A 43,116-nucleotide genomic window follows, 5' to 3' on the forward strand; every position below is an offset into this window, starting at 1 on the left:
AGTAATTGGGGTAAAATGAATTTATTACATCAATCTGATAAGAATTAAATCGATCATTCCATGCAGGACGTCTGGATTTTTAACTTTCCAACTACTTCAAACGAAAGGGAGCAAGTATTAAAACTTTTGAAAGAAAAAGTGAATGAACTTGAAATCTTTCTTTCCTTTCATTTCAAAAGCGAAGGTGCGGTAGTTGAAGAAGTAAAAGCGCTCCCTGACTCTATGACAATTAAAGGAGATTCTGGCACTCTTATCCTGGAATATGAGTTAATACATTTTAATGCCTGTCTGGATATTCATGAAACCAATGTTGAAAAATTGGTAATACAATTTGAAATCGACCGATCAAAAGAATTACTTAAAGTAAAAGGTCCAGAGAGGCTAGAGCGAGGAATGGATGAGATTTAAAAATCTTTAGAGAGAAAAGTATTCCTGAAAATAGGTATTAGACTAATTCAAAGAATTTCTGGATTAATTTTCTGTTTTTTTAGAAATTCCTCTACGTGGATTTTAATTGTATTTCCTACCAATTGAAGTATTTTTACAGCTTAAATTTCCTTATGAAAGAATCTACCGAATCACTCAATTTTATAGAACATATTATCGAGGAAGACTTGAAAAATGGTTTTCCTAAAGATCAACTTCGTTTTCGATTTCCTCCCGAACCCAATGGCTATTTGCATATCGGTCACGCAGCTTCGATCTGCCTAAACTTCGGATTGGGAGAAAAATACAACGCTCCGGTAAACCTCCGGTTTGACGACACCAACCCAGCAAAAGAAGAGCAGGAGTATGTCGATGCCATCAAACGGGATATAGCTTGGTTGGGATTTCAGTGGGCCAATGAGTGCTATTCATCCGATTACTTTCAGCAATTGTATGATTGGGCGATCCAACTGATCAAGGAAGGAAAGGCCTACGTAGACCAACAATCCTCTGAGGAAATTGCTGCACAAAAAGGAACTCCGACTACCGCTGGAACGGATTCTCCATTTCGAAACAGGCCAATTGAAGAAAGTTTGGATTTGTTTGAACGAATGAAAAATGGAGAGTTTGCTGCGGGATCCTATTTGCTACGTGCAAAAATTGACATGGCTTCGCCAAACATGCATATGCGTGATCCGATTTTATATCGAATTATCAACAAAGCCCATCATCGCACAGGCTCGGATTGGTGTATCTATCCCATGTATGATTGGGCTCATGGCCAGTCCGACTATGTAGAGCAGGTTTCTCATTCACTTTGTACCTTGGAATTTAAGGCACATAGAGAGCTCTATGATTGGTATTTGGATCAGATTTATGACTCAAACTTATTGAGACCCAAGCAGCGCGAATTTGCACGTCGCAACTTAAGCTATACTGTGATGAGCAAGCGCAAGCTTCTGGAGCTGGTGCAAAAAAATATTGTATCCGGCTGGGATGACCCTAGAATGCCTACCATTTCCGGTCTAAGAAGACGAGGATACACCCCTGATTCTATTCGGAAATTCAGTGATCTAGCAGGCATTTCAAAGCGGGATAATGTTACAGATGTGTCATTGCTTGAGTTTTGCATTCGAGAAGATTTGAATAAAACTGCTACCCGGGTAATGGGTGTTTTGAATCCAGTAAAACTGGTGATTACCAATTATCCTGAAGGAAAGTCAGAGATTCTTCAGATGGAGAATAATCCAGAGCAGGCTGATTCTGGTACGCATGATGTGCCTTTCTCAAGAGAATTATACATTGAACGGGAAGATTTTAAAGAAGATGGAGGAAAGAAGTTCTTCAGGCTTTCCTTGGGAAATGAAGTTCGCTTGAAAAGTGCTTATATCATTAAGGCTGAATCAGTTGTAAAAGATGAATCAGGAGTTATTCAGGAAATTCATTGTACATACGATCCAGAATCAAGATCAGGAAGCGGCACAGAAGCCAGCCAACGAAAAGTGAAAGGAACCTTGCATTGGGTTTCTATCGAGCATGCTATTCAGGCTGAAGTTCGGGAGTATGATCGTTTGTTTCTAGACGAAGCGCCAGATAGCCATGAGGATAAGGGATTCTTGGATTTCATAAATCCTGATTCATTAAAGGTTATATCCAATGCGTTTCTGGAACCTCACTTGGCCAATGCTACGATGGATGATAAGTATCAATTCCAACGATTAGGCTACTTCACCTTAGACTCAGACTCCAAGGATGGTAAACTGGTTTTCAATAAAACGGTGGGGTTGAAGGATACCTGGGCTAAGCAAAATACACCTCCCGCTCCAGCTAATCAGCCTAAGCAAAATCAAAATTCCTCTCCGCAAGGTCAGAAAAAGCCATTGAACGAGATTCAACAAATCAGTAAGAAGTTGACCAACTTCTCCGGAGATAAGTTGGAAACCGCCTTATCCTCCATCGCTACCCTAGCAGAGGAAATTTCATATGATGAATTAGAACCATTATTCAATACTGCAGCTAAGAAAGTTGGAACCCGAATCGGTGTGATGGTTGCCTTACGGGTTTTACTTGAAAAAGGTCAAGAGAAAACTTCAGCAGCTGCTGAATTCATTGCAAATGGAAAGGCTGATGATAATGAGATTTTGAGAGCAGAAGCGGAGAAGATTAATTGAGAAATTGAAATATATGATTGTCCGTAAAGATGCCATTAGCCTAATTTTCTTTTCTAAAAAAGACGGATCCGCCTCTGCAGACAGGACCCAGATGTCCGATGACCGATGCCTGCATAAACCTATCATTTTAGCAGAATTTTAGCCATTCAGTTTTTCTACTGGTAAAAGCGGATATACATATTGAAATATCTGAATATTGAGTAATTAATCTGTTCCAAAAAAGTATTTACCAATCAAAAAACAAAAAGCCTCTAGAGTCAAATCTAGAGGCTTAATCATTTAATCTTTTTGCTTCGATTGGATTAATTTTAAAATTTTTCAATCTTTTAATTTTCCAATTTTAGGACCTTCGGATTTCAAGTTTCACATCGGAAAATTCCTTTTGCTCAATGAACGGTTGACTTCGAAGTCTTCTACCTGTCGCTGCAAATATGGCGTTGGCAATGGCACCACCTGTAGGTGGAAGAGCAGGCTCTCCCAGACCAGTTGGATCATATCCAGAATCTACGAAGTGAGTTTCAATTTCCGGAACTTCCTTCATTCGGATCAATCTGTATAAATCGTAGTTTCGCTGCTTAGGCACACCGTTTTCAAAGGTAAGATTCGTATACATTGCATGCCCCATTCCGTCTACGATTCCTCCTCGAACCTGATGGTTTGCGCCAGTAGGATTTACGACCATTCCACAATCGGTCACAGCCGTTATCTTCTTCAAAACAGGTGAACCACCCTCCATCTCGATATCTGCCACTTGCGCTACATAGGATCGATGTGAGAAATAAACACTAAAGCCCTGTTTTACATTTGAGTTTTTACCCCAATTGGATTTCTCAGCGGCAGTCTTAACTACCCCGATCATCCTGTCAACATCATAGCCAAGCCTTCCCACTGGATTATTTTTGGCTCGATCTAGTAGTTCTAATCTAAATGCCACCGGATCCTTTCCTGCTTCCAAAGCCACTTCATCTAAGAAGCTTTGCTCTGCATAGGCCAGGAAGTTGGTAATTGGAGCTCTCCAAGCATTGGTAGTGATGCTAGAGTCGTAATTGATATTTTCAATTAATAAATTATCCACTGCACCAGAAGGGAAATTATTCTCCCTAGTGGAATTACCGGCATTCATCCCTACTCCACGGAGCTTGTACCCAATCATGGTTCCGCCTTCATCCAATGCCGCCTCAAATCGATATCTAACTGCTGGTCTGTAAGCTCCTCCAGTGAGTTCATCTTCTCTACTCCAGGTAAGTTTCACCGGAGCATTGATGGCTTTAGAAATATGTACCGCCTCTTCGACAAAGTCTGCACGAAGTCTTCGGCCAAATCCACCTCCCAAACGGGTAATTTCTACCGTCACATTTTCGGCAGGAATTCCAAGAATTTGGGCAGCAGTTTGTCTAGCTCGATCAGGAGTTTGCGTAGGACCAATCAGCTCGCAACGATCTCCTTGCACATGTGCAAAGAAGTTTTCCGGCTCCATAGGTGAATGCGCTAAAAATGGACATTGATATTCTGCGCTCACCACTTTTGCCGCATTGGCAAATGCCGATTTAACATTTCCATCTTCTCTCCTTACTTCCGCTTTGCCATTGGCAATTAGATCCTGGAATATTCGATCATGGTCAGCAGTGCTTTCTACAGTTCCGTCAGGCTCATATTCTACTCGAAGCAATTTTTTAGCTTTCAGCAAAGGCCAAGTAGAGTCCCCTACCACTGCTACAGAATTACCGAACGTGACTACATCGGTCACTCCTGCCACTGCTCTGGCAGCGCCATCTTCCACAGATTTGATTTTCATTCCAAAAGGAGCGCGCTGTACCATAGCATGCTTCATTCCCTCTCGGTAGAAATCCAATCCAAAGAGTGGTTTTCCGGTATAAATTCCACGGGCATCCACATTTTTCACTGGAGTGCCTATGATTTTAAAATCTTTTTTATCCTTTAAAGTAACCTCTTCAGGTGTCTCCATCTGAGCTGCCTCTCCTACAAATTCTCCGAAATGACCAGATTTTCCGGAGCCTTTGTGGGAAATGATTCCATTCTCGACACTAATCTCCTCAGCGGGTACATTCCAGGCTTTTTCAGCAGCCGCTACCAAGACATACTTTGCTGTAGCCCCTGCTTTTCTAAGCCTTTCCCAGCTATGAGGCATGGCTCCTGATCCACCCGTAAGTTGGCGATCGTATTTTTCCGTATCCAGGTTGGCCTGCAAAACTCGGACTTTTGACCAGTCTGCATCGAGCTCTTCAGCCACGACCATAGGAAAAGAGGTTTTTATATTTTGTCCCAATTCAGGATTAGGGGAATAAATCACCACATCTCCGGATGGAGCTATCGAAAGATATGCATTGAAGTTTTTTGCATTGGCAAGTACCTGCTCGGTACTCAAAACCTCGACCTTCGGGCTATCACAGCTAGACCAGTTGAATCCTATAAATAATCCACCAGCAGTCAAGCCAGCAGCTTTTAAGAAGTCTCTTCTACTTTCTCTTTTTACAGTTTTCATAATTACGTGTTTTTGGCTGCCTCTGCTACTGCTTCGCGAATCTTGTGATAGGTACCACAGCGACAAATGTTTCTGTTCATCGCATTGTCAATTTCCTCCATACTAGGATTAGGATTTTGCTTCAAAAAAGCCACCGCTTGCATAATCTGTCCTCCTTGACAGTAGCCACATTGTGCCACATCTACTTCCTCCCATGCTTTTTGTACGGGATGATCACCGTTTTCTGAAAGCCCCTCAATGGTCGTTACTTCAGAGTTACCAACACTTGAGATGGGCGTCACACATGAAAAAGTAGGATTGCCATTCAGATGAACAGTGCAGGCACCACATTGGGCGATACCACATGAAAATTTTGTACCTACTAGTCCCAGGTGATCACGAAGCACCCACAACAAGGGAGTGTCATCTTCTACATCCACCTGATGACTTTTTCCATTTACTTTAAGATTGAAACTGGCCATGGTTCTTTTTTTTAGGTAAGTTACAAAAAATCAAGTAGCTGAAAATGCCATTGATGGAATTATACGCTGAAAAAGATCGGAAAACTTCTTTACTCACTTTCAGTTTATGAGACTAATCTATCTGGGATTTATTTGGAGGTAAAATCGGTTTAATATTTGCCCGTCAATAAAATCTCTTCAATCCAAAAGAAAAGTGATTCGAAATATTATTCTAATTCCCGCAGGCTTTGTTTTTAGCCTAATTCTTTTTGTGGCGCTTTTTCTTAATCTTAATCCACAGTTTGGAGCTAATCCAAGCAAAGAACAAGTTCAAGAATTCGAAAAGCTTCCGCATTATAGTGATGGGAAATTTCAAAATCTGATTCCTACTGAAATGAGTATGGGCTTTGCCAAAGCCATCAAACTCTTACCTGAATTCTTCAAGTCAGATCCTTCTCGTCAACCGGATTTTGAATTACCTGTTCAAAAGGTAGATTCACTGGATTTAATCACCTCCCAAAATTCTCGACTTATTTGGTTTGGACATTCGGCCTTTTTGCTTCAGCTAGCCGGAAAAAATATTTTGCTGGATCCGATGTTCGGGGATGTCCCTGCTCCGCATCCATGTCTTGGGAATAATCGGTTTTACGATGAATTACCCATTGAGGTGGAGCAATTGCCGATTATTGATATGGTGTTCTTTTCTCATGATCATTACGATCATTTGGATTATGAATCGGTACAACGTCTGATCCCTAAAACCAGAATGTTTTATGTCCCCTTGGGAGTTGGCGCGCATTTGGAGCGATGGGGTGTGTCTCGTGAAAACATACAAGAACTAGATTGGTGGGAGGAAGATTCCTATGAAGGAGTTGCAGTAGCATTTACTCCAAGTAGACACTTTTCAGGCCGTGGCTTGTCCAATCGATTTAGTACGCTCTGGGGATCTTGGGTGATTTCTACAGCCTCAGAAAGTATTTATTTCAGTGGAGACGGTGGCTATGGACCTCATTTTCAAGAAATCGGCGATAAATACGGGCCTTTTGATTTGGCGCTTTTAGAATGTGGTCAATACAATGAAAATTGGAAAGAGATCCACATGATGCCTGAGGAGACCGCACAGGCTGGTCTGGATTTGCGTGCCAAACAAATCATGCCAATTCACTGGGGAGCATTTCGACTAGCTATGCACAGTTGGACAGATCCCATTGACCGGCTATTGCCAAAAGCTGAAGAGCTTAATGTAAAAGTCCGAACACCAATGATCGGCTCATTCCTTTATTTCAATGAGGAACAATCTCAAAACAGCAAATGGTGGCTAAAGCCTTCTGAGTAAAAGACATTCGATCTATTTCATTACCAGCTAAAAAAAATCAAGGTCAAGCTAGAAGATAAATGAATACACTTCTTTGTTCGATTATTAAGCATTTTTCCTAATTTGAAACTTTGTTTAACATCAAATAAAACCTAAAAACCTATGTCTCAAAAAATCAATGCAGCCATCGTCGGAACAGGATTTATCGGTCCGGCCCACTTGGAGGCGCTTAGAAGAATTCCAAATATTGAAGTAATTGGCCTGGTTGAGGTCACTCAAGAGTTAGCCGATGAAAAAGCAGCTTTATTGGGAATTCCTAAAGCTTACACTTTTGAAGAGATGCTGAAAGACTCGGATATTCATGTAGTCCATATCTGTACTCCTAATTTTCTTCATTATCCACAAACCAAGGCTGTATTAGAAGCGGGCAAGCATGTGATTTGCGAAAAGCCTTTGGCTGTAAAAATTGATGAAGCAGAAGAGTTGGTAGCACTTGCTGCTGAGAAAGGACTGGTTAATGCCGTGCATTTCAACCTCCGCTACTACCCCATGGTCAGACAAATGAAGACTATGCGAGAAAAAGGAGAACTGGGTGAAGTCTACAGTATTATGGGTTCCTATTTGCAGGATTGGCTATTTTTAAAGACAGACTATAACTGGAGATTGGAACCTGACAAATCCGGTGATTCTCGCGCTATTGCCGATATTGGTTCCCACTTATTGGATATCACTGAATATGTGACAGGGCTGAAAATCACAGAAGTATTAGCTGACTTCTCTACGGTTCATAAAACCCGATTGAAGCCTCTGAAAGCCATTGAGACCTATTCTGGCAAAATGCTTACCATGGATGATTATGAAGAAGTTCCAATCAATACTGAGGACCATGCTACCGTGCTATTGCGTTTTGATAATGGATCGAAAGGCTCTATCACTGTATCCCAGGTCAATGCAGGACGAAAGAACCGATTAAACATCGAAATTGCAGGTTCTAAATCTAATTTTGAATTTAATTCAGAGCGACCTAATGAGCTTTGGATAGGCAAAAGAGAGACAGCAAATGGTCATCTGATGAAAGATCCGGCATTGTTTCACCCAGAAGCTTCAGCCCTGATTTCTTTCCCTGGAGGCCATAATGAAGGCTTTCCTGATACATCTAAGCAAATGTTTAAGGAAGTGTATGCGGCAGTCCGAGAAGGAAAACAACCTGATTCGCCATCATTTCCGACCTTCGCTGATGGGTTAAGGGAGCTAATTATCGGTGAGCGAATTATCGATAGTAATAAATCCCAATCATGGGTTAAAGTTTAATTTCCTTAGGTTTAGGGAATTCGCGTATTCCCTAAACCTTTTTAATAATTGACAGTACAAACCTTTATATAATTATCTTAACCCTTTAATTTCACTATCACTAAATCACATAACCATGAACTTTAAAAAAATCCTTTTCTCTGCGCTGATGCTTGGAGCATTTGTTTTTGCTGCCCAAGCACAAGAAAAACCTAGTCCTGCCCGTACCGCTGAAGGAACTGTGGGAGATGCTAAAATCACCATCAACTATTCATCTCCTGCTGTAAAAGGTCGTATGATCTGGGGAGATTTGGTTCCTCTAGGCCAAGTTTGGAGAGCTGGTGCCAATGAGGCGACCACTTTCACCACGGATAAAGACATTATGGTAGAAGGTCAGAAGCTTCCTGCTGGAACCTATGCTTTCTTTATCATCCCAGGTGAGTACGAGTCTACCTTCATTTTCAATACCGAAGCTAAGCAATGGGGAGCCTTCAATTATGATTCCTCAAAAGACGCCCTTCGAGTAAATGTACCTTCTCAGCAAACTTCCTCAATGGAAGAGCGATTGGTCTATGAAGTAAAGGATGGCGGATTTGAAGTTCGCTGGGAATACGGAAAAGCAGGAGCAAAACTTTCCGCTCAATAAATTGAAAAACTAACCCAAAAAAGCCACTTCAGATTAATTTGAAGTGGTTTTTTCTTTTTCATAAAAGACTTTCCCTACCCTATTGATATGATCTATCAAGTCTGCATTAGAGATTTGCTTAAATAAGGAGACATCAAATTTGTAGGGAAGGAAGAGATCATCAATAGCCAGTTCAATTTTTTGGAGTTTTCTCAGGTCTAAACTTTCGCCAAAAAAAGTCAAATCAATGTCAGACCCTTCTCTATAATTTCCCTTGGCACGGGAACCATAAATAACCACTTTTTCTATTTCAGGAAATGATTCAAATTCTGCTTGGAGCTTTTTTATAACTGATGAAGACAATCCAAAATCCATTTTAAAACAGTTTTCCTTGTGATCCACTCCTGATTTCTTCCATGTTGTCTCGGAAGTGTTCGAAAAGCGGGTGATAATCATGTATGATACTCAAAAAAATACTGTCAGCAGTTTCTTCATTGTAGGTATGGGAGGTTTTATTCCTACTCTTGATCATGTCCATCCATGTTTCTCCTTTCGAAATTAAACCAGCCGAAAATGCTTCCTTTGTTGCATCTTTAGAACCCATAGTTGTAATGCCACCAACTTCTTTCATGTAATCCTTCATCACATTCCAGGCAAGCTCATGGGTATATTCGAAACGTTGAATAATCCCTTCTTTGATGATATCATCTAAAAACTCATCTGAGCTAATTTTCCCATCTTCCTCCAGCCTATATTCGGATTTTATTTTTTCGATCGCTTGGTCTAGTTTCTCAAAAGCTTTCACATAATTTGAAAAACGCTGGATCCAACGAATATCTTTATTAGCATTCATAGTCTGAGATTCTATTGGTTAAAGTTCTGATTTTAATCTAAAGAATTTTAAAAACCTGAAATTATTTTCCTCTTTTTTGATGCTTATCTACATAAAAAGTAGTCATTCAATATCTTTGATGCATGATTATTCTTAATCCCGATTCCTTCGACCTTCCTGTATCTGAAATCATCCCTAAGGTCAAAAATCACCTTTCCAGCCAAAATTCCCTAATCATTCAAGCGCCTCCCGGTGCGGGAAAGAGTACGCTTTTACCTTTAGCTCTCCTTGAAGAAGAGTGGCTCAAAGGAAAGAAAACCTTGATGCTCGAACCTAGACGTCTAGCTACCAAGTCCATTGCAACTAGAATGGCTGATATGATTGGTGAAAAAGTGGGTGAAACAGTGGGCTATCGAATTAGATTTGAATCAGCGATTTCAGAAAAAACACGTTTGGAAGTCATCACAGAGGGAATCCTGACCAGAATGATGCATCAAGACAATGCATTGGAGGAAGTCGGCTTGTTGATATTTGATGAATTCCATGAGCGGAATCTCTTTTCTGAAGTAGGACTTGCGCTAGCGAGAGAGATTCAAGAGATACTTAGACCTGATTTGAGGATTCTGCTTATGTCTGCGACCATCGATACGAAGGAACTTTCCTCTTTACTCCACGCGAATGTGCTTGAAAGCAAGGGAAGACAATATCCCGTGGAAGTTAATTACTTGAACACGATCGATGAATATGCCATCGGAGAGGATACAGCTAGGCAAATCATTCCTTTGACTGAAAAGCATGAAGGAGATTTTTTGGTTTTCTTACCTGGTCAGGGAGAAATAAGAAAAGCTCAATCCATTCTTAGATCGGCTTTGCCAGATGACCTTATTTTACCACTTTATGGACAGCTAGCTCCTGCCGATCAGCAAAGAGCTATTTTACCCAATCCACAGGGAAAAAGGAAGATAGTCTTGTCCACGGATATAGCCGAAACCTCACTAACCATAGAAGGCATTCGGGTGGTAGTAGATTCAGGATTTGCCAAATCAAATAAATTTGACCCGCGTTCAGGTCTTTCTCGTTTGGTTTTGCATAGAATCAGTAAGGATTCAGCAGATCAAAGAAGTGGAAGAGCCGGAAGGCTTTCTTCAGGCCACTCCTACCGGCTTTGGAATAAAGGTATTCAGAGTCAATTGGCAGATTTTAGAACTCCTGAGCTGTTGGAGGCTGACCTGACCGGAATGGTATTGGACATGATAGCCTGGGGCAAAGATAGTATTCAAGAAATGGCTTGGCTTACTCCCCCACCAAAAGCTAGCATTGCACAATCCGAAAAGGTGTTGGAGGCGATCGAAGCGATTGAAAATGGTCAGATTACAGCCCATGGAAAAGGCATTCAGGCCTTACCCCTACAGCCAAGAATAGCCCATATGCTGCTTTATGCGAAAGAAAATGGACTGTTGGAGTTGGCTACGGATGTGGCTGCTATCCTGGAGGAGCGAGATCCTTTAGGGGCTGATGCGGGAGTAGATATCAATTTGCGCGTGGAAGCTCTGAGGAGGTATAGAGATCGTGGAGTAAGCATATCCCGAATCAAAAAAATAGAAAAGGTAGCTGCACAATACAGGAAAATCTTTCAGGTTACGCCAGAAAATTCGCCGGTAGATCCTTGGGCAACAGGACTTTTGCTAGCGTATGCCTACCCAGAACGAATCGCCGCAGCACGTCCTGGAAACAATGCTCAGTTTCAATTGGCGAATGGTAAAATTGCTCAAATTGGTCACCGAGATGACTTGGCTCATGAATCTTGGCTGGCCGTGGCCCAGGTAGATGCGAGAGAAGGAATGGGTAAAATATGGTTAGCAGCTCCTTTGAACCCAAAAGATCTTGCACCCATGCTTAAGACTCGGGAGGTTTTAGAATGGGACCGAAAAAAGGGTGGACTTATTGCGGAGACCGAAGTCCGAATTGGGGCGATTATTTTGGGAAAAAGACCACTCAAAGCATTCAATCCCGGATTAGCCAAGGAAGCCATTGTTAGGGCTATTCAGGAAGATGGCCAGTATTTATTAGATTGGAATGAGGAAACCCTACAGCTAATTTACCGGGTACAATCGATTAGAAATTGGAATAATGATTCATCCTGGCCGGATTGGTCGGTTCAAAACCTCTGTAAAAATGCACCTGATTGGCTATCTCCCTATTTGATAGATATTTCAAAAAATGATGATCTCAAAAAGCTTAATTTAAAAGATATACTACTCCATTCTCTTTCCTTTGAGCAGCAGCAAATGCTAGGACAACTTGCTCCAGAAAAAATAGAAGTGCCCTCAGGAAGCAAGATTAAAATTGAATACCAAGAAGAAGGTATGCAACCTCGACTATCCGTAAGATTGCAGGAGCTTTTTGGTTTGATAGAGACTCCAAGGATAAATCAGGGGAAAAATGCTTTACTTCTTGAAATGCTTTCACCGGGCTTTAAGCCAGTGCAATTGACTCAAGATTTAAAAAGCTTTTGGTCAAATGGCTATTTTGAAGTGAGAAAAGACCTGAAAAGAAGGTATCCCAAACACGAGTGGCCTGAAAATCCCCTAGAAGCGGAGGCAGTTAGGGGTGTGAAAAAGAAAAGAGATTAATCTTCCAAACGGTCGAGGAAATCTAAAAGCTGCAGGAATGAGGCGATAGTAAATGGAGTCATGCCCGTCTTCTTAATTTCCTCTAAGTAAATATCCCGTAAAACCGGATAATCATTTGGATTGTAGATTCTAGCCAAGGTTACCCCACGAAAAACGTAATACACAAAGTTTTGTGTCCTAAACACTTTTTCTTTTCTATCTGCGAAAGCTTTTTCAAGATTTTCCGGAATGATCATTTCGTCCATCCAATGAAATCCATGACCCACAAAAAACTTCTCTGCAGCCATAATTGATTGAGCCAGCTGTGAATTTGAGTTTAAGACAAAACGCTTAGGTAGCTCCTTCCCTATTTTGTCAGGACTTTGGATAAGAGTAATAGATCGACGGGAATAATCACTTAAGCTTGGGAGAAATTTATGGATGATTTCCTCAACCTGATGAATTCTTACCCCCAAATTATATTCTAAATAGCTCACATCTGGATATTCAGAATAATGAATAAAAACCACTTGCTGCCCATGATCAAAATCTTTGAAAAACAGCAAGTGGTTAGGATGAAATTTAAAGCCAAAATCGCTCAGAAATTGATTATGAAATCCAATGACGTCTCGCTTTCTCATGTGTGTATAATTTGATTTTCAAAGGTCACATGGAATCTTTGACGATTAAAATAATAATTTCCCTGTTAGTTTAATGATGATTTTTAATCGTGTCGATTTCATATGAATATTAACTTCAAAAAGTCTCAAAAGTTGTACTCAATCAGAAAATAATTCTCTCATTTCCAATAACATAGGCTCAATCTCAGATTTTTTAATGGAAAGACTATCAGGATCTTCTGGGTTGTGGAGGTAGTGATTCCAGTGCTTCTCTGCTTTTCGAATGGTTCTTGGCGAAATATCGAATTCCACGCTATCCAAATATTCCTTTGCCAAGGTGGAAGCTTTGAAATTTCCAAATAAGTACACTCGGAAAACATCAACAAAACGCTGGCTCAGGTCGAATTCTTCTAAAATCTGTACAAAAGCTCCCTGCTGCTGCTTATTTTTTCGATCACGGATAGCCTTAAAAATCGCATCCAGTGATTCCTCGTTCCAATGCGTTTTAGACAAAGCTCTACAAGCCAGATAGGCAGCTTCCCAGTCATCAGAAAGCACTAATTCGATCAACTTATCTTTGACTTCTTCGGTAGCTTTAAGCCCAAGTTTATCAGCAAAATTATAAGCCTCTGCTTCCTCGGGGTCAAGCATTCGCTGAAAGAGGTTTTCTATTTCTTCGTCCATAGTTATTTGTTTATTTGCAGAAATCCTTTTTTGGATCTAATTGTATGCATATTCCCAATACCCAAAATATTGATTTTACGACTTTTGAGGAGTTATTGAAAAAGTCCAAAAAGGAAAATCTGGATTTTCAATACAATCAAAAAAAGCACCAACTCGAGTTGGGAATGCAAAATAAATGGTTTGCCAAGATATTTCTGCCTTGGGACCACAATTGGCAAAATGACCAACTCGTTCTTCAATCCAAATCAGCCATAGCATTGGTTGGAATTAGAGCCGGGCAAGCATTTACAGGGCTAATTGAAAATCGTCAATTGATTGATCACAAAATATTTCGAGCCTATATGGTTCGGAAAAAACAAGGTAAATCACAGGTTAAACATTTGAAAACCAAAGGAAAGTCTAGAGCAGGATCAAGAATCAGATTAGCTGAAACCGAGCGATTTTTTAATGAAATTAATGAAAGGCTAGAAGTCTATGCAGGTCAGGTAGCCGTAGATCGATGGGGAATAGCCTGTGGAAAAACCCTTTGGCCCTATCTCTTTGATGCGGAGGTTTCTCCCCCATTTTCAAAAAAAGATTCAAACCTTGTCCAGCTTCCCTTCCATGTGCAGCAAGCCTCGTTTGAGGAATTACAAGCAATTTCAGAACTATTGATGGGATTTCACCTTTTACTTTCTGATGAAGGGGAAGACTTTTTTGAAGAAACACTTCAAAAACCGAAGAAGGATTTGGGAACAGAAGATGATTGGTAACAAAAAAATGGCTGTCTCATAAACCGTTTGTTTGTCAGCCTGAGCGGAGTCGAAGGCCATTTCCGGTATGTTGGAAGACATTTCGACTTCGCTAAATGTGACAAGCTTTACTTTTGGGACAGCCTCTCTTGCTAGTGGTTATTGGTATACAATTTATGAGTTTCCGTTATTTCCATCCATAGGAGAAGGATATTGATTGGAAAGCATTGCCAAGGTTTCATGCGCCATCTTGACGTTGTATTCATAAGCTAGGCTCTTGTAGTTGACCAAATCCACGATCGTACCGATAAAGCACAATCCGACAGTCAAAATATATAAAATACCTAAGCCGATTTGTCCCAAGATGAATCTATGCAAACCTGCAAATCCAAAGAAACCGATTAAGGTCAAGATTAGGATCATTTGAGCGTCTTTTCTTCTCGCACGGTAAACCTGTGCAAAAAGAGATGCTTGATCGTCATCCATATTTTTCATCAATCCTTGAATGTAGCCCAATTCCATTCCTTCGAGTTCGGGCAGGTGTCTTAATACATTAGCCATAGTTGTGTGTTGTTTTTAAGTTGCTTATCAAATTCCAAATTCTAGAAATAATCACCAGATACGCCAAAGTCGCCAAGGGATGCATTTCCCAAGATGCCTGGAATTCTCCTCGTGCCAATAAGTTCATGGCCCGGCCTAAACCGCAACCAGGACACCAACTGAACCCGAGATTTTCCAGCGGACAGAGCGAAAAGTGATTCGCTGCCCAAGGGTCAATCGTGAGAATTGCAAGCAAACTTCCGATCCAAAAGATCAGCTCCAATGGAAGCTTCTGAAGTTTCATGATGATTGCTTTCATGCCAGTAAGAATACGAAAAGGGTGCCAATGCCCAAAATGCATGTTTTTCGGCAAAAAGAGGGGGTTGAACGATTAAAATGATTGATAAACGTACAAAAATGTGTCCGATTATGAACGGACAACTTGAGGTAAGTTCAGTTTTATGACTTCACCAAATTGTTCTTTTTGTTGAATTTCCATCATTCTGCGAAAGCTTTCATAGCTTTTCTTCGAGCCGTAATTTTTCAATCCTGAAAAGCGAAAAACAAGATCAACCAAATTTCCAGGAAGTGCATTTGTGCTTTTAATTCCAAGTGCATTGGAGGCTTCTTTTCCAAGGAAAAAATAAAATAATCCATCAACTTGCTGCCGGATGAGGGCATCAGGAATGTTTCCTTTATAGTAGCCACCGAGAGCACCTATCAAGGTTTTTCCTGCTTCTGTGCTTTTTAGATGTCTTTTCCGGATCAGTCGATCCAACTCAAACGCTTCCTTGGAATTTTCTGGCCAAAAACTAGTATCCACTCCGATCAACTCCCCTATCCATTTCCAATACTGCAAAACAGCCTCAAAATCCGATTCTGAGATATTCCTGCCCATTTTGATCATTCCGCGAAGCACTATCATGCTGAAGGCCAGATTAGTTCCAAGCATATCCTCCTGATTGATAGCTTTTCCAAACTTTGGGTCCCAGTCCCATGCATATTTTTGGATAAAATACCTGCTAAAAGCATGAATCAACCGGACTTTCGCGCAAGTTAAGTAGGCCCGAGAATCATAAATAAAGGAATTGGGCCGGAAAATGTCCATCACAAAAACGCCAGTCTCTGCCAGCCGCTTTCCGATATCCTGTACGATCCGCTTTGATCTGACCAAGACCTCTGCCCCATCTCCAAAAGCATAGCAGTAGGGCAACGAATAAAAACCTAAAAGACCTAGATAGATATCTCCATTTTTAGCGAAAAAATCCTGCCCATTTTGAAGAACTGAAGTTTCTCCAAGTGATTGTTTATCAAAATAAAACTGAAGGAAATTTCTCACCCTCGGACTGAAATCAAGGCTCAATTGATCAGGAATCATATCCCAGGAATTGATTACATCAATCAACTTTGGATTTGCTACCAAGTCCTCAACTGCCTGATCTGCAAGGGGATCTTGTCTTTGTCGGAGTTGATCAAAATTCTGATTGTTGTAAAGCTTCAATTTGTCCACAGCAATCTAACCTTGATTTTGTATTTTGGTTGCACAAACCAGTCAATTATGCTGAAGAAGATTACTGCCAATCTCTGTTTTCTGTTCCTATTTTCCTTGCAGCTATTTGCGCAGGGAAGCTTTGATTTGATTCGAGTGGATACCAAAGGAAAGGGTAAAAACCTTGAAATTCTCGCAGAAACAGCTAAACCATTGACAGATAGAGTTGGCTATGACAATCAACCAAATTTCATCAATGATCAGGAATTAGTTTTTTCGGCAGCTGATGATCAAGGAAATCACGATATTATTCTCTATAATTTTTCAACAAGGAACTTCACCAATCTTACCAAAACTGCTGATCGAAGCGAATATTCCCCATCCATTACGGATTGCAAGCAATACATAGCAGCGGTCGTAGTTGAGCCCGAAGGTGCTCAGCGGCTTTGGCTTTACCCTATCAACCTTAGTGAGCCGGAGTTACTCTATGATGATATCGAGCCTGTGGGCTATTATGACTGGTATGACAATAAGGCCGCGATGTTTGTTTTAGGAGAGCCTAATTCATTGATTTATGCTAGAGGTCGAGGAGATCTCGTATCAATGGATCAGAATATCGGCAGATCAGTAAAGCAAAGGCCAAAAACCTCAGAAATCACCTATCTTTCCAAAGAAGATGTGCAGACAAAACCAGATGGTGTTGCCTTGGAATTACGGGCTTTTGATTTAAAAACCAATCGAAAATCCGAACTAGGGCTTGGCTTGGCTGGCTCAGAAGATTTTATCTGGGTTGATAAAAAAAACATTTTGATGGCACGAGGAAATGAGATTTTTATGAGGAGAATAAATGAAAATACATGGTCCAAACTTGCTGAAATCAAGCTTTCATCTCATCAAAATATTTCACGGATGGCTTACAGTGAAGACCTAGAAGTGCTAATTTTAGTAATGGAGAGAAACCAATAAACCTATGATCAATAAAAAATTACTACTCGCTCTGGTAGCGAGTATTTTATCCCAAACAGCTATGTCGCAAATTGAAGATAAAAAAGGAATCATCGTCAAGGGCGCCGAACTGGTGAAAGTCCAAGATGGATTTTCCTTTACCGAAGGACCTGCTGTCAGTCGCGTGGGCGATGTGTATTTTACAGACCAACCCAATGACCGAATCCACGTCTGGAACGCGATTTCCGGAGAAGTTTCGGTGTTCAAGGAAAATGCCGGACGATCCAATGGCATGTATTTCAAACTTGATGGGACACTCATCTCCTGTGCAGATGAGCAAAATCAGCTTTGGGCTTTGGATTCAAAGGGAAATGAAACGGTTTTGGTCGAAAACTTTAGAGGCAAAAAATTAAATGGTCCAAATGATGTCTGGGTGCGACCAAAGGGAGGAATGTATTTTACGGATCCTCTTTATGTAAGGCCTTACTGGGAAGGAATCCGAGGCAATGAATTGGAACAAGATGGAGAGCATGTCTATTTCTTGTCTGAGGATGGAGCGGAGTTTTTCCGGGTAGCAGAAGATCTAGTCAAGCCTAATGGAATAATAGGTACACCAGATGGTAAATACCTCTATGTTGCAGATATCGGAGATAGTAAAACCTACCGCTACGAAATCCGGGAAGATGGTTATTTGATCAATAAGGAGCTTTTCTGCGAAATGGGATCAGACGGAATGACGATCGATAATCGAGGAAATATTTACCTCACAGGAGACGGAGTGACTGTTTTTAGCTCGAAAGGCGAAAAAATAGCTCACATCCCGGTTCCCGCAAAATGGACTGCCAACGTCACTTTTGCCGCCTTAGATAGAAAAACCTTGTTTATCACCGCAATGGATGCAGTCTACACGCTTCAGATGAAAACTCGTGGAGTTTGGTAATTTAAAGCCGGAAGCTAGAAGTGGGAAGCATGAAGTGAGAAGGTCTTCCTACTTCAAGCTTCCTACTTCCATCTCTATTTAGCAATTCCCGTCTACATCACAGCTTTCTCCATTCTCAGCGGACTTTACCTCGAAAATAGAGTTGTTTTTTGCGAATTCGGACCATGCTTTTTCTATGGTTTCCTCAAATACTTCGTCAGGCTGTGCTCCGGAAATTCCGAATTTTCGATCTAAAACGAAAAAAGGAACTCCTCTAACACCTATTAATCGGGATTCATAAATATCCTGATCCACAGCATCATCAAATTGATTGGACGCTAGCATTGATTTGATTTCGGATTCCTTCAAACCGATTTCTGCTCCAAGCTTTATCAGCGTATTCGGATCATCCACATTTTCTCCATCACTGAAATAGGCTTTTAGTAAGCGTTCCTTCATTTCTCCGCCTTTCCCTTGCTGTTTTGCAAAATGAATGAGTCGGTGAGCGTTTTTGGTATTTGCCACCTTTGCCTTCTCAAAGTCAAATTCCAAGCCATGCTCTTTGGCCATTTCCACCACATTTGAGGTGATTTCTCTGGTTTGATCCATGGACCATCCCTTTGACTGTGCCAAATGCTCTAAAGTATTTATCGATGGGTTGGTTTTCTCTTCTGGATTTAGCTGAAAGCTCTTCCATTCGATTTCGACCTGATCTTTCAAGGGAAATTTATCCAGTGCTTTTTCGAGTTTTCGCTTGCCGATGTAGCAAAAAGGACAAACTACATCCGACCAAATTTCAATTTTCATAGACTTTTGATTTACTTATGGGAGAAATGATCAAATCCTTAAAAGAGTTCACTGAATTTTGAAAACAAAAGAATGTCCATCCTGTGCCATGGAAATTGATGCCAAGGCAGCTATTTGCCCTATTTGCAAATTTGAGTTCCCGAAACGTTCCCCTTGGATCACTTGGGTGGCCATTTTGCTTTTGATCGTGTGGATTTTAACCTATATCCTTTGATGCTATGAAGAAAAGAACATTTATCAAAGCTCTTGCAAGCCTAGGTTTGGGAACTTTCGCAGGACCTCTGAAAAGTCAGGCAGAAGCTCATAATTTATCAGGTATTGACTTTGACTCGGATGATATTTGGGATCAAATCCGAAAAGGCTACAAACTCAAGCCAGATTATATCAATTTGGAAAATGGATACTATTGTTTTTTACCCCAGGAAACACTCGAGAAATACATCGAACATATCCGTGAAGTGAATTATCAAGGTTCTTATTACATGCGGACGGTACAATGGGATAATAAGGCCAATTCAGCAGCCAAACTAGCCGAATTGGTTGGAGCAGATCCAGAGGAAATAGCCATCACTCGGAATACCACCGAATCATTAGATCTTATTATTGCAGGGTATCCGTGGAACAGAGGAGATGAGGCTATCATGTCAAATCAGGATTATGGGAGTATGCTGACTATGTTTGAACTAGCCCATCGAAGACATGGAGTCCATCTCAAAAAGATAGATATTCCGATGCATCCAGAATCAGATGAGGAGATCGTAGCGGTCTATGAGAATGCCATTACCAGCAAGACTAGACTGATCATGGTTCCCCACATTGTCAATATCACGGGTCATATCTTGCCTGTACGGAAAATCTGTGATATGGCCCATCGTCATGGAGTGGAAGTGATGGTGGATGGTGCACATGCGGTGGGGCATTTCACTTTCAAAATGAAAGATTTGGATTGTGACTATTATGGATCAAGTCTTCACAAGTGGCTGAGTGTACCGCTTGGTGCTGGATTATTGTTTGTCAAAAAGGGGAAAGCAGATCAAATTCGTCCCTTACTCGCGCCTTATCAATTAGACCGGCCTGGAATTTACAATCTCAACCATACAGGTACACATCCCGTAGCTACCGACCTTGCAGTGATAAATGCCATTGAATTTCATGAAAAAATCGGTGCAAAGCGGAAAGAAGACCGGCTACGGTTTATTCAGCGCTATTGGTCAGATCAGGTCAGAGAAATCGAAGGAATCAACGTCAATACACCCATCGAGCCTTTTCGATCCTGTGCCATCGCCAATGTGGGTTTGGAAAAAGTAAAACCCGGAGATATGGCCAAACGCTTGATGGATGAATTTAAAATCTTCACCGTTGCAATCGATGGAAATGGTGTTCATGGCTGCAGAATCACTCCAAACATCTACACCACTACAGATGAATTGGATCAATTTGTCAATGCTTTGAAAAAAATGAGTAAAAAGACTTGATATAGCTCAAAATAAAATTCGGTTTATTTTACGAATTCTAATTTTTTGAACTGTTTGGTTAAATTCCTTTCAGCTAAAAGCCTGAAATGATTAATTTTTGTGAATTTATTTTGGAATATCTTTTTCATCGTTACAATTTTACATGCTCAAATGAATTCCTTCAATAACATATTGATATCCGAGAACAACGCGACAGCTTTTGTTGTGGTAGGATGTCCTGCTGTTAATTTTTCTCCAGTTAGGAGGCGAAGGTACTTTTTTAGGGTTTGACCCTGCCATATTTTCAATTTCCCTACGCGGGAGATTTCCTTTTGTCCTTTCCTTTCCTGATTTATTCATTTCTGCAACGCAGTAATTCATTTCTCCACCTAATATGGAAGAAATCACCTTTAAAATATTAGTGGCTGATGTCAGTCACAAATCATTTGCTCAGCAAATCACCGATGAGATGGCCAACTCGGCTAAAGCTCGGGGCACGGGTATTGCCAAACGTAGTATCGAATACGTCCAAACCAAAATAGAAGAGGGAAAGGCCATCATCGCATTGACAGGAGATGGTCGCTGGGCAGGCTTTTGCTATATTGAGGCTTGGGGACATGGGAAATATGTGGCCAATTCCGGTTTGATCGTTTCCCCAGAATTCCGAAAGTACGGCTTGGCAAGAAAAATCAAGCAGGAAATATTCAAGCTTAGCCGGCTTAAATATCCGGATTCGAAAATATTTGGCTTAACCACCGGGCCTGCTGTGATGAAAATCAACTCTGAACTGGGATACATTCCTGTTTCTTACGCAGATCTTACGGACGATAATGAATTCTGGAAAGGCTGTCAGAGCTGTGTCAATTATGAAATTTTGATGTCCAAATCAAGGCAAAACTGCCTCTGTACGGCGATGCTTTACGATCCCAATGCTCCCAAAAACAAATTGGCAGAAATGGCCCTTCGTAAAGATTTTAATAAACGTATCAAGTTGTTTGATCGCTGGGTTCGATTGAAAAAGTTCGTGTTTCTTAAACTTGGCAAGTCAGCCAAATCCTTTCTCAGTTTATTTATTTAAAATTCAAGAATAGATGCAAAAAATTGTTTTAGCCTATAGTGGCGGCCTCGATACCACCTTTTGTGCACTCCATTTATCCAAAGATTTGGGTTATGAGGTACATGCTGTTTTGGTCAATACAGGCGGATTTTCCGAAGAAGAATTAAAGTCCATCGAGTCCCGAGCAAAAAGTCTCGGAATCGCATCTTTTACCATCTTGGATGTGGTAGATACTTACTATCAGCAGGTTTTGAAATACCTGACTTTTGGTAACGTCTTGAAAAATGGGACTTATCCCCTATCCGTATCTGCCGAACGAATCCTGCAGGCAAAATCACTGGCTGACTATGCCAAATCCATCGGAGCAAAAGCGGTAGCTCATGGCTCAACCGGTGCGGGAAATGATCAGGTCCGATTTGATATGATCTTTCAGACCATTATCCCGGATATTGAAATCATCACCCCAATTCGTGACTTAAAGCTCTCCCGACAGGAGGAGATCGAATATCTGAAAAAGCATGGGGTGGAAATGAATTTCGAAAAGGCCGCATATTCCATAAATAAAGGTATCTGGGGTACTTCCGTGGGTGGAAAAGAAACTCTTTCTTCCTTGGGATATTTACCCGAAGAAGCCTGGCCTACTCAAATAACTGAGAAAGAGGCTAAAGAAGTGAAATTGACCTTTGTTCAAGGAGAATTGAAAGGTATTGATAATGAGGTTTTTGATAATCCGGTAGAAGCCATTCAGAAGCTTCAGGAGATCGCCGGCCCGTTTGGAATCGGTCGGGATATTCACGTCGGAGATACGATCATCGGAATCAAAGGACGAGTGGGTTTTGAGGCCGCAGCACCGATCATCATCATCAAAGCACATCAGTTGCTAGAAAAGCATACCCTTACCAAGTGGCAACTTTTCTGGAAAAATCAACAGGCTGAATTTTACGGAAATCACCTACATGAGGGGCATTATCTCGATCCTGTAATGCGAAACCTAGAGGCTTTCCTTCAATCTACTCAGGAGTTTGTTTCTGGAGATGTCTTCGTGAGACTGGATGTTAAGCACTTTACCCTTTTGGGAATTGCTTCAGCCCATGATTTGATGGCATCGAAATTTGGAAGCTATGGGGAGATGAACAAGGGATACACAGCAGAAGATGTCAAGGGCTTTACTCGAATTTTAGGAAATCAAACAGCCATCTTCCATCAGGTCAACCAACAAGAAAATGATTAAAACAGCTATCATTGGTGCGGCAGGCTACACAGGAGGTGAATTAATCCGTCTTTTGGTACATCACCCAAACTGTGAACTGGTCTATATCCATTCGAACAGTCAAGTAGGAAAGCATGTAAGCGAGGTGCATCCGGACTTGATCGGAGATTGTGACTTGTATTTTACTGATCAGGTAGAAACTTCCGGTCTAGATGCAGTTTTTTTAGGCTTGCCTCACGGACAAACATGCTCTTTTTTAGATCAGCATTCTTTTGATCTCAAAACAGTCATCATTGACCTTTCCACGGATTTCAGGGATGAATCAGATGGATTCATTTATGGGCTTCCTGAAGTCAATCGGGAGAAGATCAAAAGCGCTAAAAGAATTGCCAATCCCGGTTGCTTTGCGACAGGGATTCAATTGGCGCTTTTGCCGGCTGTATTAAATGGCTTAGTGAAGGGTTCCATTCATATCAATGGAATTACCGGGAGTACTGGTGCAGGAAAGAAACTGGCCGAAACCTCCCATTTCAGCTACAGATTAAGCAATATTTCGGTTTACAAACTCTTCACACATCAACACCTGAAAGAGATCAAGCAAACCTTCATTCAAACAAATGCTGATTTCGATTCAGATCTGCTGTTTGTTCCTTATCGCGGCAATTTTGCTAGGGGAATCTGGATTACTTCTTATTTTCCTTTTGAGGGTAGTTTGGAAGAAGCAAAAGCCTTGTATCAGGAATTTTACAAAAATGCTGCTTTCACCCATGTCGCAGACCATGACATTGACCTAAAGCAAGTGGTCAATACCAATAAATGTCTGGTTTATTTACAAAAAGAAGCCGGACAATTAGTGATTTATTCAGCTATCGACAACCTCCTAAAAGGTGCCTCAGGACAAGCCGTTCAAAACTATAATCTAGCTTTTGGTCTGGATGAAAAGACAGGGTTGAATCTTAAGTCAATTGCATTTTAACTTCTTGAATCGAATTTCAAAAACCGATCTCATCACCCTTTAAAATTTTGAAATAAAAATGAAGCTATTTGATGTATATCCCTTGATTCCCATCACTATTCAGAAGGCGGAAGGGTGTAAACTTTGGGATGATCAAGGTCGGGAATACTTGGATCTGTACGGTGGTCATGCGGTGATTTCAATTGGGCATACGCATCCGCATTTTGTCAAGCGAATCAAAGATCAGCTTGATTCTATTGCATTTTACTCCAACTCGGTTCAGATCCCCATACAGAAAGAATACGCAAATAAACTGGGAGAGCTTTCCTGTTTGCATAATTATCAGCTTTTCCTTTGTAACTCCGGAGCTGAGGCAAATGAAAACGCCATCAAAATGGCATCATTTGCAACTGGAAAACCTGGTTTCATTGCCTTTAAAGGAGCATTTCATGGAAGGACATCAGGTGCAGTTGCCTTGACAGATAATCCAAAAATCATTGCCCCATCTAATGCCCGTTCAGATTTCCATATTCTTCCTTTTGGGGATTTGGAAGAAACAGAGAAAACACTAGCGCATGAACAAATAGCCGGAGTCATTATCGAAGGAATTCAAGGTGTGGGAGGTATTCAGGTGCCGGAGACAGACTTTCTTTTGGGTCTTGAAAGACTCTGTAAAAAATATGGAGCTAAGCTTATTTTGGATGAAGTGCAATCAGGCTTTAGTCGGACGGGAAGGTTTTTTGCACATCAATGGGTAGATGGCTTGATGCCCGATTTGATTACCATGGCCAAAGGGATGGGCAATGGTTTCCCAATTGGAGGACTTTTGATTTCGCCAGAATTTGAAGCGAGTTATGGCCTACTAGGAACGACTTTTGGAGGAAATCATCTGGCTTGCGCAGCTGGATTAGCCGTTTTGGAAGTGCTTGAAAAAGAGAAGCTTCAAGAGCGTGCAAATGAACTTGGGGAACGCCTTATTTCAGAGCTTCGAACTATTCCACAAATCCAGGAAGTACGGGGAAAAGGGCTTATGATCGGGATAGATCTTGACCGAGAAGCGGGACCAGTTCGTTCGGAATTAGTAAACAAATACCAAATATTCACAGGTTCTGCAGCAAAAAAGCAGACGATTCGTTTGCTTCCTCCCTTGTCAGTTGAATGGAATCAATTAAATTCGTTTATCACAGCAATTCGAGAAATTTTGGCCAAATAGGCCTTTCAGACTATGAAGAATTTTACTCAATTTGAGTCTTTAGCGCTTGGACAAGAACTCATAGACCTTGCAAAATCCTATAAAAATGATCCCCGAAAGGATATTGGTAAAGGGATAGGCAAGCGTGTAGGCTGCATTTTTCTAAACCCATCTCTCCGTACTCGGGTCAGTACCCAAATAGCTACTCAAAATCTCGGTATGGAGGCAATTGTCTTGAATATGGACAAGGAAGGTTGGGCATTGGAAATGAAAGATGGCGAAGTGATGAATAAAGGCACCGTCGAGCACATTAAGGATGCTGCCGGTGTGTTGGATACCTATTTTGATGTTTTGGCCATCAGGGCATTCCCTACTCTAACACAAAAAAATGAGGACACTGAGGACTTTGTATTGAATCAATTTATCCGTCATTCCGGTATTCCAATCGTTAGCTTGGAATCCGCAATCCGCCATCCTCTTCAGAGTCTGGCAGATATGATTACCATGAAGGAAAATACCCCATCCAGTAAAAGACCAAAAGTCGTTTTGACCTGGGCTCCCCATATCAAAGCTATACCTCATGCAGTAGCTAATAGCTTCGCCGAATGGGCTTCGGGAATGGAGTACGACTTGACGATTACCCATCCAGAGGGCTATGAGTTGGATGAGAAATTTACAAAAGGAGCCACTTTAGAATATGATCAAAGCAAGGCACTTCAAGACGCTGATTTTGTGTATGTTAAAAACTGGTCATCTTTTAATGATTACGGAAAAATCCACTCTACAGATCCCAGTTGGATGCTGACTGAAGCACACCTCAGCAAAGCACCTGATGCGAAAGTAATGCATTGCTTGCCAGTGCGAAGGAACTTAGAATTATCAGACGAAATATTGGATAGTGATCGATCGCTAGTTCAGCGGCAGGCCGAAAACAGAATCTATGCAGCACAGGCTGTTTTAAGCAAAATCATTGGATGATTTTTAAATTATAGAAACCATGAAAATCTCAGTGATCAAAATCGGCGGAAATGTCATTGACCACCCTGAAAAACTGGAAGAATTTTTGGACCAATTTGCCAAATTCCCTGGTAAAAAAATCCTCGTTCACGGAGGTGGTGTGATGGCTTCTAAATTTGGTGAGTCGCTTGGAGTCATGCCGGAAATGGTCGATGGACGTAGAATCACCGACCAAGATACATTGGACATTGTGACCATGGTCTACGCCGGGCTAATCAATAAAAATATTGTCGCTAAGCTTCAAGCTCGAGGTGTTAACTCGATGGGAATGACTGGGGCTGACGGGAATGCAATCCAGTCTGAAAAACGACCCGTCAAAGAAATAGACTATGGCTTTGTAGGAGACATAAAGGAAGTGAATTCACATCTGCTTTCATACATACTGCAGGAAGATATCGTACCCGTTTTCTGCGCCATTACACATGATAAAACGGGACAATTATTAAATACCAACGCGGACAGCATTGCTTCTGCTATCGCTACAAATTTGGCTAAAAAGCATCAAGTCAACCTGTATTATTGCTTCAACAAAAGCGGGGTCTTGGTCGATGAGCGAAATGAAAATTCAATCATACCGCTCATCAATGAGGATATTTATGCTGAACTCAGGAAAGAGAATGTCATCCATTCAGGTATGATTCCCAAACTTGACAATGCTTTCGAAGCGCTACAGAAAGGAGTTCACCATGTTTGGATAGGAAAGGCTGAAAATCTTATCCTTTCTACCAAAGGAAAGCTCTCCGGGACTATAATTGAAAAACATCGCTACGATTTATACTAAGAGTTTATGAAGTACAATGAAGAGATTGTTTCCGACTGCATTGATCTGTTGAAGGAGCTAATTGCCACCCCTTCCATTTCCAAGCAGGAAGAAGAAACGGCAACTATTTTGAGCCGATTTTTAATTCAAAATGGAGCAGATATCAACCGTTTTGGAAATAATATCGTGGTGTATCAGAAAAATTATGATCCCCAAAAACCCGATATTTGGCTGAATTCTCATCATGATACCGTATATCCAAATAATGGGTATACCAGAAAACCATTTTCTCCAGATATAGAGGACGGAAAACTTTTTGGTCTTGGTTCAAATGATGCAGGCGGCTGCTTGGTAAGCTTATTAGCAACCTTTCTCCATCTTTGGAAAGAAGAACTACCGTTCAATTTGGTCTTTATAGCCTCTGCAGAAGAGGAGATTTCTGGCAAAAAGGGAATGGAAATGCTGGTCAAAAAACTAAAACCAGCCGATCTTGCTATAGTCGGCGAACCTACCCAGATGAAAATGGCTTTGGCGGAAAAGGGATTGGTCGTGATAGATGCAGAAGTAACCGGTAAACCAGGCCATGCTGCCCGAGACGAAGGGGTTAATGCCATTTATCTCGCGATGGAAGATATTCTGAAAATCAGGGATTTTAAATTTAAAAGGCAATCTCACTACCTAGGAGAAACCAAAGTATCTGCCACAATTATTTCCGCAGGAAAACAACATAATGTCGTCCCAGATAAGTGTACTTATACTCTCGATGTGAGGGTGACTGACGCTTACACTCTGGAGGAAGCCATAGAGGAGCTCCAAGTGGGATTGCATGCCAAACTTACACCCCGATCACTTCGATTGAATAGCACACGTCCTTTGGACGGTCATCCGATTATGAAAGCTGCAATTAAATGTGGTATAGAAACTTTTGGAAGTCCTACCCTTTCGGATCAAGCACTTATCCCCTTCCCATCTATCAAAATCGGACCCGGTGATTCTGCAAGATCTCACTCTGCAGATGAGTTCATTTATATCGAGGAGATAGAAAAAGGAGTGTTAGGCTACTTACTTCTTTTAGAAAAATACGTACAGCTTATAAAATAAACAGCAAAATGAAGATTTGGCAGAAAGCCAGTGGCAATAAAAAGGAAGTAGAAGAATTCACGATAGGAAGAGATCCGGAATTTGATTTGATTTTGGCTCCTTTTGATGTGCTCGGATCCATGGCTCACGCCAAAATGCTTTTCAAAATCGGCTTGCTTACAGAAGAAGAAAACAAGCAGTTGCAAGAAGGTCTGAAAACGATCTATTTGGAAATTGAGCAAGGCAAATTTTCCATAGATCCGGGAATCGAAGATGTTCATTCTCAGGTGGAGTTTCTATTGACTCAGCGACTTGGTGATGTTGGAAAAAAGCTTCATTCTGGCCGAAGCCGAAATGACCAGGTTCTCGTTGATTTGAAGCTGTATTACCGAGCTGCAATCCGTGAATTGGTTGAATCAATTAAGGAGTTGGGCGAACTCCTAGCCCATCTTTCGGAGAAACATCAAAAAGACCTAATGCCGGGATATACGCACACCCAATTGGCCATGCCTTCAAGCTTTGGGCTTTGGTTTTCCTCTGTTTTGGAGGGGCTAAGTGAAGACCTAGCGCTTTTAAAAGCAGCTTTTGATTTATCGGATAAAAATCCATTGGGTTCCGCGGCTGGATATGGTTCAAGCTTTCCTTTAGACAGAACTTACACTACCCGATTATTGGGCTTCTCAGACTTACATCACAATGTGATTAACGCACAAAATAGCCGTGGAAAGACGGAAAGAACTCTTTCTTTTGCCCTGGCGGGAATTGCAGCCACACTGAATCGTCTTGCAGATGATGTTTGTCTGTTTATGAATCAACAATTCGGGTTTATAAGTTTTCCGGATGAACTCACCACTGGTTCGAGTATCATGCCTCACAAGAAAAATCCAGATGTATTTGAACTGATTCGTGCCAAAACCAATCAAATTCAATCCATTCCTCAGACTATTTCGATGATTTTGACTAATTCCACGACAGGCTATCATCGTGATTTACAACTTTTGAAAGAGGAAATTTTCCCCGGACTTGAGAGTCTTAAAAGCTGCGTAGAAATGTCCAATTTCATGCTTAAAGATATTCAAATCAAAAAGGATGTCCTGAATGACAAGTTTTATCAGCATGTATTTTCCGTGGAGGTTGTCAATGATTTAGTATTAAGTGGAATGCCATTTAGAGATGCCTATAAAAAAGTCGGTTTGGATATAGAATCCGGTAATTTTGCACCTGACCAAAGCACTGTTTCCCATACCCACGAGGGAAGCATTGGCAATCTATGCTTACCTGCGATTGAAACCAAATTCAAAACTGCCTTAGATTCCTTTGATTTTACCGCAATTGACACTGCCTTTGGAGAACTTTTGAGCCCTAGTTGAGCGTCTATTTTATATAATAAACTTTTCAACCCACACGGCTCATATGGCTCAGACCATCACCAAAAACATCATAAAGAATGACTTGAAGGCCTCGCTTGTGGTCTTTTTGGTGGCATTGCCTTTATGCTTGGGAATTGCAGTGGCAAGTGGTGCTCCGCCCTTGGCAGGTTTGATTGCCGGAATAATCGGAGGTGTAGTAATCGGCGTTCTTTCAGGTTCTCATGTCAGTGTCAGTGGACCTGCTGCAGGACTTACCGTTATTGTTTTGGATTCCATTGCCAGCTTAGGCAGTTTCGATCTTTTTCTTGGTACTGTCGTGATTGCGGGACTTATTCAGATTATTCTCGGTTTTGCAAAGGCTGGGGTTTTGGGCTATTATTTCCCGCATTCTGTGATAAAAGGGATGCTCACTGCCATCGGCCTCATCCTGATCATTAAGCAAATACCGCATGGACTTGGCTGGAATAAGGAAGCAATGGGCCTTGCGCAATTGGAAAGTAGCAGTTCCTTTTCGGAAATATGGTTTGCCTTTCAAAATTTTAGCATTGGAGCAATCCCAATCACTCTGATTTCACTACTTATCCTTAACTTTTTCGATAGACCCAAAATAAAAGCTCATAAGTTGGCAGGTGTAATTCCTGGCGCACTTTGGGTAGTAGTTTTGGGAGTTTTAATTAATAAATTTTACCAGATCTTTCTTCCCGATTGGATTCAAAGCGGTAAACTTTTGGTGAATATTCCGATTGCCGGAAACTTAGCCGAAATGGCGAGCTTATTAACTTTTCCTGATTTTTCAGCCATCAACACCTCCAATTTCTGGATTATCGCCGTGACAATAGCTGTGATTGCCAGCATTGAAACGCTCTTGAGTATCGAAGCCGGAGATAAGATGGATCCGGAAAAACGAATTACACCTACCTCACGAGAGCTTGTAGCACAGGGAGTTGGAAATTCTATTTCGGGATTAATTGGAGGCCTCCCCGTTACTGCTGTGATTGTTCGGACATCTGCCAATATTGGAGCCGGTGCTAAAACCAAACTATCAGCAATTTTTCATGGAGTCCTGATATTCATTTTGGTATTAACTATACCAGAAATATTGAATCAAATCCCCTTAAGCTGTCTTGCTGCCATCCTTATTATGGTCGGCTACAAATTGGCAAAGCCTTCTGTATTTATCGATGAGTACCTTAAAGGAAGAAGTCAGTTTATACCATTTATAGTCACCGTCATCGCTATTTTACTAACAAATCTCCTAGTTGGAATCGGTATAGGTTTGGTGGTTGGATTTTTCTTCATCATTCAGGCTAACTACCATAAAACAGTCACCCTGTCAGAGGATAAAGGAGTTTATGTACTCAAGCTTCAGAAACAAGTGTCCTATTTAAACAAAGCTCCACTGATGAAGGCTTTAGAGTCTATTCCGGATGGAAGTGAGGTCCTAATCAATGCTACCAAAGCCAAGTTTATCGATAAGGATATCGAAGAAATCCTAAATAATTTCATCAGCTCTTCTACTCAAAAATCAATTGATGTAAAAACCAAAGGTTTCAAATACAACCTGAATGAATTTCATTAAATAGTTAAGCCACTTCATTTCCTTCTGACATCAAGGAGTGAACTATCTCTTTTAAAAATTCAGCATTAAATTATCCGAAACGTTTTGAAATCTTAAAACTCAGCGCTTACTTTGTTGCATCCTTATACTTTTTGAGTGTGAGGATTTATAAAGAAGAGGCGAGAGACAGGCTCATTGACCCTCTGGCAACCTTCCAAAGTGGAAAGGTGCCAATTCCTGCCGACTGAGGTATTCTCATTCGGAAATATAAATTCTTCGCAAATGATTACACACAACACCTTACCTCCCATTTCATCACTTTCTTTTGAAATCGCTTCTCGCGAACAGGATTGCTAATAGCAATACTGAATAATTTGTAAATCTTAACCCTTTAAACCCTATAAATTATGTCTGTTAACTATCATTTTGAAACACTTCAGTTACATGCTGGTCAAGAACCTGACCCAACTACCAATTCAAGGGCTGTACCAATTTATCAAACCACCTCCTACACCTTCAATTCCGCTGAGCACGGAGCCAATCTTTTTGGATTGAAAGAATTTGGGAATATCTATACCCGAATCATGAATCCGACGAACGATGTCTTCGAAAAGCGGGTAGCAGCACTTGAAGGCGGAGTAGCTGCTTTGGCTACATCCTCTGGTCAAGCAGCTCAGTTTTTGGCTTTAAACAATATTCTCCAAGCAGGGGACAATTTTGTGTCCACATCTTACCTCTACGGTGGCACTTACAATCAATTTAAAGTTGCTTTTAAGCGTATTGGTATCGAAGCTCGATTTGCCAAAGGAAATGCTCCAGAAAACTTCGATGCATTGATCGATGAAAAAACAAAAGCGATTTATCTAGAGACAATTGGTAATCCGGAATTTAACATTCCAGATTTTGAAGCCATTGCCAAGGTGGCAAAGAAACATGACATTCCTTTGATTGTTGACAACACCTTCGGAGCTGGTGGATTTTTATGCAAACCACTCGACCATGGAGCAAATATCGTCACCGCTTCGGCTACCAAGTGGATTGGCGGACATGGCACATCAGTCGGTGGCGTCATAGTAGATGGTGGTAATTTCAATTGGGGAAATGGTAAGTTTCCGCAATTTTCTGAGCCTTCGGAGGGCTATCATGGACTCAATTTCTGGGAAGTGTTTGGTGAAGGAAATCCACTAGGCTTACCCAATATAGCTTTTGCTATTCGCGCTAGAGTTGAAGGTCTTCGGGATTTTGGCCCTTCTCAGAGCCCATTCAATTCTTTCTTGCTCTTGCAAGGACTGGAAACTTTATCTTTGCGTGTCGAGCGAACTACACAAAATGCCCTTGCATTGGCAGAATGGCTTGAAAATCATCCCAAAGTAAAGAAGGTGAATTACCCAGGCCTGAAGTCTTCCCCTTATCATGAACTGGCGAAAAAATATTTGAGAAATGGATTTGGTGGAGTGCTAAGTTTCGAAGTAGCAGGTGATAAGGAAAAAGCTACTAAAGTCATCGATTCCTTGCAATTGATCTCTCACCTAGCCAACGTGGGCGATGCTAAAACGCTCATTATTCAACCATCAGCTACTACGCATCAGCAGCTCAGCGATCAAGAGCAACTAGCTGCAGGAGTAACGCCAAGCTTGTTGAGATTATCTGTTGGTTTTGAACACATTGAAGATTTGAAAGCAGACTTGCAGCAGGCTTTTGACCAAGTATAAAATGACTGAAAAGTTAACAATACCTTCTATTGAAATGCGTACGGAATCCTTTATATCCCAGACTCCATTTGAATTGGAGTCTGGGAAAGTTCTCCCTGAGCTAGAACTGACCTACACCACCTATGGGAGTCTGAATGCAGAGCAAAACAATGTAGTTTGGGTAGTTCATGCCTTGACTGGAGATTCCAAGGTAGGCGAATGGTGGAATGGTATGGTGGGTGAAGATCAATTTTACGATCCGGCAAACCACTTCATTATCTGTGTCAATTTACTAGGATCCTGCTACGGTTCAACCAGTCCCCTTTCCCTCAATTCAAAAACAGGTGATGCCTACTATTATGATTTTCCTTTCCTATCTACAAGGGATATGGCTCGAGCCTTAGATTTGGTCAGAGAAGGTTTAGGAATTAGTACGATCCATACGCTCTTAGGTGGCTCACTTGGTGGTCAGGTTGCATTGGAATGGGCCTATTTGCTAGGAGAAACCTTGAAAAACCTAGTCATTCTCGCTTCCACTGCAAAATCCTCTCCATGGGTGGTAGGATTCAATGAAACGCAGCGAATGGCTATTGAATCAGATTGTACCTGGGGAGAGAAATCTCCTGAGGCAGGAAGAAAAGGCTTGGAAACTGCCAGAGCGATTGCAATGCTTAGCTATCGACATCCGGCAGATTTTGAGCGAAAACAGCAGAGTCCTGAGGGAACTGTTGATGGATTTCGAGCTGCAACTTATTTAAGGTATCAAGGTCAAAAACTAGGAAATAGATTTACCGCCCTCTCTTATTGGGTGCTGAGCAAAGCAATGGATAGTCATGATTTGGGTAGAGGAAGGGAAAGCCTGAAAAAAGCATTAGAAAAAATAAAAGCTCGCACGCTGGCAGTTGGCGTTGATTCAGATTTGCTTTTTTTACCTGAAGAATCACAATTTATCGCCAATCACATTCCAAAAGGAAGCTATCGCGAAATCAAATCCACGGCAGGACATGATGCTTTTCTAATCGAATTTGAGCAGCTGCAATATATTTTACGCTCCTTTTACCTGAATGCTGATTGACTTAGGGCTTCTCAGCTCGGGTCCATTCTACCGTACGCCCGATCCATGAAAAGCCCATAAAGCCGGTCACTTCCAATACATCCTTTGAGAGTAATTTGAGTTCACAAGAATAGGTGTTGCCGGACTTGGGATCGTAAATTTTACCTCCTTTCCAAATACCATTCTTGTAAGTCAAGCCCTCCAATATCGTCAGCCCCATGAGTGGCCGCTGCTTTAGCTTATCATTATCGTTTTGCTCGTCCATGGCCGGAACTCCATTTTTTTCAGGTTCGAGTAGCCAAGATATTTTTCCCATAAACTTATCCCCGCTTTTCGAAATGATCACCTTGGCAGTTTTTTCAGTATTGTACCAAGTTCCAAGAATATCATTTTCACTTTGAGCCCAAACTTGTGAGGAAAACAAGACTAAAGTAAGAATTGAAGCAAATTGACGGACTTCCATAAATTTGAATAGATCGTTAATAAAAATCATTTTAGCTTTGACAGCTAAGTAAAAATAAGCATTTTCAAAAATTTTAGGTGGTTGGAGGTAAAAGGAATTCGTAATCGATGCAAATAATACATAACCATTGTGTTTTAGAGCTTTTGAAGGAACGTGCTATTTGGTGGGAGCAAAAGCGAATTTTATTTATTTCGGATCTCCACTATGGCAAAGCAGCGCATTTCAGAAAGTCCGGGATTCCAATACCTGAACCCATTCACGAGAAAGATCTTCTGAGATTGAATCAGCTTTTTTCAAAGTATTTTCCTCAAGAGGTTTATTTCTTAGGCGATCTCTTTCATAGCGATTGGAATTTGAGTTGGGATGAATTGATAAATTTTTTGAGAGGATATCCTTCCATCAATTTTCATCTAGTGAAAGGAAATCATGATGTGTTGCCAAGTTTTCGCTATGAAAACTCCCCTATTCAATTGGATCATCAACCCGTTTTCATCGATTCCCTAGTTCTATCGCATGAGCCTTTAGAATCTATAGAAGAAGGCTTTTTGAATCTCTGTGGGCACATTCATCCGGGTGTAAGGCTAAGAGGAATGGGGCGTCAATCCCTTCGTGTACCTTGTTTTTACAAAATTGAAAATCAATTAATCCTCCCTGCATTTGGAGAATTTACCGGTCTTGCTCTCATGCAAAGTCAAAGTGGTACTGAAATCTATGGAGTAACTCCTAGCAAGGTAATTCCTATCCTTTCTTAAAATGATTGGCAAAATCCTTGGGGATGTTTAGCTTTGATCAGAAATTCATCGTAGATGGCAACTTACCCTAGGAAAAAGAAGAGACTCGGACAGTTTAAATTTGGAAGTGTGCTGTTCAGTACCACGCTTTCTTTATTTATAGTCGGTCTTTTTGGAGTGATCTTGATTCAGGCCAAAGGATTGACCAGCATGATTCGCGAGAACATCGAAATGCAGGTTTTTTTAGATAAAAATCTGAGTGAAACCGAACTGGAAGCGCTGGAAACCAACCTAAAAAATCGCCCTTTTGTACTTAGAAAGGCTGATTCTGTGGTATTTCGCTTCATTTCAGATGAAGAGGCTGCCCAGACTTTCATAGAAAGCACTGGAGAGGATTTTACTCAATTTCTAGAAGATAATCCCCTGAGAGACAGTTTCGTGTTCACCTTAGCAGAAGAGTTTCAGACTTCCGAACAGATCGAACAAATCAGTCAAGAAATCCAGTCTGCACCGGGAGTTTTCGAAGTTTCCTACATGACTGATTTGGTCGATTCGATTAACAAGAATCTATTGAAAATCAGTCTGGTAATGGGAGGTTTCATTCTCATATTGGTGATCACGGTAGTCATGTTGATTAATAATACCATCCGATTGGCACTCTTCTCGCAGCGATTCTTGATTCGATCCATGCAATTGGTTGGCGCGACTCGGGGCTTTATCCGAAAGCCCTTCCTCATCCGAGCATGGGTATTCGGAATGATTGCCGGGCTGGTTGCTTCATTGATTTTATTTGGATTGATCTCCTACACACGAACTGCGATAGAGGGTTTTGCCCTTCTCCAAAATGAAGAGCTTCTATTGATCCTTTTTGGAGTCTTGATCGTTTCAGGAGGTATTCTTTCCTTTTTCAGCACCCTTCGTGCTGTCAATAAATACTTAAACATGTCTTTGGACGAATTGTACTAATATGAGCAAAGCAGCTTTTCCCTTTTCCAGAAAAAACTACAAATTGATGTTTATCGGCATCGGTCTGATTATTTTTGGTTTTGTACTGATTGGACTTGATCCCGAACCGCATGGAAATGGGGTTTTAGGATTGACCATCGGACCAATTGTAACCTTAGCCGGATTCATTTTTGAGATTTATGCAATCCTGGCCAAGTCTGAATCCAACAAAGCCAGCTAATCAAAAAATCATGCAAGAAGCACCTTATGGTGAAGTTTTTTTGGTGGACAAACCCCTAGAATGGACCTCTTTTGATGCGGTCAAAAAAATCAGAAATGCCCTCAAAATAAAAAAAGTAGGCCATGCGGGGACATTAGATCCATTGGCTACTGGGCTTTTGATTATTTGTGCTGGGAAAATGACCAAGCAAATCGAAAGTTTCATGGGTCAGGAAAAGGAGTACACCGGAACTTTTGTTTTGGGAAAGACCACTGAATCTTTTGATCTCGAAAAGCCCATCGAAGAGGTAAAGAATCCCTCAAACATTTGCAAAGAGGAACTCCTTGAAGCGGTGAAAGAACTCACAGGAAGTATAGAGCAAATTCCTCCTATGCATTCGGCTATAAAAGTAGATGGAAAACGAGTCTATGAAGCTGCACGCGCCGGAAAAACAGTTGAAATCAAAGCTAGGACGGTGGAAGTTCGTGAGTTTGAAATTACCCGATTTGACAATCCTGAGGTAGATTTTCGAATCTCCTGCTCCAAGGGTACCTATATCCGAAGTCTTGCTAGAGACCTTGGTGAACTGCTTGGTGTCGGCGCTTATCTCAAAAATCTTAGGAGAACCCGAATCGGAGACCACCGGATAGAAAATGCCGAAAATCTTTTGGAACTTGTAGCAAAAATCAAAGCCCGAAGAGAAAATGAAAATCTATGAGGGACTGAGCCAATTCGAAAATGTACCCAATCCCGTTGTCACAAGCGGGACCTTCGATGGGGTGCATCTAGGCCATCAAAAAATTTTACAGCGAATCAGAGAAATCGCCAAATCCATCAAAGGGGAAACTATTTTACTTACTTTTTGGCCACATCCCAGGCTGGTACTTTATCCCAAAGAACACAATCTTCGATTGCTTTCCACTTTCGAAGAAAAGGCTAAGCTTCTGCGTCAGTTTGGAATAGATCACTTGATCAGCATTCCCTTCACCAAGGAATTTTCGCAGCTGACATCTCAGGAGTTTATTCAGAGAATTTTGGTAGATAAGATCAGGACCAAAAAACTGGTGATAGGCTATGACCACAGATTTGGCAAAAATCGAGAAGGTTCATTTGAATATCTTCAGCAACATTCAGGTGAATTCGGTTTTGATTTGGAAGAAATAAGCCGACAAGATGTGGATGAGATTGGCGTATCCAGCACCAAAATTCGGAATGCGCTCGAGTCTGGCGACATTATTACTGCCAATAATTTCCTCGGAAGACCGTACGAGCTGAATGGCTTGGTAATCAAAGGACAGCAGATTGGCCGCTCCATAGGATTTCCCACAGCCAATGTTCATATTCCAAACAGTTACAAACTGATTCCAAAAGATGGCGTTTATGCAGTAGAAGCTTCCGTTAATGGAAGTTTGTACAAAGCCATGCTCAACATCGGCAATCGGCCCACCGTAGATGGAAGTAGTAAAAGTGTAGAAACACACCTCTTTGATTTTCAAGGTGATCTGTACGATAAGCAGATTACAATCTATCTGAGAGATTACTTACGGGAAGAGCAAAAATTCGAAAGCTTGGAAGCCTTAAAGTCACAGTTGATGATCGATCAGCAAAGAGCCAAAATGATACTATAAACCCAAAATCATGATAAATAAAACTGTAAAAGATGCGAATGAAGCCGTCAGGGATATTCCCAGCGGAGCTTTTTTGATGATGGGAGGATTTGGATTGAGCGGTATACCCGAAAACTGTATCACTGCCCTACTCCAACGTGATATCAAAGACCTCACTATTGTATCCAATAATGCTGGAGTGGATGACTTCGGAATTGGTTTGCTTTTGCAAAAGCGCATGGTAAAAAAAATGATCTCCAGCTATGTAGGTGAAAATGCCGAGTTTGAGCGTCAGTTGCTCAGTGGAGAACTAGAGGTTGATCTGATCCCACAAGGAACGCTGGCAGAACGCGTCCGAGCCGGCGGTGCAGGAATCCCGGCATTCTTTACTCCTGCTGGAGTGGGAACTGAAGTAGCAGAAGGAAAGGAAATACGCGAGTTTGAGGGCAAACTTTATTTGATGGAGCGATGGCTACGTTCAGATTTCTCTTTGGTAAAAGCTTGGAAAGGTGACACAGCTGGAAATTTGATTTTCAAAGGAACGGCCAGAAATTTTAATCCCATGATGGCTGCAGCGGGAAAAATCACGATTGCTGAAGTGGAAGAATTAGTACCTGCCGGTGAATTGGATCCGAATCAAATTCATACTCCTGGGATTTATGTTCAGCGGATTTTCGAAGGAAAAAACTACGAAAAACGTATCGAACAGCGAACTGTGAGGTCCTGATTTTCATAAACCCAAAGAACTGAAAAATGCTTACGAAACAACAAATAGCCCAAAGAATAGCCAAAGAGGTCAAAAATGGCCAATACATTAACCTAGGAATAGGTATTCCTACCTTGGTTGCCAATTATATTCCTGATGATTTGGAGATAGTGCTTCAGTCTGAAAATGGACTTTTGGGGATAGGCCCCTTCCCTACTGAAGATCAAATTGACCCAGATTTAATTAATGCCGGAAAGCAAACCATCACCATGGTGAAAGGATCGGTACTTTTCAATTCGGCTGAGTCTTTTGCGATGATCCGAGGAGGACATGTGCATTTAACCATCCTAGGAGCTATGGAAGTCTCCGAGAATGGGGATATTGCCAACTGGAAGATCCCCGGGAAAATGGTAAAAGGAATGGGTGGAGCAATGGATTTAGTGGCTTCTGCCGAAAATATCATTGTCGCGATGCAACACTGCTCAAAAAGTGGTGAATCCAAACTTTTAAAGTCTTGCTCTCTACCAATTACAGGAATTCGCTGTGTGAAAAAGATCGTGACGGATTTGGCTGTTTTAGAAGTTGATCCTGAAGGAGGATTTATTTTGAAAGAGCGAGCTCCAGGAGTAAGCGTGGAAGAAATTAAGTCCAAAACCGAGGGAAAATTAATCCTAAATGGAGAAATTCCAGAAATGGAGTTTTAAAATGGAACCTGCAAAGATCAAAGTCGGTTGTTGCCCAAAATTAGAGATATGAAATCGAGCATAGCAGGTTCTTCATACTCTGTTATGCTTCGAGATATCGGGGAGAACATGCGACCTGCCAACCGCAGGTAGGGATTCCATGTGGCAACTGATAATCAAATTAAAATCACATGAAATCGACACGATTAAAATCATCATTAAACACATGGGAAAATGATTATTTTAATCGTCAAAGATTCCATCTGACCATTTAATAGCAAAAATAAACAGATGAAAAAATCAGAAATCAATTTTCAAGTCAATCTAGACGAACAAAACCTTCCTAAAGAAATTCTCTGGAGTGCTACAGATAAGGAAGATGAAGGAATGGAATCCACCAAAAGCATCAGTGTCAATGTTTGGGATAATCTAAATCAAAGTACCCTAAGAATTGACTTATGGACTGATGAAATGTCGGTAGTTGAAATGAAAAGGTTTTATATCGATGTCATTGGAGGAATGGCCCAGACTATACTTAACAGTACAGGTGATGAGTATATGTCAGAGGAGATGAAAGATCTCTGCGATAGACTTGTCAGGCATGTCAATGAAGAAAATGCCAAAAACAAGTGATGAAATTTAGAAAGTCTGAAATAAATCAGACTTTTTTTTGTGCCTATTGGAATTTAAGATTTTCTAATAAAAAACGACTCTTTTTTTCAAATCACTAATTTTCAATTCGATTAGTTAACTGATTATTGAATTAGCTTACAAGTTTCCTGATCATCCAATATATTTTCCACTTTAGAGGCAAATGTTTTTCTTTTCAATTTGATTGAATATTCACTTTTTACTATAAATTTCGAGTAGAAAAGCAGCTATCACCCAAAGGCTGTAAGCTTTATTCACTAAATCCAAAATCGCCTATGAGCAATTTTACCAAAAATCTCGGTAGAAGCATGCTGACATGTTTCTTATTGGTTTCCCTAGGGGTAGGGTCAGTTTTTGCCCAGACGACCATCTCAGGAACGGTCATCGACGCAGATACAAAAGAAACCCTTGTAGGGGTAAACATCATCGTCAAAGGAAAAGTGATCGGTACGATCTCTGACCTAGATGGTAATTTTACGCTAAATGTGAACCAAGAACCTCCATTTACCCTCATATTTTCTATGGTAGGCTACAGTAGCCAAGAAGTAGAAATTACTGGAGGTATCAGTAATTTAGAAATTGAACTTGCTGAATCCACAGTACTTGGACAGGAAGTAGTAATCTCGGCCTCTAGGGTTGAGGAAAGCGTGATGAAGTCTCCAGTTTCGGTAGAAAAAATGGATATCATCGCAATTAGAGAAGCACCACAAGCTAGTTTCTACGATGCTTTGAATAATCTTAAAGGCGTGGAGATGAGTACCCAGTCTCTTACCTTTAAATCTTTCAATACCCGTGGCTTCAACGCCAATGGTAACGTCCGAACCGTACAAATGATCGACGGAATGGACAATCAGGCTCCTGGCTTGAATTTCGCAGTTGGTAACATTGTAGGTATTTCAGAATTGGACTTGGAAAGTGTAGAACTACTTCCAGGTGCATCTTCAGCCCTTTACGGACCGAATGCTATCAACGGTATTTTATTGATGAATTCGAAAAATCCGTTCCAGTATCAGGGGCTTTCTGCCAGTGTTCGTACCGGTATCATGGATGAGGGAAATCGTTCCAATCCTACTACTGGTTTTTATGATTTCTCTGCTCGCTATGCAAAAGCATTCAACGACAAAGTAGCTTTCAAAGTAAACGTACAATACCTTAAAGCTGATGACTGGCAAGCAAATGACTTCAGAGATCAATCTTTATTGAATGGTTTTGGAATCGCAAATGGTACTCGTGCAAATAACCCGGGATACAATGGTGTAAACTCTTACGGTGACGAAACCAATGTCAATATGTTCTCCGTAGCCCAAGGAATGGTAGCTGCTGGTGCATTACCTGAAGCAGCTTTGGGAATCATACCGACTGATGTTGCTGTTTCTCGAACAGGCTATCTAGAGCGTGAAGTGGCTGATTATGGAACTACTTCACTTAAATTGAATGCTGCTTTACACTGGAGAATCAATGACAGAGTTGAAGCGATTTTGCAAGGTAATTATGGTTTCGGTACTACGGTATATACCGGCGCGGACCGTTATTCAATTGCTAATTTCAACTTGGGCCAGTATAAAGCAGAGCTTCGTGGATCTAACTGGTACTTGCGTGCTTATACCACTCAGGAACGTTCCGGTGATTCTTATGCAGTAGGTATTGCTGCTCAAGGTATCAACGAGGCTTGGAAGCCATCTACACTTTGGTTCCCTCAATATGTAGGAGCCTATGCACAGGCGATTCAAGGTGGGCTTTCTCCAGAGCAGGCTCATGGAGCAGCAAGAGCTTTTGCTGATCAAGGTAGATTCATGCCTGGTTCTCCTGAGTTTAGACAAGCTCTGGCTGATGTTACTTCTCGTCCTATTCCTGGAAATGCTTCTGGAGTCGGTGCTAGATTCGTAGACAAGACTAACCTTTATCATGTGGAAGGGTCTTACAACCTTTCTGAAGACATCAAATTCGCTGAGTTTGTGGTAGGTGCTAACTATAGAGTGTATCAACTTAACTCTGAAGGAACACTCTTCGCTTTGGATGAAAGTGGCAATGAATTCAACATCCGTGAATTTGGTGGATACATCCAAGGGTCTAAGAGTCTATTTGATGACAGATTCAAATTGACAGCATCCCTTCGATATGATAAGAATGAGAATTTCAATGGTCAGTGGTCTCCAAGAGTGTCAGGAGTTTATTCTGTAGGAAATCACAATTTCAGAGCATCTTATCAGACTGGATTCCGAATTCCAACTACTCAGGATCAATACATTGATCTTTTGACTCCGCAGGCGAGACTTTTGGGTGGGCTTCCTTTATTCAGAGACCGTTATAACTTTAACGGCAATCCAGTTTATTCATTGAGTACTGTTCAGCAATTTGGAGCTGGCGTAGCTGCAGATGTGAGTAATCCGGCGATTATCAACGCTGCAATTCAGCAGGCGACACAGATCGTGTTGCAACAAGTAGCTGCTGGTCAGATTCCAAATGACCCTGCAGCAATCGCAGCGGCAGTCCAGGCTTTAACACCTCAGTTGGTGCCTGTATTAGCAGCTCAAAATAATCTTGGTGATCTTCAACCATTTGAATTGACGGAATTCCAGCCGGAACGCGTTAAATCATTTGAAGTTGGCTATAAAGGTCTATTCGGTAATAGATTGCTAGTTGATACTTATGCTTACTTCAATCGCTTTGAAAACTTCATAGGAGGACAAGTATTGGTACAGGATGGTGATGCAACTTCTGGATCTCAAGGTCCAAACCCACTTACAGGTTTGAATCTAATCGGAGTAGGTCCGGGTGGTAGAAATGTATTCTCTATTCCTACAAACCGTTCCGAGATCATCAATTCTTGGGGATGGGCATTGGGACTTGACTACAAACTTCCTAAAGGCTATAGCCTAGGAGGTAACGTGTCTTACAATACCCTTTCTAATCTTGAAGAACTAGCTGAGACTGGTTTCCAGCCTTCATTCAATACTCCTGAGTATCGATATGTGTTGAACTTTGCAAACAGAGAAGTGATCGATAACCTAGGCTTTGCTTTGGCTTACAGATGGCAAGGAGAATTCGTATGGCAGTCTTCTTTCGTCGGACCTGCAGTTTCTTCTCAGCAACTTTCAGTGATGCCGGCATTTGGTACCTTCGATGCGCAGATCAGCTACAAGTTGAAAAGCTTGAAGTCAATCTTGAAAGTCGGTGGATCCAACCTATTCAGCAATGGCTATCGCCAAGCTTGGGGTAACCCAACAGTTGGAACTATGTACTTTGTAAGCTTGACTTTCGATGAGTTCTTGAACTAATAACCAAACAACCACCAACCATAGAAAGGCTATCAAAATTGATAGCCTTTCTTATTTTACCTGGCGGAAATATTCTCTCCCGAAAACTCTCGAGTAAATCCAAACAGGAACTTGATCATGATAAGGCATAAGGTCCTTTAAAACCTCTTTTTGACTTTCATGTGCATACATTGCCTTCAATACTATTGAGAATTCCTTTTGAGTATTAATTGAAAAATCAGGCTCAGGAAGACCTTTGCCCTCATCTTTTGGGTAATTCTTTTGAAAACCATCTGAAAGCTTCAAAGCGATATCAATTTGCTTGGAGCAAAGGGTCACTTGATAAAGTGCTGAAGGAGAAAAATCGCTTTCATTCTTTCTTGACAAATATAAATTCTCCATTGCCTGGCCAGTCAATCGATGGTCTTCATGGCCGTAAAGGCCTACCTTTTGTTCTTAACCGCTTAAATAACTGGACCAGTTTTGTTGCCTAAACTTAGGAACAA

Annotated in this window: 42 protein-coding genes and 1 riboswitch; of the genes, 30 read left to right on the forward strand and 12 right to left on the reverse strand. The window is 41.2% G+C overall.

The window, feature by feature from the left end; genetic code table 11:
• Positions 1-126 precede the first annotated feature (126 nt).
• Together OU792_RS14150 and OU792_RS14155 are read left to right on the forward strand one after the other, a co-directional pair.
• Positions 127-408, forward strand: a complete 282-nt coding sequence (locus tag OU792_RS14150; RefSeq protein ID WP_134201417.1) for a hypothetical protein — start codon at positions 127-129, stop codon at positions 406-408.
• Between the two features lie 152 nt (positions 409-560).
• Positions 561-2,597 (forward strand): glutamine--tRNA ligase/YqeY domain fusion protein, encoded by a 2,037-nt coding sequence (locus OU792_RS14155; RefSeq protein WP_274670516.1) that lies wholly within the window; start codon positions 561-563, stop codon positions 2,595-2,597.
• A gap of 340 nt (positions 2,598-2,937) precedes the next feature.
• Here the strand turns inward: OU792_RS14155 and OU792_RS14160 are convergent, their stop codons facing one another.
• Together OU792_RS14160 and OU792_RS14165 are read right to left on the reverse strand one after the other, a co-directional pair.
• On the reverse strand, positions 2,938-5,100 hold the full coding sequence (locus OU792_RS14160) for a xanthine dehydrogenase family protein molybdopterin-binding subunit (RefSeq protein WP_274670517.1): 2,163 nt from the start codon (positions 5,098-5,100) through the stop codon (positions 2,938-2,940).
• A gap of 2 nt (positions 5,101-5,102) precedes the next feature.
• Positions 5,103-5,561, reverse strand: coding sequence for a (2Fe-2S)-binding protein (locus OU792_RS14165; RefSeq protein WP_274670518.1), 459 nt, complete (start codon positions 5,559-5,561; stop codon positions 5,103-5,105).
• 193 nt (positions 5,562-5,754) lie between these two features.
• Here OU792_RS14165 and OU792_RS14170 point away from each other — a divergent pair, with 193 nt between their 5' ends.
• The 3 genes from OU792_RS14170 to OU792_RS14180 all read left to right on the forward strand — a co-directional run bounded on the left by OU792_RS14170 (position 5,755) and on the right by OU792_RS14180 (position 8,791).
• Positions 5,755-6,876, forward strand: coding sequence for an MBL fold metallo-hydrolase (locus tag OU792_RS14170; protein WP_274670519.1), 1,122 nt, complete (start codon positions 5,755-5,757; stop codon positions 6,874-6,876).
• Between the two features lie 141 nt (positions 6,877-7,017).
• Positions 7,018-8,166 carry a Gfo/Idh/MocA family protein gene (locus tag OU792_RS14175; protein ID WP_274670520.1) on the forward strand — a complete coding sequence of 383 codons (1,149 nt, stop codon included), beginning with the start codon at positions 7,018-7,020 and terminating at the stop codon, positions 8,164-8,166.
• A gap of 115 nt (positions 8,167-8,281) precedes the next feature.
• Entirely contained in the window at positions 8,282-8,791 is a 510-nt protein-coding gene (locus OU792_RS14180) for a DUF2911 domain-containing protein (protein ID WP_134201409.1), read from the forward strand.
• A gap of 33 nt (positions 8,792-8,824) precedes the next feature.
• On the opposite strand, the gene OU792_RS14185 is transcribed toward OU792_RS14180, so the two are convergent.
• Both OU792_RS14185 and OU792_RS14190 read right to left on the reverse strand, forming a co-directional pair.
• Positions 8,825-9,145, reverse strand: coding sequence for a nucleotidyltransferase domain-containing protein (locus OU792_RS14185; protein WP_134201407.1), 321 nt, complete (start codon positions 9,143-9,145; stop codon positions 8,825-8,827).
• 1 nt (position 9,146) lies between these two features.
• Entirely contained in the window at positions 9,147-9,623 is a 477-nt protein-coding gene (locus OU792_RS14190; protein ID WP_134201405.1) for a nucleotidyltransferase substrate binding protein, read from the reverse strand.
• Between the two features lie 122 nt (positions 9,624-9,745).
• On the opposite strand from OU792_RS14190, the gene hrpB reads away from it, so the two are divergent.
• Positions 9,746-12,235 carry an ATP-dependent helicase HrpB gene (gene hrpB / locus OU792_RS14195; protein ID WP_134201403.1) on the forward strand — a complete coding sequence of 830 codons (2,490 nt, stop codon included), beginning with the start codon at positions 9,746-9,748 and terminating at the stop codon, positions 12,233-12,235.
• Here hrpB and OU792_RS14200 read toward each other — a convergent pair.
• Entirely contained in the window at positions 12,232-12,855 is a 624-nt protein-coding gene (locus OU792_RS14200) for a hypothetical protein (RefSeq protein WP_134201401.1), read from the reverse strand. The genes hrpB and OU792_RS14200 overlap by 4 nt on opposite strands.
• A 138-nt stretch (positions 12,856-12,993) precedes the next feature.
• A complete protein-coding gene (locus OU792_RS14205) occupies positions 12,994-13,518 on the reverse strand; it encodes a HEAT repeat domain-containing protein (protein WP_134201399.1) in 525 nt (174 codons plus the stop codon).
• 44 nt (positions 13,519-13,562) lie between these two features.
• Here OU792_RS14205 and OU792_RS14210 point away from each other — a divergent pair, with 44 nt between their 5' ends.
• Positions 13,563-14,270 (forward strand): hypothetical protein, encoded by a 708-nt coding sequence (locus OU792_RS14210; protein WP_134201397.1) that lies wholly within the window; start codon positions 13,563-13,565, stop codon positions 14,268-14,270.
• Between the two features lie 153 nt (positions 14,271-14,423).
• On the opposite strand, the gene OU792_RS14215 is transcribed toward OU792_RS14210, so the two are convergent.
• The 3 genes from OU792_RS14215 to OU792_RS14225 form a co-directional block, all read right to left on the reverse strand.
• Positions 14,424-14,810 carry a TM2 domain-containing protein gene (locus tag OU792_RS14215; RefSeq protein WP_134201395.1) on the reverse strand — a complete coding sequence of 129 codons (387 nt, stop codon included), beginning with the start codon at positions 14,808-14,810 and terminating at the stop codon, positions 14,424-14,426.
• Positions 14,803-15,093, reverse strand: coding sequence for a DUF2752 domain-containing protein (locus OU792_RS14220; protein WP_274670521.1), 291 nt, complete (start codon positions 15,091-15,093; stop codon positions 14,803-14,805). Before OU792_RS14220 ends, OU792_RS14215 begins: the two co-directional genes overlap by 8 nt.
• A 123-nt stretch (positions 15,094-15,216) precedes the next feature.
• The gene (locus OU792_RS14225; protein ID WP_134201392.1) at positions 15,217-16,299 is read right to left on the reverse strand and encodes an oxygenase MpaB family protein; all 1,083 of its coding nucleotides are present in this window, start codon (positions 16,297-16,299) and stop codon (positions 15,217-15,219) included.
• Between the two features lie 48 nt (positions 16,300-16,347).
• Here OU792_RS14225 and OU792_RS14230 point away from each other — a divergent pair, with 48 nt between their 5' ends.
• Together OU792_RS14230 and OU792_RS14235 are read left to right on the forward strand one after the other, a co-directional pair.
• Positions 16,348-17,244, forward strand: a complete 897-nt coding sequence (locus tag OU792_RS14230; RefSeq protein ID WP_274670522.1) for a hypothetical protein — start codon at positions 16,348-16,350, stop codon at positions 17,242-17,244.
• Positions 17,245-17,248: 4 nt separating this feature from the next.
• On the forward strand, positions 17,249-18,163 hold the full coding sequence (locus OU792_RS14235) for an SMP-30/gluconolactonase/LRE family protein (protein ID WP_274670523.1): 915 nt from the start codon (positions 17,249-17,251) through the stop codon (positions 18,161-18,163).
• 78 nt (positions 18,164-18,241) lie between these two features.
• Here OU792_RS14235 and OU792_RS14240 read toward each other — a convergent pair whose 3' ends face one another.
• Positions 18,242-18,949: a DsbA family oxidoreductase gene (locus OU792_RS14240; RefSeq protein WP_134201386.1), complete on the reverse strand. Its 708-nt coding sequence runs from the start codon at positions 18,947-18,949 to the stop codon at positions 18,242-18,244.
• Between the two features lie 218 nt (positions 18,950-19,167).
• On the opposite strand from OU792_RS14240, the gene OU792_RS14245 reads away from it, so the two are divergent.
• The 12 genes from OU792_RS14245 (at position 19,168) to OU792_RS14300 (ending at position 33,368) form a co-directional block, all read left to right on the forward strand.
• Complete coding sequence (locus tag OU792_RS14245; protein ID WP_134201384.1) at positions 19,168-20,424, forward strand: aminotransferase class V-fold PLP-dependent enzyme; 1,257 nt, start codon at positions 19,168-19,170, stop codon at positions 20,422-20,424.
• Positions 20,425-20,797: 373 nt separating this feature from the next.
• Positions 20,798-21,481 (forward strand): GNAT family N-acetyltransferase, encoded by a 684-nt coding sequence (locus OU792_RS14250; RefSeq protein ID WP_134201382.1) that lies wholly within the window; start codon positions 20,798-20,800, stop codon positions 21,479-21,481.
• A 13-nt stretch (positions 21,482-21,494) separates the two neighbouring features.
• Positions 21,495-22,691, forward strand: a complete 1,197-nt coding sequence (locus OU792_RS14255) for an argininosuccinate synthase (protein ID WP_134201380.1) — start codon at positions 21,495-21,497, stop codon at positions 22,689-22,691.
• Positions 22,684-23,646 (forward strand): N-acetyl-gamma-glutamyl-phosphate reductase, encoded by a 963-nt coding sequence (gene argC, locus OU792_RS14260; protein ID WP_134201378.1) that lies wholly within the window; start codon positions 22,684-22,686, stop codon positions 23,644-23,646. Before OU792_RS14255 ends, argC begins: the two co-directional genes overlap by 8 nt.
• Before the next feature lie 58 nt (positions 23,647-23,704).
• Positions 23,705-24,838: an aspartate aminotransferase family protein gene (locus tag OU792_RS14265; protein ID WP_134201376.1), complete on the forward strand. Its 1,134-nt coding sequence runs from the start codon at positions 23,705-23,707 to the stop codon at positions 24,836-24,838.
• Between the two features lie 12 nt (positions 24,839-24,850).
• On the forward strand, positions 24,851-25,795 hold the full coding sequence (locus tag OU792_RS14270; protein WP_274670524.1) for an acetylornithine carbamoyltransferase: 945 nt from the start codon (positions 24,851-24,853) through the stop codon (positions 25,793-25,795).
• A 19-nt stretch (positions 25,796-25,814) separates the two neighbouring features.
• Positions 25,815-26,615 carry an acetylglutamate kinase gene (gene argB / locus OU792_RS14275; protein WP_134201372.1) on the forward strand — a complete coding sequence of 267 codons (801 nt, stop codon included), beginning with the start codon at positions 25,815-25,817 and terminating at the stop codon, positions 26,613-26,615.
• Positions 26,616-26,621: 6 nt separating this feature from the next.
• On the forward strand, positions 26,622-27,695 hold the full coding sequence (locus OU792_RS14280) for a M20 family metallo-hydrolase (RefSeq protein WP_222583200.1): 1,074 nt from the start codon (positions 26,622-26,624) through the stop codon (positions 27,693-27,695).
• An 8-nt stretch (positions 27,696-27,703) separates the two neighbouring features.
• The gene (gene argH / locus OU792_RS14285) at positions 27,704-29,044 is read left to right on the forward strand and encodes an argininosuccinate lyase (protein ID WP_222583199.1); all 1,341 of its coding nucleotides are present in this window, start codon (positions 27,704-27,706) and stop codon (positions 29,042-29,044) included.
• A 43-nt stretch (positions 29,045-29,087) separates the two neighbouring features.
• Entirely contained in the window at positions 29,088-30,623 is a 1,536-nt protein-coding gene (locus tag OU792_RS14290; RefSeq protein WP_274670525.1) for a SulP family inorganic anion transporter, read from the forward strand.
• Between the two features lie 142 nt (positions 30,624-30,765).
• Positions 30,766-30,876: riboswitch (SAM riboswitch) on the forward strand.
• A gap of 133 nt (positions 30,877-31,009) precedes the next feature.
• A complete protein-coding gene (locus OU792_RS14295) occupies positions 31,010-32,314 on the forward strand; it encodes an O-acetylhomoserine aminocarboxypropyltransferase/cysteine synthase family protein (protein ID WP_274670526.1) in 1,305 nt (434 codons plus the stop codon).
• 1 nt (position 32,315) lies between these two features.
• Entirely contained in the window at positions 32,316-33,368 is a 1,053-nt protein-coding gene (locus OU792_RS14300) for a homoserine O-acetyltransferase family protein (protein WP_446698911.1), read from the forward strand.
• 1 nt (position 33,369) lies between these two features.
• Here OU792_RS14300 and OU792_RS14305 read toward each other — a convergent pair whose 3' ends face one another.
• Complete coding sequence (locus OU792_RS14305) at positions 33,370-33,810, reverse strand: DUF2147 domain-containing protein (RefSeq protein ID WP_274670527.1); 441 nt, start codon at positions 33,808-33,810, stop codon at positions 33,370-33,372.
• A 107-nt stretch (positions 33,811-33,917) separates the two neighbouring features.
• On the opposite strand from OU792_RS14305, the gene pdeM reads away from it, so the two are divergent.
• The 9 genes from pdeM to OU792_RS14350 all read left to right on the forward strand — a co-directional run bounded on the left by pdeM (position 33,918) and on the right by OU792_RS14350 (position 42,631).
• Positions 33,918-34,562, forward strand: coding sequence for a ligase-associated DNA damage response endonuclease PdeM (gene pdeM, locus OU792_RS14310; RefSeq protein ID WP_274670528.1), 645 nt, complete (start codon positions 33,918-33,920; stop codon positions 34,560-34,562).
• A gap of 54 nt (positions 34,563-34,616) precedes the next feature.
• Complete coding sequence (locus tag OU792_RS14315) at positions 34,617-35,507, forward strand: cell division protein FtsX (protein WP_134201359.1); 891 nt, start codon at positions 34,617-34,619, stop codon at positions 35,505-35,507.
• A 1-nt stretch (position 35,508) separates the two neighbouring features.
• Complete coding sequence (locus tag OU792_RS14320) at positions 35,509-35,727, forward strand: DUF3098 domain-containing protein (RefSeq protein WP_134201358.1); 219 nt, start codon at positions 35,509-35,511, stop codon at positions 35,725-35,727.
• 10 nt (positions 35,728-35,737) lie between these two features.
• Positions 35,738-36,424: a tRNA pseudouridine(55) synthase TruB gene (truB, locus tag OU792_RS14325; RefSeq protein ID WP_274670529.1), complete on the forward strand. Its 687-nt coding sequence runs from the start codon at positions 35,738-35,740 to the stop codon at positions 36,422-36,424.
• Positions 36,411-37,334: a bifunctional riboflavin kinase/FAD synthetase gene (locus tag OU792_RS14330; protein WP_134201356.1), complete on the forward strand. Its 924-nt coding sequence runs from the start codon at positions 36,411-36,413 to the stop codon at positions 37,332-37,334. The genes truB and OU792_RS14330 overlap by 14 nt, the downstream gene beginning before the upstream one ends.
• 10 nt (positions 37,335-37,344) lie before the next feature.
• Positions 37,345-38,040, forward strand: a complete 696-nt coding sequence (locus OU792_RS14335) for a CoA transferase subunit A (protein ID WP_274670530.1) — start codon at positions 37,345-37,347, stop codon at positions 38,038-38,040.
• Between the two features lie 26 nt (positions 38,041-38,066).
• Complete coding sequence (locus tag OU792_RS14340) at positions 38,067-38,723, forward strand: CoA transferase subunit B (protein ID WP_274670531.1); 657 nt, start codon at positions 38,067-38,069, stop codon at positions 38,721-38,723.
• A 270-nt stretch (positions 38,724-38,993) separates the two neighbouring features.
• The gene (gene gldC, locus OU792_RS14345) at positions 38,994-39,335 is read left to right on the forward strand and encodes a gliding motility protein GldC (protein ID WP_134201353.1); all 342 of its coding nucleotides are present in this window, start codon (positions 38,994-38,996) and stop codon (positions 39,333-39,335) included.
• A gap of 293 nt (positions 39,336-39,628) precedes the next feature.
• Positions 39,629-42,631 carry a TonB-dependent receptor gene (locus OU792_RS14350; RefSeq protein ID WP_274670532.1) on the forward strand — a complete coding sequence of 1,001 codons (3,003 nt, stop codon included), beginning with the start codon at positions 39,629-39,631 and terminating at the stop codon, positions 42,629-42,631.
• 51 nt (positions 42,632-42,682) lie between these two features.
• On the opposite strand, the gene OU792_RS14355 is transcribed toward OU792_RS14350, so the two are convergent.
• On the reverse strand, positions 42,683-43,012 hold the full coding sequence (locus OU792_RS14355; RefSeq protein WP_274670533.1) for a hypothetical protein: 330 nt from the start codon (positions 43,010-43,012) through the stop codon (positions 42,683-42,685).
• Positions 43,013-43,116: the final 104 nt, after the last annotated feature.

This window comes from Algoriphagus sp. NF (assembly GCF_028823735.1).
GTDB classification, from domain to species: domain Bacteria; phylum Bacteroidota; class Bacteroidia; order Cytophagales; family Cyclobacteriaceae; genus Algoriphagus; species Algoriphagus marincola.

What these genes read in the sequence shown, in the direction of transcription:
- OU792_RS14320 (WP_134201358.1), top strand. Translation starts at nt 35,509, where the DNA reads ATGAGCAAAGCAGCTTTTCCCTTTTCCAGAAAAAACTACAAATTGATG.
- OU792_RS14185 (WP_134201407.1), bottom strand. Translation starts at nt 9,145, where the DNA reads ATGGATTTTGGATTGTCTTCATCAGTTATAAAAAAGCTCCAAGCAGAA.
- OU792_RS14300 (WP_446698911.1), top strand. Translation starts at nt 32,316, where the DNA reads ATGACTGAAAAGTTAACAATACCTTCTATTGAAATGCGTACGGAATCC.
- argB (WP_134201372.1), top strand. Translation starts at nt 25,815, where the DNA reads ATGAAAATCTCAGTGATCAAAATCGGCGGAAATGTCATTGACCACCCT.
- OU792_RS14290 (WP_274670525.1), top strand. Translation starts at nt 29,088, where the DNA reads ATGGCTCAGACCATCACCAAAAACATCATAAAGAATGACTTGAAGGCC.
- OU792_RS14330 (WP_134201356.1), top strand. Translation starts at nt 36,411, where the DNA reads ATGAAAATCTATGAGGGACTGAGCCAATTCGAAAATGTACCCAATCCC.
- OU792_RS14255 (WP_134201380.1), top strand. Translation starts at nt 21,495, where the DNA reads ATGCAAAAAATTGTTTTAGCCTATAGTGGCGGCCTCGATACCACCTTT.
- OU792_RS14220 (WP_274670521.1), bottom strand. Translation starts at nt 15,093, where the DNA reads ATGAAACTTCAGAAGCTTCCATTGGAGCTGATCTTTTGGATCGGAAGT.
- OU792_RS14210 (WP_134201397.1), top strand. Translation starts at nt 13,563, where the DNA reads ATGCATATTCCCAATACCCAAAATATTGATTTTACGACTTTTGAGGAG.
- OU792_RS14250 (WP_134201382.1), top strand. Translation starts at nt 20,798, where the DNA reads ATGGAAGAAATCACCTTTAAAATATTAGTGGCTGATGTCAGTCACAAA.
- OU792_RS14315 (WP_134201359.1), top strand. Translation starts at nt 34,617, where the DNA reads ATGGCAACTTACCCTAGGAAAAAGAAGAGACTCGGACAGTTTAAATTT.
- OU792_RS14335 (WP_274670530.1), top strand. Translation starts at nt 37,345, where the DNA reads ATGATAAATAAAACTGTAAAAGATGCGAATGAAGCCGTCAGGGATATT.
- OU792_RS14200 (WP_134201401.1), bottom strand. Translation starts at nt 12,855, where the DNA reads ATGAGAAAGCGAGACGTCATTGGATTTCATAATCAATTTCTGAGCGAT.
- OU792_RS14205 (WP_134201399.1), bottom strand. Translation starts at nt 13,518, where the DNA reads ATGGACGAAGAAATAGAAAACCTCTTTCAGCGAATGCTTGACCCCGAG.
- OU792_RS14270 (WP_274670524.1), top strand. Translation starts at nt 24,851, where the DNA reads ATGAAGAATTTTACTCAATTTGAGTCTTTAGCGCTTGGACAAGAACTC.
- OU792_RS14230 (WP_274670522.1), top strand. Translation starts at nt 16,348, where the DNA reads ATGCTGAAGAAGATTACTGCCAATCTCTGTTTTCTGTTCCTATTTTCC.
- gldC (WP_134201353.1), top strand. Translation starts at nt 38,994, where the DNA reads ATGAAAAAATCAGAAATCAATTTTCAAGTCAATCTAGACGAACAAAAC.
- OU792_RS14180 (WP_134201409.1), top strand. Translation starts at nt 8,282, where the DNA reads ATGAACTTTAAAAAAATCCTTTTCTCTGCGCTGATGCTTGGAGCATTT.
- truB (WP_274670529.1), top strand. Translation starts at nt 35,738, where the DNA reads ATGCAAGAAGCACCTTATGGTGAAGTTTTTTTGGTGGACAAACCCCTA.
- OU792_RS14235 (WP_274670523.1), top strand. Translation starts at nt 17,249, where the DNA reads ATGATCAATAAAAAATTACTACTCGCTCTGGTAGCGAGTATTTTATCC.
- OU792_RS14245 (WP_134201384.1), top strand. Translation starts at nt 19,168, where the DNA reads ATGAAGAAAAGAACATTTATCAAAGCTCTTGCAAGCCTAGGTTTGGGA.
- OU792_RS14165 (WP_274670518.1), bottom strand. Translation starts at nt 5,561, where the DNA reads ATGGCCAGTTTCAATCTTAAAGTAAATGGAAAAAGTCATCAGGTGGAT.
- OU792_RS14240 (WP_134201386.1), bottom strand. Translation starts at nt 18,949, where the DNA reads ATGAAAATTGAAATTTGGTCGGATGTAGTTTGTCCTTTTTGCTACATC.
- OU792_RS14215 (WP_134201395.1), bottom strand. Translation starts at nt 14,810, where the DNA reads ATGGCTAATGTATTAAGACACCTGCCCGAACTCGAAGGAATGGAATTG.
- OU792_RS14295 (WP_274670526.1), top strand. Translation starts at nt 31,010, where the DNA reads ATGTCTGTTAACTATCATTTTGAAACACTTCAGTTACATGCTGGTCAA.
- OU792_RS14340 (WP_274670531.1), top strand. Translation starts at nt 38,067, where the DNA reads ATGCTTACGAAACAACAAATAGCCCAAAGAATAGCCAAAGAGGTCAAA.
- OU792_RS14265 (WP_134201376.1), top strand. Translation starts at nt 23,705, where the DNA reads ATGAAGCTATTTGATGTATATCCCTTGATTCCCATCACTATTCAGAAG.
- OU792_RS14190 (WP_134201405.1), bottom strand. Translation starts at nt 9,623, where the DNA reads ATGAATGCTAATAAAGATATTCGTTGGATCCAGCGTTTTTCAAATTAT.
- OU792_RS14305 (WP_274670527.1), bottom strand. Translation starts at nt 33,810, where the DNA reads ATGGAAGTCCGTCAATTTGCTTCAATTCTTACTTTAGTCTTGTTTTCC.
- pdeM (WP_274670528.1), top strand. Translation starts at nt 33,918, where the DNA reads ATGCAAATAATACATAACCATTGTGTTTTAGAGCTTTTGAAGGAACGT.
- hrpB (WP_134201403.1), top strand. Translation starts at nt 9,746, where the DNA reads ATGATTATTCTTAATCCCGATTCCTTCGACCTTCCTGTATCTGAAATC.
- OU792_RS14350 (WP_274670532.1), top strand. Translation starts at nt 39,629, where the DNA reads ATGAGCAATTTTACCAAAAATCTCGGTAGAAGCATGCTGACATGTTTC.
- OU792_RS14160 (WP_274670517.1), bottom strand. Translation starts at nt 5,100, where the DNA reads ATGAAAACTGTAAAAAGAGAAAGTAGAAGAGACTTCTTAAAAGCTGCT.
- OU792_RS14280 (WP_222583200.1), top strand. Translation starts at nt 26,622, where the DNA reads ATGAAGTACAATGAAGAGATTGTTTCCGACTGCATTGATCTGTTGAAG.
- OU792_RS14155 (WP_274670516.1), top strand. Translation starts at nt 561, where the DNA reads ATGAAAGAATCTACCGAATCACTCAATTTTATAGAACATATTATCGAG.
- OU792_RS14175 (WP_274670520.1), top strand. Translation starts at nt 7,018, where the DNA reads ATGTCTCAAAAAATCAATGCAGCCATCGTCGGAACAGGATTTATCGGT.
- argH (WP_222583199.1), top strand. Translation starts at nt 27,704, where the DNA reads ATGAAGATTTGGCAGAAAGCCAGTGGCAATAAAAAGGAAGTAGAAGAA.
- argC (WP_134201378.1), top strand. Translation starts at nt 22,684, where the DNA reads ATGATTAAAACAGCTATCATTGGTGCGGCAGGCTACACAGGAGGTGAA.
- OU792_RS14355 (WP_274670533.1), bottom strand. Translation starts at nt 43,012, where the DNA reads ATGGAGAATTTATATTTGTCAAGAAAGAATGAAAGCGATTTTTCTCCT.